General features: G+C 67.7%; 59 protein-coding genes (2 of these 59 running past the window's edge). 25 read left to right on the top strand and 34 right to left on the bottom strand.

Annotated features, from left to right (window positions below; all coding sequences use genetic code 11):
* The 11 genes from gatB to A5645_RS08895 all read right to left on the bottom strand — a co-directional run.
* Nucleotides 1-1,501: the 5' portion of an Asp-tRNA(Asn)/Glu-tRNA(Gln) amidotransferase subunit GatB gene (gatB, locus tag A5645_RS08945; RefSeq protein WP_065129278.1), read on the bottom strand. It extends 8 nt beyond the left edge of the window; the window shows 1,501 of its 1,509 coding nt (coding positions 1-1,501); the start codon lies at nucleotides 1,499-1,501; its stop codon lies beyond the left edge, outside the window.
* Between the two features lie 56 nt (nucleotides 1,502-1,557).
* The gene (locus A5645_RS08940) at nucleotides 1,558-2,613 is read right to left on the bottom strand and encodes a MinD/ParA family ATP-binding protein (RefSeq protein ID WP_253866894.1); all 1,056 of its coding nucleotides are present in this window, start codon (nucleotides 2,611-2,613) and stop codon (nucleotides 1,558-1,560) included.
* 193 nt (nucleotides 2,614-2,806) lie between these two features.
* The gene (locus A5645_RS08935; protein WP_036354417.1) at nucleotides 2,807-3,838 is read right to left on the bottom strand and encodes an ATP-dependent 6-phosphofructokinase; all 1,032 of its coding nucleotides are present in this window, start codon (nucleotides 3,836-3,838) and stop codon (nucleotides 2,807-2,809) included.
* A 118-nt stretch (nucleotides 3,839-3,956) separates the two neighbouring features.
* Nucleotides 3,957-5,441: an Asp-tRNA(Asn)/Glu-tRNA(Gln) amidotransferase subunit GatA gene (gatA, locus tag A5645_RS08930; RefSeq protein WP_065038218.1), complete on the bottom strand. Its 1,485-nt coding sequence runs from the start codon at nucleotides 5,439-5,441 to the stop codon at nucleotides 3,957-3,959.
* On the bottom strand, nucleotides 5,438-5,737 hold the full coding sequence (gene gatC / locus A5645_RS08925) for an Asp-tRNA(Asn)/Glu-tRNA(Gln) amidotransferase subunit GatC (RefSeq protein ID WP_036354411.1): 300 nt from the start codon (nucleotides 5,735-5,737) through the stop codon (nucleotides 5,438-5,440). The genes gatA and gatC overlap by 4 nt, the downstream gene beginning before the upstream one ends.
* A gap of 24 nt (nucleotides 5,738-5,761) precedes the next feature.
* On the bottom strand, nucleotides 5,762-6,574 hold the full coding sequence (locus tag A5645_RS08920) for a hypothetical protein (RefSeq protein ID WP_065129276.1): 813 nt from the start codon (nucleotides 6,572-6,574) through the stop codon (nucleotides 5,762-5,764).
* Nucleotides 6,571-7,602: a vWA domain-containing protein gene (locus A5645_RS08915; RefSeq protein ID WP_065129275.1), complete on the bottom strand. Its 1,032-nt coding sequence runs from the start codon at nucleotides 7,600-7,602 to the stop codon at nucleotides 6,571-6,573. The genes A5645_RS08920 and A5645_RS08915 overlap by 4 nt, the downstream gene beginning before the upstream one ends.
* Nucleotides 7,599-8,684, bottom strand: a complete 1,086-nt coding sequence (locus A5645_RS08910) for a hypothetical protein (protein ID WP_065129274.1) — start codon at nucleotides 8,682-8,684, stop codon at nucleotides 7,599-7,601. Before A5645_RS08910 ends, A5645_RS08915 begins: the two co-directional genes overlap by 4 nt.
* Nucleotides 8,675-9,001, bottom strand: coding sequence for a hypothetical protein (locus A5645_RS08905; protein WP_331226479.1), 327 nt, complete (start codon nucleotides 8,999-9,001; stop codon nucleotides 8,675-8,677). The genes A5645_RS08910 and A5645_RS08905 overlap by 10 nt, the downstream gene beginning before the upstream one ends.
* Nucleotides 9,002-9,140: 139 nt before the next feature.
* The gene (locus A5645_RS08900; RefSeq protein ID WP_065129273.1) at nucleotides 9,141-10,013 is read right to left on the bottom strand and encodes a DUF58 domain-containing protein; all 873 of its coding nucleotides are present in this window, start codon (nucleotides 10,011-10,013) and stop codon (nucleotides 9,141-9,143) included.
* Nucleotides 10,014-10,022: 9 nt separating this feature from the next.
* On the bottom strand, nucleotides 10,023-11,024 hold the full coding sequence (locus A5645_RS08895; protein ID WP_065038224.1) for an AAA family ATPase: 1,002 nt from the start codon (nucleotides 11,022-11,024) through the stop codon (nucleotides 10,023-10,025).
* A 126-nt stretch (nucleotides 11,025-11,150) separates the two neighbouring features.
* Between A5645_RS08895 and A5645_RS08890 the strand changes: the two genes are divergently transcribed.
* Nucleotides 11,151-11,810: an ACT domain-containing protein gene (locus A5645_RS08890; RefSeq protein ID WP_155767922.1), complete on the top strand. Its 660-nt coding sequence runs from the start codon at nucleotides 11,151-11,153 to the stop codon at nucleotides 11,808-11,810.
* On the opposite strand, the gene A5645_RS08885 is transcribed toward A5645_RS08890, so the two are convergent.
* From A5645_RS08885 to A5645_RS08855, 7 genes are all read right to left on the bottom strand, one after another.
* Nucleotides 11,811-14,702 carry an MMPL/RND family transporter gene (locus A5645_RS08885; RefSeq protein ID WP_065129271.1) on the bottom strand — a complete coding sequence of 964 codons (2,892 nt, stop codon included), beginning with the start codon at nucleotides 14,700-14,702 and terminating at the stop codon, nucleotides 11,811-11,813.
* On the bottom strand, nucleotides 14,699-15,103 hold the full coding sequence (locus A5645_RS08880; protein WP_065129270.1) for an MmpS family transport accessory protein: 405 nt from the start codon (nucleotides 15,101-15,103) through the stop codon (nucleotides 14,699-14,701). The genes A5645_RS08885 and A5645_RS08880 overlap by 4 nt, the downstream gene beginning before the upstream one ends.
* A gap of 155 nt (nucleotides 15,104-15,258) precedes the next feature.
* Nucleotides 15,259-15,867 (bottom strand): TetR/AcrR family transcriptional regulator, encoded by a 609-nt coding sequence (locus A5645_RS08875; protein ID WP_253866891.1) that lies wholly within the window; start codon nucleotides 15,865-15,867, stop codon nucleotides 15,259-15,261.
* A gap of 25 nt (nucleotides 15,868-15,892) precedes the next feature.
* Nucleotides 15,893-17,953 carry an NAD-dependent DNA ligase LigA gene (ligA, locus tag A5645_RS08870; protein WP_065129268.1) on the bottom strand — a complete coding sequence of 687 codons (2,061 nt, stop codon included), beginning with the start codon at nucleotides 17,951-17,953 and terminating at the stop codon, nucleotides 15,893-15,895.
* Between the two features lie 36 nt (nucleotides 17,954-17,989).
* Entirely contained in the window at nucleotides 17,990-18,358 is a 369-nt protein-coding gene (locus A5645_RS08865; RefSeq protein ID WP_065129267.1) for an ArsR/SmtB family transcription factor, read from the bottom strand.
* Complete coding sequence (locus A5645_RS08860; protein WP_065129266.1) at nucleotides 18,355-18,825, bottom strand: SRPBCC family protein; 471 nt, start codon at nucleotides 18,823-18,825, stop codon at nucleotides 18,355-18,357. The genes A5645_RS08865 and A5645_RS08860 overlap by 4 nt, the downstream gene beginning before the upstream one ends.
* Nucleotides 18,826-18,888: 63 nt before the next feature.
* Entirely contained in the window at nucleotides 18,889-19,914 is a 1,026-nt protein-coding gene (locus A5645_RS08855; protein WP_065129265.1) for a uroporphyrinogen decarboxylase/cobalamine-independent methonine synthase family protein, read from the bottom strand.
* A gap of 94 nt (nucleotides 19,915-20,008) precedes the next feature.
* On the opposite strand from A5645_RS08855, the gene A5645_RS08850 reads away from it, so the two are divergent.
* Nucleotides 20,009-20,641: a sensor domain-containing protein gene (locus A5645_RS08850; protein WP_065129264.1), complete on the top strand. Its 633-nt coding sequence runs from the start codon at nucleotides 20,009-20,011 to the stop codon at nucleotides 20,639-20,641.
* On the opposite strand, the gene mnmA is transcribed toward A5645_RS08850, so the two are convergent.
* Complete coding sequence (gene mnmA, locus A5645_RS08845; RefSeq protein ID WP_155767921.1) at nucleotides 20,642-21,718, bottom strand: tRNA 2-thiouridine(34) synthase MnmA; 1,077 nt, start codon at nucleotides 21,716-21,718, stop codon at nucleotides 20,642-20,644.
* Nucleotides 21,715-22,896, bottom strand: coding sequence for a cysteine desulfurase family protein (locus tag A5645_RS08840; RefSeq protein ID WP_065038233.1), 1,182 nt, complete (start codon nucleotides 22,894-22,896; stop codon nucleotides 21,715-21,717). The genes mnmA and A5645_RS08840 overlap by 4 nt, the downstream gene beginning before the upstream one ends.
* A gap of 114 nt (nucleotides 22,897-23,010) precedes the next feature.
* On the opposite strand from A5645_RS08840, the gene A5645_RS08835 reads away from it, so the two are divergent.
* A complete protein-coding gene (locus tag A5645_RS08835) occupies nucleotides 23,011-24,492 on the top strand; it encodes a cryptochrome/photolyase family protein (protein ID WP_065129263.1) in 1,482 nt (493 codons plus the stop codon).
* 12 nt (nucleotides 24,493-24,504) lie between these two features.
* On the opposite strand, the gene A5645_RS08830 is transcribed toward A5645_RS08835, so the two are convergent.
* From A5645_RS08830 to A5645_RS08805, 6 genes are all read right to left on the bottom strand, one after another.
* On the bottom strand, nucleotides 24,505-24,909 hold the full coding sequence (locus A5645_RS08830; protein WP_331226487.1) for an SRPBCC family protein: 405 nt from the start codon (nucleotides 24,907-24,909) through the stop codon (nucleotides 24,505-24,507).
* Nucleotides 24,910-24,957: 48 nt separating this feature from the next.
* Entirely contained in the window at nucleotides 24,958-25,458 is a 501-nt protein-coding gene (locus tag A5645_RS08825; RefSeq protein ID WP_065038310.1) for a DUF427 domain-containing protein, read from the bottom strand.
* A gap of 19 nt (nucleotides 25,459-25,477) precedes the next feature.
* On the bottom strand, nucleotides 25,478-26,248 hold the full coding sequence (locus A5645_RS08820; RefSeq protein WP_081288241.1) for a lysophospholipid acyltransferase family protein: 771 nt from the start codon (nucleotides 26,246-26,248) through the stop codon (nucleotides 25,478-25,480).
* A 56-nt stretch (nucleotides 26,249-26,304) separates the two neighbouring features.
* Nucleotides 26,305-27,132: a GNAT family N-acetyltransferase gene (locus A5645_RS08815; protein ID WP_065038236.1), complete on the bottom strand. Its 828-nt coding sequence runs from the start codon at nucleotides 27,130-27,132 to the stop codon at nucleotides 26,305-26,307.
* A 187-nt stretch (nucleotides 27,133-27,319) separates the two neighbouring features.
* Complete coding sequence (locus A5645_RS08810; protein WP_065129261.1) at nucleotides 27,320-28,276, bottom strand: electron transfer flavoprotein subunit alpha/FixB family protein; 957 nt, start codon at nucleotides 28,274-28,276, stop codon at nucleotides 27,320-27,322.
* 31 nt (nucleotides 28,277-28,307) lie between these two features.
* Entirely contained in the window at nucleotides 28,308-29,099 is a 792-nt protein-coding gene (locus A5645_RS08805) for an electron transfer flavoprotein subunit beta/FixA family protein (protein ID WP_065038238.1), read from the bottom strand.
* A 206-nt stretch (nucleotides 29,100-29,305) separates the two neighbouring features.
* On the opposite strand from A5645_RS08805, the gene A5645_RS08800 reads away from it, so the two are divergent.
* The 4 genes from A5645_RS08800 (at nucleotide 29,306) to A5645_RS08785 (ending at nucleotide 34,450) form a co-directional block, all read left to right on the top strand.
* On the top strand, nucleotides 29,306-30,118 hold the full coding sequence (locus A5645_RS08800; protein ID WP_065129260.1) for a class I SAM-dependent methyltransferase: 813 nt from the start codon (nucleotides 29,306-29,308) through the stop codon (nucleotides 30,116-30,118).
* A 35-nt stretch (nucleotides 30,119-30,153) separates the two neighbouring features.
* Entirely contained in the window at nucleotides 30,154-31,704 is a 1,551-nt protein-coding gene (locus tag A5645_RS08795) for a 1,4-alpha-glucan branching protein domain-containing protein (protein ID WP_065038311.1), read from the top strand.
* A 136-nt stretch (nucleotides 31,705-31,840) separates the two neighbouring features.
* On the top strand, nucleotides 31,841-33,085 hold the full coding sequence (locus tag A5645_RS08790; RefSeq protein WP_065129367.1) for a glycosyltransferase family 4 protein: 1,245 nt from the start codon (nucleotides 31,841-31,843) through the stop codon (nucleotides 33,083-33,085).
* Between the two features lie 9 nt (nucleotides 33,086-33,094).
* The gene (locus A5645_RS08785; protein WP_065129259.1) at nucleotides 33,095-34,450 is read left to right on the top strand and encodes a TIGR01777 family oxidoreductase; all 1,356 of its coding nucleotides are present in this window, start codon (nucleotides 33,095-33,097) and stop codon (nucleotides 34,448-34,450) included.
* A 1-nt stretch (nucleotide 34,451) separates the two neighbouring features.
* Here A5645_RS08785 and A5645_RS08780 read toward each other — a convergent pair whose 3' ends face one another.
* Genes A5645_RS08780 through A5645_RS27625 form a run of 4 tightly spaced genes read right to left on the bottom strand, consistent with a single transcriptional unit; the run spans nucleotide 34,452 to nucleotide 36,641 of the window.
* A complete protein-coding gene (locus A5645_RS08780; RefSeq protein WP_065129258.1) occupies nucleotides 34,452-35,531 on the bottom strand; it encodes an NAD-dependent epimerase/dehydratase family protein in 1,080 nt (359 codons plus the stop codon).
* Nucleotides 35,528-36,226, bottom strand: coding sequence for a phosphodiesterase (locus tag A5645_RS08775; protein WP_065129366.1), 699 nt, complete (start codon nucleotides 36,224-36,226; stop codon nucleotides 35,528-35,530). The genes A5645_RS08780 and A5645_RS08775 overlap by 4 nt, the downstream gene beginning before the upstream one ends.
* A 41-nt stretch (nucleotides 36,227-36,267) precedes the next feature.
* The gene (locus tag A5645_RS27630; protein ID WP_155767919.1) at nucleotides 36,268-36,414 is read right to left on the bottom strand and encodes a hypothetical protein; all 147 of its coding nucleotides are present in this window, start codon (nucleotides 36,412-36,414) and stop codon (nucleotides 36,268-36,270) included.
* Between the two features lie 29 nt (nucleotides 36,415-36,443).
* Entirely contained in the window at nucleotides 36,444-36,641 is a 198-nt protein-coding gene (locus A5645_RS27625; RefSeq protein WP_155767918.1) for a hypothetical protein, read from the bottom strand.
* Between the two features lie 273 nt (nucleotides 36,642-36,914).
* Between A5645_RS27625 and A5645_RS08770 the strand changes: the two genes are divergently transcribed.
* The 12 genes from A5645_RS08770 (at nucleotide 36,915) to A5645_RS08715 (ending at nucleotide 46,087) form a co-directional block, all read left to right on the top strand.
* On the top strand, nucleotides 36,915-37,946 hold the full coding sequence (locus tag A5645_RS08770; protein WP_253866903.1) for a polyprenyl synthetase family protein: 1,032 nt from the start codon (nucleotides 36,915-36,917) through the stop codon (nucleotides 37,944-37,946).
* 19 nt (nucleotides 37,947-37,965) lie between these two features.
* Nucleotides 37,966-39,486 (top strand): phytoene desaturase family protein, encoded by a 1,521-nt coding sequence (gene crtI / locus A5645_RS08765; protein WP_065129364.1) that lies wholly within the window; start codon nucleotides 37,966-37,968, stop codon nucleotides 39,484-39,486.
* The gene (locus A5645_RS08760) at nucleotides 39,483-40,418 is read left to right on the top strand and encodes a phytoene/squalene synthase family protein (RefSeq protein ID WP_065129257.1); all 936 of its coding nucleotides are present in this window, start codon (nucleotides 39,483-39,485) and stop codon (nucleotides 40,416-40,418) included. Before crtI ends, A5645_RS08760 begins: the two co-directional genes overlap by 4 nt.
* Nucleotides 40,415-40,738: a lycopene cyclase domain-containing protein gene (locus tag A5645_RS08755; RefSeq protein ID WP_065038246.1), complete on the top strand. Its 324-nt coding sequence runs from the start codon at nucleotides 40,415-40,417 to the stop codon at nucleotides 40,736-40,738. Before A5645_RS08760 ends, A5645_RS08755 begins: the two co-directional genes overlap by 4 nt.
* Nucleotides 40,735-41,052 carry a lycopene cyclase domain-containing protein gene (locus A5645_RS08750; RefSeq protein WP_065129256.1) on the top strand — a complete coding sequence of 106 codons (318 nt, stop codon included), beginning with the start codon at nucleotides 40,735-40,737 and terminating at the stop codon, nucleotides 41,050-41,052. Before A5645_RS08755 ends, A5645_RS08750 begins: the two co-directional genes overlap by 4 nt.
* Nucleotides 41,049-41,801, top strand: coding sequence for a class I SAM-dependent methyltransferase (locus tag A5645_RS08745; RefSeq protein ID WP_065129255.1), 753 nt, complete (start codon nucleotides 41,049-41,051; stop codon nucleotides 41,799-41,801). Before A5645_RS08750 ends, A5645_RS08745 begins: the two co-directional genes overlap by 4 nt.
* Entirely contained in the window at nucleotides 41,798-43,321 is a 1,524-nt protein-coding gene (locus tag A5645_RS08740; RefSeq protein ID WP_065129254.1) for an FAD-dependent oxidoreductase, read from the top strand. The genes A5645_RS08745 and A5645_RS08740 overlap by 4 nt, the downstream gene beginning before the upstream one ends.
* On the top strand, nucleotides 43,318-44,328 hold the full coding sequence (locus tag A5645_RS08735; protein ID WP_065129253.1) for a Rieske (2Fe-2S) protein: 1,011 nt from the start codon (nucleotides 43,318-43,320) through the stop codon (nucleotides 44,326-44,328). Before A5645_RS08740 ends, A5645_RS08735 begins: the two co-directional genes overlap by 4 nt.
* Before the next feature lie 131 nt (nucleotides 44,329-44,459).
* Nucleotides 44,460-44,837: a DUF2784 domain-containing protein gene (locus A5645_RS08730; protein WP_065038251.1), complete on the top strand. Its 378-nt coding sequence runs from the start codon at nucleotides 44,460-44,462 to the stop codon at nucleotides 44,835-44,837.
* Between the two features lie 26 nt (nucleotides 44,838-44,863).
* Nucleotides 44,864-45,085 carry a hypervirulence associated TUDOR domain-containing protein gene (locus A5645_RS08725; protein ID WP_065129252.1) on the top strand — a complete coding sequence of 74 codons (222 nt, stop codon included), beginning with the start codon at nucleotides 44,864-44,866 and terminating at the stop codon, nucleotides 45,083-45,085.
* 8 nt (nucleotides 45,086-45,093) lie between these two features.
* The gene (locus A5645_RS08720) at nucleotides 45,094-45,429 is read left to right on the top strand and encodes a DUF3140 domain-containing protein (protein WP_065129251.1); all 336 of its coding nucleotides are present in this window, start codon (nucleotides 45,094-45,096) and stop codon (nucleotides 45,427-45,429) included.
* A gap of 85 nt (nucleotides 45,430-45,514) precedes the next feature.
* Complete coding sequence (locus A5645_RS08715) at nucleotides 45,515-46,087, top strand: MarR family winged helix-turn-helix transcriptional regulator (RefSeq protein ID WP_065129250.1); 573 nt, start codon at nucleotides 45,515-45,517, stop codon at nucleotides 46,085-46,087.
* On the opposite strand, the gene A5645_RS08710 is transcribed toward A5645_RS08715, so the two are convergent.
* The 3 genes from A5645_RS08710 to A5645_RS08700 are packed head-to-tail and all read right to left on the bottom strand — an operon-like array spanning nucleotide 46,016 to nucleotide 48,952.
* Entirely contained in the window at nucleotides 46,016-47,308 is a 1,293-nt protein-coding gene (locus A5645_RS08710; protein WP_065129249.1) for a glycosyltransferase, read from the bottom strand. The genes A5645_RS08715 and A5645_RS08710 overlap by 72 nt on opposite strands.
* 10 nt (nucleotides 47,309-47,318) lie before the next feature.
* Nucleotides 47,319-48,365 carry a type 2 isopentenyl-diphosphate Delta-isomerase gene (gene fni / locus A5645_RS08705; protein ID WP_065129248.1) on the bottom strand — a complete coding sequence of 349 codons (1,047 nt, stop codon included), beginning with the start codon at nucleotides 48,363-48,365 and terminating at the stop codon, nucleotides 47,319-47,321.
* Nucleotides 48,362-48,952, bottom strand: a complete 591-nt coding sequence (locus tag A5645_RS08700) for an SOUL family heme-binding protein (protein ID WP_155767916.1) — start codon at nucleotides 48,950-48,952, stop codon at nucleotides 48,362-48,364. Before A5645_RS08700 ends, fni begins: the two co-directional genes overlap by 4 nt.
* Nucleotides 48,953-49,357: 405 nt before the next feature.
* On the opposite strand from A5645_RS08700, the gene A5645_RS08695 reads away from it, so the two are divergent.
* The 3 genes from A5645_RS08695 to A5645_RS08685 all read left to right on the top strand — a co-directional run bounded on the left by A5645_RS08695 (nucleotide 49,358) and on the right by A5645_RS08685 (nucleotide 52,525).
* Nucleotides 49,358-49,795 (top strand): STAS domain-containing protein, encoded by a 438-nt coding sequence (locus A5645_RS08695; protein ID WP_081288240.1) that lies wholly within the window; start codon nucleotides 49,358-49,360, stop codon nucleotides 49,793-49,795.
* A 9-nt stretch (nucleotides 49,796-49,804) separates the two neighbouring features.
* The gene (locus A5645_RS08690; protein WP_065129246.1) at nucleotides 49,805-50,194 is read left to right on the top strand and encodes a hypothetical protein; all 390 of its coding nucleotides are present in this window, start codon (nucleotides 49,805-49,807) and stop codon (nucleotides 50,192-50,194) included.
* Between the two features lie 78 nt (nucleotides 50,195-50,272).
* Nucleotides 50,273-52,525, top strand: a complete 2,253-nt coding sequence (locus A5645_RS08685) for an MMPL family transporter (RefSeq protein WP_065129245.1) — start codon at nucleotides 50,273-50,275, stop codon at nucleotides 52,523-52,525.
* Here the strand turns inward: A5645_RS08685 and A5645_RS08680 are convergent.
* Nucleotides 52,464-52,958, bottom strand: a complete 495-nt coding sequence (locus tag A5645_RS08680; RefSeq protein WP_065038259.1) for a MarR family winged helix-turn-helix transcriptional regulator — start codon at nucleotides 52,956-52,958, stop codon at nucleotides 52,464-52,466. The genes A5645_RS08685 and A5645_RS08680 overlap by 62 nt on opposite strands.
* A 73-nt stretch (nucleotides 52,959-53,031) precedes the next feature.
* Here A5645_RS08680 and A5645_RS08675 point away from each other — a divergent pair, with 73 nt between their 5' ends.
* The 3 genes in view from A5645_RS08675 to A5645_RS08665 are tightly spaced (at most 9 nt apart) and all read left to right on the top strand, a layout consistent with a single transcriptional unit that may run on beyond the window.
* Nucleotides 53,032-55,092, top strand: a complete 2,061-nt coding sequence (locus A5645_RS08675; RefSeq protein WP_253866890.1) for an MMPL family transporter — start codon at nucleotides 53,032-53,034, stop codon at nucleotides 55,090-55,092.
* Entirely contained in the window at nucleotides 55,089-55,568 is a 480-nt protein-coding gene (locus A5645_RS08670) for a TspO/MBR family protein (protein ID WP_065129244.1), read from the top strand. The genes A5645_RS08675 and A5645_RS08670 overlap by 4 nt, the downstream gene beginning before the upstream one ends.
* Nucleotides 55,569-55,577: 9 nt before the next feature.
* On the top strand, nucleotides 55,578-55,911 hold the 5' portion of the coding sequence (locus A5645_RS08665) for a cryptochrome/photolyase family protein (protein WP_065129243.1). Its footprint extends 1,001 nt past the window's final position; 334 of the gene's 1,335 nt are visible here — the first part of the coding sequence; it begins with the start codon at nucleotides 55,578-55,580; its stop codon lies beyond the right edge, outside the window.

Here is a 55,911-nt window from a genome sequence, read left to right as displayed (position 1 = left end):
GACCGCAGGCGGCCAGCACGAGCTCACGCACCCGCGCGGCGTCGGCCTGCCCGCGGGTCGCTTTCATCACCGCACCGACGATCGCACCGGCGGCGGCCACCTTGCCGCCCCGAATCTTTTCCGCCACATCGGGATTGGCCGCTAGCGCCTCGTCGACGGCCGCCTGGGTGAGTGAATCGTCGCGCACCAGCGCCAGACCGCGCGCGGTCATCACCGCTTCGGGCTCGCCCTCTCCGGCCAGCACCCCTTCGACGACCTCGCGGGCCAGCTTGTTGGACAACTTCCCCTCGTCGACCAGTGCGATCACGGCGGCCACCTGTGCCGGGGTGATAGCGAGCTCATCCAGCCCGACGCCGGCTTCGTTTGCCTTCTGCACCAGATAATTTCCCCACCAAGACCGTGCATCCTTGCTGGCCGCACCGTGTTTGACGGTTTCGGCGACCAGTTCAACCGCGCCGGCGTTGACGAGGTCACGCATCACCTCGTCGGAAATGCCCCACTCATCCTGAATCCGCTTGCGGCTCAACCACGGTAGCTCAGGGATGCTCTGCCGCAACCGCTCGACCAGCTCGCGGCTGGGTGCGACTGGCTCGAGATCGGGCTCGGGAAAGTACCGGTAATCCTGCGCCGTCTCCTTGGCGCGGCCCGGACTGGTGTACCCTGCTTCGTGGAAATGCCTTGTCTCCTGGATGATTTCGCCGCCAGAAAGCAGCACGGCGGCCTGCCGCTGCATCTCGTACCGCACGGCGACCTCAACACTCTTCAGCGAGTTGACGTTCTTGGTCTCCGTACGTGTACCGAATTCCGTTGCGCCCTTGGGCATCAGCGACACGTTGGCATCGCAGCGCATCGATCCCTGGTCCATCCGCACGTCGGAGACATCCAGGGCGCGCAGCAGGTCACGCAGCGCCGTGACGTAGGCCCGCGCGATCTGGGGCGCCCGCTCCCCGGCCCCGACGATGGGTTTGGTGACGATCTCGATCAGCGGGACCCCGGCGCGGTTGTAGTCGATCAGCGAACCGGTGGCACCTTCGATGCGGCCGGTGTCGCTGCCGATGTGGGTGAGCTTGCCGGTGTCCTCTTCCATGTGGGCGCGCTCGATCTCGACCCGCCAGGTGGTGCCGTCCTCCAGCGGCGCCTCGAGGTAGCCGTTGATGGCGATCGGCTCGTCGTACTGGGAGATCTGATAGTTCTTCGGCATGTCCGGGTAGAAGTAGTTCTTCCGGGCGAACCGGCACCAGTCCACGATCTCGCAGTTCAGCGCCAGGCCGATGCGGATCGCCGATTCGACCGCGACCTGGTTGAGCACCGGCAACGAGCCGGGTAGGCCCAGGCATACCGGGCACACCTGGGTGTTCGGCTCGGCGCCGAACGTGGTGGAGCATCCGCAGAACATCTTGGTGGCGGTGGACAGCTCGACGTGCACTTCCAGTCCGAGCACCGGATCAAAGCGTTCGATGACCTCGTCGTATTCGAGCAGGTCAGCCCTGGCAACCGTCATAGGAATCGATCCTAGTGGTGACCGCGAGCGCGGCGGAGCCGGGCGAAGCGCCGGAGCTACAGCCCAGCCGGCTGCCTGCACGGCAGCAGACGGGCCAGCGCGGCGGCCAACTCCAAATAGCTGCGCCTGCTCACCTTGCTCAGGAGATCCAGCCCGATCTCCCTGCCCTGGTGCACGTGCCCGTCGAACGGCAGCACCACGGTGGCCGCCACCTGGGCGGACAACTGCTCGAGTTGCTTCGCGGCCAGCGGGCTCAGCTTGGTCCGTTCGACGTGGTTCACGGCCAGCACGGTCGCCGCGACCAGCTTGCGGTAGCCGTTGCGGCTCAGCCACTCCAGCGTCGCGCTTGTCTTCTGGATCGAGTCGATGGACGTGCTGGTGACCACCACCAGGGCACGGGACTCCAGCAGAACCGCGTCCATCACGCCCGAGTTCAGTGTTTTCGGGCAGTCGATCAACACCACGGAATAGTGGCTGCGCAGGATCGAGAACGCCTTGACGAAGTCCTGACGGCTGATGCAGAAGTTGCTGTGCGCGGGATCCGGAAGCCCCAGCACCTCCAGGCCGGAACTGTTCATGAAGGTGTGCGCGCGCACGTCGGCGTAGCGCGCGACACGATTGTCATGGATCAAATCAGCCAGGGTGAGGTCGTGTCGCCGCCCGTGCCGGTCCGCCAGGTCTCCCGCGTCGAGATCGACGGCGATCACCCGGTCGTTGCGCACGCTGGCGAACGTCGAACCGAGTGCTTCGACCACCGCGGTCTTGCCGACGCCGCCCTTGAGATTCAGCACCGCGATGGGATACGCGCCTCCCACGGCGATGCGAACCTGATCGCGCAGCGCGTTCTCGTACGCGGCCGTACGGCCCGGACCGAGGTCGATCCCGACGTAGCGCTGAATCAACTCGCGCCAGTTGCGGGGAGCCGGAGCCTCCGGAGCAAACTGCTGTTCGATGACGTCCAACGCCGTCCCGCCCGGACGACGGTCGCGCTGCACCGGCTGCGGCCTGTCCAGGACCGGCGTCGATACCGTCGGCAGATCGAAGTGCGCTGAACTCGTCGTTTGGCGGGAGTCGCCGTTCTTGGGACGCAGCGGCTGGGGCGCCGTACTCACTCCGCTGCGTGGAACGGGCCGCCAGACGGGTCCAGCCGGGTTACCCCGCTGCCGAGGCAGTGGGGCGGACTGCTGCAGTACTCCGCGATGGGGACCGCGGTTGTTCATAAACCAACGTATAGCCGATTCTTATAAACCAGAAACCAGCAAACCGGTGAACCCCGGGCTACCGGTCGGCCAACAGCCGGGAACGTCAGCCGAAGAAGGCCGCGGCGTCGTCGTACCGGCTCTCGGGCACCAGCTTGAGTTGACGAGTCGCGTCCGCCAGCGACACCCGCCCAATGTCCTGCCCGCGCAGCGACACCATCTGGCCGTACTCCCCGGCGTGGGCGGCGTCGGCCGCGTTCACCCCGAACCGGGTGGCCAGCACCCGGTCGTAGGCCGTCGGGGACCCGCCCCGTTGCACGTGACCCAGCACGGTCACCCGGACATCCTTATTGATGCGTTTCTCCACCTCGAGCCCGAGTTGCGCTGCCACTCCGGTGAACTTCTCGTGACCGAACTCGTCGATACCGCCCTCGCGCAGCGCGATCGAGCCCGCGACGGGTTTGGCGCCCTCGGCCACCACGCAGATGAAGTGCGAGTCCCCGCGCTGGAAGCGGCGCTTGACGAGCCGGCACACCTCCTCCACGTCGAAGGGCTGCTCGGGAATCAGCGTCATGTGCGCCCCTGATGCCAGGCCGGCGTTGAGTGCGATCCAGCCGGCGTGCCGTCCCATCACCTCGACCAGCATCACCCGCTGGTGGGATTCGGCGGTGCTGTGCAGGCGGTCGATGGCGTCGGTGGCCACCGTCAGCGCGGTGTCGTGACCGAAGGTCACGTCGGTGCAGTCGATGTCGTTGTCGATGGTTTTCGGTACCCCGACCACCGGCACGTTCTCCTCGGACAGCCAGTGCGCCGCCGTCAGCGTGCCCTCGCCCCCGATCGGTATCAGCACGTCGATGCCGTTGTCATCGAGCGTCTGCTTGATCTGGTCGAGTCCGGCGCGCAGCTTGTCGGGGTGTACCCGCGCCGTGCCCAGCATCGTGCCGCCCTTGGCCAGCAACCGGTCGTTGCGGTCATCGTTGCGTAGTTGCATCCGGCGGTTTTCCAGCAACCCGCGCCAACCATCCTGGAAACCGACCACCGACGAGCCGTAGCGGGCGTCGCAGGTACGCACTACCGCCCGAATGACCGCGTTGAGGCCGGGGCAGTCACCACCGCCCGTGAGTACTCCGATGCGCATATTCTCATCTTGCCCTGCGGGCCCCTACCTGGCGCGAGCAGACGCGAAATCCCCCTAAACCGCATATTTTGGGGCGCTTTTGCGTCTGCTCGCCGGACTTAGCCGGACTTAGCCGGACTCAGATAGCCGTCGGCAACGGGCCGCGGGCCGCCTCGTAGGCGGCGCCCACCCGATACAGCCGGTCATCGGCCAGTGCCGGGGCCATGATCTGCAGCCCGACCGGCAACCCGTCGTCCGGGGACAAACCCGACGGGACCGACATGCCACAGTGCCCGGCCAGGTTCAGCGGCAGCGTGCACAGGTCGAACAGGTACATCGCCAGCGGATCGTCGACCTTCTCCCCGAGCCGGAACGCCGTCGTCGGGGTCGCCGGCGACACCAGCACGTCGACCGACTTGTAGGCCTCGTCGAGATCGCGGGCGATCAGCGTGCGCACCTTCTGTGCTTGGTTGTAGTAGGCGTCGTAGTAACCGGCCGACAACGCGTAGGTCCCGATCATGATGCGACGCTTGACCTCCGGCCCGAACCCGGCGGCACGGGTCAGCGCCATCACCTCCTCGGCGCTGTGGGTACCGTCGTCGCCCACCCGCAGCCCGTAGCGCATCGCGTCGAACCGGGCCAGGTTGCTCGACACCTCGGAGGGCAGGATCAGGTAGTAGGCCGGCAGCGCGTAGTCGAAGTGCGGGCAGTCGACCTCGCTCACCTCCGCACCCAACTCCTTGAGCTGCTCGACGGCGGCTTCGAAGGACGTCAGCACGCCGGACTGGTAGCCCTCGCCGCTGTGCAGCTGGCGCACCACACCGACCCGCACACCGCGCAGATCACCGGCAGCGCCCGCGCGCGCCGCACCCACGACATCGGGCACCTCGGCCTCGATCGAGGTGGAGTCACGCGGGTCGTGACCCGCGATCACCTGGTGCAGCAGGGCGGTGTCCAGGACGGTCCGAGCGCACGGTCCGCCCTGGTCAAGCGATGACGCGCACGCCACCAGCCCGTAGCGGGACACGGTGCCATAGGTGGGTTTGACGCCGACGGTCGCGGTCAACGCGGCCGGCTGGCGGATGGACCCGCCGGTGTCCGAACCGATCGCGAGCGGGGCTTGGAAAGCGGCCAGTGCCGCCGCGCTGCCGCCGCCGGAGCCACCCGGCACGCGCTCGACGTCCCACGGGTTGCGGGTCGGACCGTAGGCGGAGTTTTCGGTGGACGAGCCCATCGCGAACTCGTCCATGTTGGTCTTACCCAGGATCGGGATGCCGGCGGCCCGCAACCGCGCGGTCAGTGTCGCGTCATACGGCGATTGCCAACCCTCGAGGATCTTCGAGCCGCAGGTGGTGGGCATGTCGACGGTGGTGAACACGTCCTTCAGTGCCAGCGGGACCCCGGCCAGCGGCGACGGGAGCGCCTCACCGGCAGCGACCGCCTTGTCCACGGCGGCCGCGGCCGCCAGCGCCCGGTCGGCGGCCACATGCAGGAATGCGCCGTACTCGGCGTCGGTCGCCTCGATCTGGTCCAGGCACGCGGTGGTGGCCTCGACCGACGACACCTCTTTGGCGGCGATCTTGTCGGCCAGCGTCGCCGCATCGAGCCGGATGATGTCGGTCACTGGCTCTCCCCCAGGATCTGGGGGACGGCGAAGCGGCCATCGACCGCTTCGGGGGCGGCAGCCAGTGCCTCCTGTTGCGTCAGGCACGGTTGTGTCTGGTCCGGCCGGGTGACGTTGACGTCCTTGAGCGGGTTGTCGGTGGCCTCGACACCGGTCACGTCGACGGCCTGGATCTGGCTGACGTGGTTGAGGATGGCGTCGAGTTGACCGGCGAAGCTGTTCAGCTCCGTCTCGGTCAACGCCAGACGGGCCAGTCTGGCGAGGTGGGCCACCTCGTCGCGAGAGATTTGGGACACGAGCGAAAAGCCTAGTGGAGTGGCTTATCCCTCCCGGTTGTCGCCGTAGGAGTTGGCGTCGTCCAGCAGCTTGCGAAGCAGGTCAAGCGGATCTCCGGTGCCGAGTCGATGACCCGGCGGACCGGTACCACCGGTGACCGGCAGGCGGTCGGGTGAGATCGGAATCAGTTCCCCCGGACCGGTGGAGCCCAGTTCCGAGTTGCCGGCCGGCGGGGGTCCCGACGGCGGCGGCCCCGGTGGCGGCGCCTCGGGCGCGGACGGCTCGGCCGGTGCTGTGCCCGGCGGCCGATCGAGCAAGTCCAGTTTCTGCCGCAGTCGCGGAATCGCCGTGTCCCGGATCGCGCGACGCTGCAGGTCACTGTCGCCATTGCCGGCGAAGCAGCCTGCCGGCGCCTGATCGGCCAACGCGATGGCGGCGGTATAGAACCGCTGTGCCTCCGCCTTGTTCGCCTTGCGGGCAGCCAGATCGCCCCGGGTCTCACGAACCAGCAGCAGGTTGACCCGCACCGGGCACGACCGGGCCGCCTGCGTGCGGGCCAGTGAGTCGGCGAACGAGTCGTCGGCGTCGTGCAGGCGCCCTTCCAGGACGTGCAGGTCGCCGGCCGCGAACGAGGTCTTGGCCGGGTCGAGCACGTCGACGATGCGCAACCAGGCCACGTCGCGCCGCAGCCCCTCGATGTCGTGGCGGCTGAAATCCGTTGTTGCCCACGACCCGAGCACTCCGACGGAGATCATCTTGACCGCCGCCAACACCAAAACCACGGCCACCGGCGCGGAGCACAAACAGAGCCGGCGGCGTAGCCGAAGGCGCGCCGACGTGACGCTGCGCGGCGTCATCGAGCCACATCCCGGGTGGACATGCGGTTGCGCCGGTACTCCCGAACGGTCAGCACGCCCTCGGCCAACAACAACGCCGCGGCAATCAGGGTGCAGACCCAGTACAGCTCCAGGCGTCCGAACAGCTGCGCCGACGGGTCGGTGCCACCCGTGCCGACGACCGCAGGCGCGACACCATTGGGCAGTGGCCCGCCGTCGCGATGAACGTAGCGAAGGTCGAGTTGGGCGGCGATGTCGTGCAGCCGGGTCTCGTCGATCGCGGAAGTCAGCGGTCCGCTTCCGTCTGGATCGGGTTGATAAACCATTCTGCCGTCGACCCAGCCCTGCGGAATCGGCCCGCCGGCCGCGGTGCCGTAGCCGAGCACGGCGCCGCCTGCGATCTTGTTGCGTCCGAGCTCGATAGAGGTCGCGGCCGCCCGAGAACCCGGGGCGCCGGTGCCGAGGTAGAAGACGAGGGTCTGCGACTCCGGGTAGGTCTTGGCAGCCTGTTCGACCTTGGCGCGCAGCACATCCCGCGCGGCGACGGCGTTGGCCTGATAGAACGCGTCCGGTGGCACCGCGATGTAAGGCGAGAGCCCTTTGACGACGGAATGCAGACCCGCGGCGTCGTCGGACAGCGGCCAATCCAGGGTGGCCTGGGCCGCAAACGAGATGAGCGCGAACCGCGCCTGCGGGTACCGGTCGATCAACGCGCCGATGTCCGCCCGCATCCCCGACATTCGCGATTTGCCGTCGCCGAAATCCTCGACGCGGGCATTCACCGACCGGTCCACGACGAAGAAGACATTCGCGTCCAGGACGGGATCGGCCGACGGACCGCCGGGATCCCGGTCGAACCCAGGGCGGCAAGCGGCAATGACCAGCAGGATGACGGCCAACGTCGTTGCGCCCCAACGCCCCAACACCGGCCCGATCCGCCCCGTCCCGCTCCGCAGCAGCAACCGGTACAGCGCTACCACCCGGATCAGGACCAGCAGTGCGGTGAGGGCCACGATCCAGATGGCCGGCAGCACCGGATAGGAACTCATCGCCGCAGCACCGCCAGCGAGACGGACAACAGAGCGGCGGCCAGCAGGCTGCCGACGAGCAGTGTTTCCGGCGAGTCGGCGGAATGAACCGAGATGACTTTGCCGCCGGGCAATTGAGCGGTGGGGCCGTTTTCGTCGATCTCGTCGAGGTAGTCGCTCAGGGTGTCGGCGGACTCGACGCCAGCCGGGTTGTATTGGAAGAACCTGCCACCGCACTCCTGCGCGGTGTCCTGCAGCGCATCGGCGTCTTCGGTGGACGAGCTCGCCACGTCCGACCGGGCGACGACGTTGACCTGGACACCTTGCTGCACCGCCAGCCGCTTCAGGGTCTCACCGGTGAACAGCGACGGCCGACGCTCCGCGGGATCGCGAAACGTGCTGTAGCCGAAATAGATCAGCTGCCGCCGGTGTGCCCGCTCCGCGGGGTACGACGGGAAACCGGCCATGCATTGGGCGAGCGTGTCCGGAACGCCCGGGGCATAGTCGACGTAGCCGACCGGACGGGAGAAGCCTTCGAGCCCCCTGGTCAGCTCCGCGCGTTCGTTGTCCGGCAACGCTTTACGGTCATCAAGATCCTGTTGGATGCGGGCAAGCCGGGACAGCGATCCCAACCGGTCGGCCAGGTAGCGGTGATCGCGGGTCAGCGGAATGACCCGCAGGGTCGGGGAGGTCAGCCCGAACCGGCGGGTGTCCTCGGGTCGCAGCCGCTGCACGTAGCGCGCGTAGTACTGCAGGAAATCCGCCGTGGCCTCATCCGTCACCGGCGCTCCGACACACAGCATGATGTCCTGCGGATGGGCGGTGTCGAATGCCTGCCTCGCGGAGGCCATCCCGGTGGGCCGCGCGCTGGCGGTCAACGCGGTCAGGAAGGTGGCCAGCAGCAACACGCCGGTCACCACGACCGAGAAGAGATAGAACCGGTAGACGCGCAGGTACTGCGGAAGCCTGGTGAGCCGGTCGACGTGCGCCAGCGGCCGAAGCGTCCGGCGCAGCCGGGCGGTGGGCAGCAGCACGGCGGCCGCCACCGCGACCGCGAGACTCAACAGCCCGATGTAGAAGACCGGCCACCACTTCAGTTCCACGAGGTGATCAGCTCCTCCGCCGAGCGCCCCAGCTCGGCGACATCCTGTTGTGCCCCTGGGTTGAAGCGCGCGTCGTTCAGCCCGGCAAACAGCGGCGCCGCAGCGGCGAGCGGGCCGCCGGCCAGTTGCTCGACGTGCAGGTACTGAGCCCTGATCCCGGTGGCCACATACAGAAAGCTGCGCAGTGTGCGGCTGATTCGGGCGCTGGCCGCGCTCGGCGTCAGCGTACCGTCCCGGTATTGGGCGCCGATCCTTGCGACCGCGCGCGCGAACCTGCGCCGGTTGACCCGTGCGTGGAGGCCGTTGATCACAGGCATCCGGCGCAACCGTGCCGGCGGCAATGTCCACACGAAAACAACTGCATACCAGCCGATTACGGCTAAAAGCAGTAAAACACCCAACACCGGCCACCAAGCGGAGAAACGCAGCGGGCCGGAGATGAATCGCAGCAGACCGTCACCCGGCACGGCGGTACACTTCGGTCAATTCGACTATGGCGGAGCGTATCTCGTCGTTGCCGCCGATCCTCGCGAAGCGCACCCGGTGCTCGGTGAGGAACGCGTCGAGTCGCTCGGCGCGACGTTCCTCGGCGGCGTAGTAGGCGGCGATCACTCGAGGGCCCAGCGCGGCGCCGCCGAGCACGAATCGTCCGGTGGAAACGTCGAACCCGCCCAGTCCGCCGTCGGCCGGCCCGACCGCCGGCATGTCGACGATCATCAGCCACATCACCTCGTGCCGCCCGCTGAGCCGCTTGAGCACCTCACCGAGACCGGGGGTGACCTCGGGCTCGTCGGACACCACGATCAGCAGCAGGCGGTGCCGGTGCGCCCGGGCGACGAAATCCAATTGGCGCACGATGTCGCTGGTGGCGGCATCCCGAAAGGTGTTGGTGTAGAAGCGATGCAGCAGGCTCTCGACGTGTGTTTCGCCGCGCCCGCTGCGGACCGAGGCGGTGCCCCGCGAATCACCGCAGACCAAGCCGATCTCGTCACTGCGTCCCATGGCGATCAGGCCGATCGCGCCCATTACGTTGGTGGCCACCTCGCCCTTGACCTCACCGCTGTCCGTCAACGCCGACATGTTGCGTCCCGAGTCGGCCACCAGCAGGATCTTGTGATGCTTTTCTGACACGAAGCGTTTGATCAGTGTCGCGCCCGAGCGCGCCGACGCCTTCCAATCGATGTCGCGCAAATCGTCGCCGGGGACGTAGGGACGCAGATCGTCGAGTTCGAGGCTTCTGGTGTGCAGCAGGGCGTAGCGGCCGCCTTCGAGCAGTCGCCGGGTGTCGGTCCCGAAATGCGACTTCGCCTGGTTCAGGTGTCGACCCATGATCTGCCGTCAGGGCACTCGAACCGATTGCAGCACAGCGTCGATCACCATCTCCGCGGAGACCCCGAGAGTGACCGCCTCGAAGCCCAGGATCAGTCGATGCCGCAGGACTCGGTGCGCCAGCTTGCGAATGTCGTCGGGAATCACGTGATTTCGCCCGGACAGCAAGGCCAGCGCGCGGGCGGCCTGGCAGAAGGCGATGGTGGCTCGCGGGCTGGCGCCGTACTCCACCACCCGAGCCACGTCGGCAGGCAGGAACTCCCCGGCATTGCGGGTGACGTGCACGAGTTCGCTGGTGTAGCGGATCAGCTCGGTGTCCATGTGCACGCTGCGCGCAACACCCTGTAGGCGCGCGATCTCGTCGAGGCTCACCACCGGCTGCGCCGGCACGTCCCGGTCGTACACGCCGGCGTCGATACGGGCAATCACCTCGACTTCGTCCTCCGGTCGGGGATAGCGGAGCACCTCTTTGAGCATGAACCGGTCGGTCTGCGCCTCCGACAGCGGATAGGTGCCCTCCTGGTCGACCGGATTCTGCGTCGCAATCACCAGGAACGGCTCAGGGATCGGGTACACCTGGCCCGCGATGGTGGTTTGGCGCTCCTCCATCGCTTCCAGCATGGCGCTCTGGGTCTTCGCGCTGGACCGGTTGATCTCGTCGAGCAGGACGATGTTCGCGTGCACCGGGCCCAGTTGCGTGGTGAAGGTGTTGGTCGAGGAATCGAAGATCTGGGTGCCGATGATGTCGCTGGGCAGCAGATCGGGCGTGCACTGGATGCGTTGGAACTGGCCGGAGATCGCATCGGCGATCACCCGCGCGGCGGTCGTCTTGGCCAGCCCCGGCACCCCCTCCAGCAGGATGTGCCCGCCGGTGAGCATGCCGAGCAGCAGCGACTCGCGCAGATAGTCCTGGCCGACCACCTTTCGGGCGAATGCCGCCGATATGGCGTCCACCACACGGTAGGCGTGCTCCATATCCTGCTGGCTCGGCTGAATGCGGGTACTGGTCACCTTCCTGCCTGCTCAGACGTCGGTCTATGCATCACTGCAACCCTCCCCGGATAGTCCTGCCGCGCACGGCGTAGGGCTTACCCGGTGAAAGTGCACCTCACGCATCCCTGTGCCAAAGTGTTGGCCGTGCCTTCCTATCTGCTGCGCATCGAGCTGGTCGACCGACCAGGCAGTTTGGGATCGCTGGCGGTCGCGCTAGGGCTGGTCGGGGCCGACATCTTGTCGCTCGACGTGGTCGAACGCATCTCCGGGCTCGCCATCGACGACCTGGTGATCGAACTGCCACCGGGCGCGATGCCGGACACACTGATCACGGCCGCCGAATCCCTGCCCGGCGTCCGGGTGGACAGCGTCCGGCCGCACACCGGGCTGCTCGAAGCGCACCGCGAGCTGGAACTGCTCGACCGTGTCTCGGCCGCCGGCGACAACGCGTCGCGGCTGCAGGTGCTGGCCGACCAGGCGCCGCGGATCCTGCGGGTCAGCTGGTGCACGGTCTTGCGCGGCACGCACGACGGGCAGGTGCAGCGGCTGGCCGCCAGTGCCGGCGCGCCCGAGACCCGGGCCGTGTCGGCACCGTGGCTGCCACTCGAGCAGGCCTCGACGCTGGACGGCAGCGCCGAGTGGGTGCCGCAGGCGTGGCGCGACATGGACACCACGATGGTCGCGGCGCCGCTCGGCGACCCCGACACCGCCGTCGTGCTGGGCCGGCCCGGCCCCGAATTCCGGCCTTCGGAGGTGGCCAGGCTCGGTTACCTGGCCGGCATCGTCGCGACGCTGCTGCGGTAGTCAGTTGCGCGAGGACGGCATCACCGGATCGCCGTCTTCCCACAACAGCAGTTGGCGGACCGCCGAACGGGGACCGTAGGGTCGCAACATCTGACTGGCCGGCCGCGGACGGACCCGCTGGGGCCACCAGAACCACCGCCCGAGTAGCGCCGCGATCGACGGCGTCATGAAGGACCGCACGATCAAGGTGTCGAACAACAAACCGAGGCCGATGGTGGTGCCGATCTGCCCGAGCACCTGAAAACCGCTGAACATGAACGCGCACATGGTGACCGCGAAAACCAGCCCCGCAGAAGTGACCACCGAACCGGAGCCGGCCATCGCGCGGATGATCCCGGTGTTGAGGCCGGCGGCGATCTCCTCGCGGAACCGCGAAATCAGCAACAGGTTGTAGTCCGACCCCACCGCGAGCAGCAAGATCACCGCCAGCGCCAGCACCACCCAATAGAGTTTGATGCCGAACATGTACTGCCACACCAGAACCGAGATCCCAAACGAGGCGCCCAGCGATAAGGCGACGGTGCCGACGATGACGATGGCGGCCACCAGACTTCGGGTCAGCATCATCATGATCAGCAGGATCAGGCTCAGCGCGGCAATACCGGCGATCAGCAGGTCGTAGGTGGCGCCGTCCTGGATGTCCTTGTAGGTGGCCGCGGTGCCGCCGAGGTAGAATTTCGCCTCGGCCATCGGGGTGCCCTTGACCGCCTCGTGGGCAGCATTGCGGATCGGCTCGATATGCGAAATGCCTTCTGGCGTAGCGGGATCGCCTTCGTGGGTAACGATCATCCGGGCGGCTTTACCGTCGGGTGAAAGGAACAGTTTCAGCCCGCGTTTGAAGTCGGGGTTGCTGAAAACCTCGGGCGGCAGATAGAAGGTGTCGTCGTTCTTGGATTCGTCGAATGCGCGTCCCAGCTCCGTCGAGTTCTCGATGGCCGCCGCGGTCTGGGCGTAGATGCCGGACAGGGTGGCGTAATTGGCCAGGGTCAGGTCGTGATTGGTCTCCTGGCTCGCGATCTGCTGCGGTATCAGGGCCACCAGCTTGGGCTGCAACGCGTCCAGCTTGTCCAGGGTGGCCGTCAGATCCTCGAACCGCGCGCTGAGTTGGTCGACGCCGTCGAGCGCGTCCAGCACCGACCTGATCGCGTAGCAGACCGGGATGTCGAAACAGTGCTTCTCCCAATAGAAATAGCTGCGGATCGGCCGGAAGAAGTCGTCGAAATTCGCGATCTTATCCCGCAGATCGTTGATCACCGCGATCGTGTCGCGGAAGCTCTGCGCCTCACTGTGGGTGGTCGCCGCCAACTCCTGTTGCAGCGTGTACTGCTGCCGGAGGATGTCGATCGAGTTGGAGAGTTCGCCGGCTTGGCGCAGCAGGTCGTCCGCGCGATCCCGTTGATATCTGAGGTTTTCACTCTGGTTAGCGCTCTGGGCGCTGATCTGGAAGGCCAGCGAGGTGTGCGTGAGCGGGGTGCCCAGCGGCCGGGTGATGGACTGCACCTGAGCGATGCCCGGCACATGGAACACCGCCTTGGCGATCCGGTCCAGGATCAGCATGGCGGCCGGGTTGCGCATGTCGCGATCGGTCTCGACCATCAGCAATTCCGGTTCCAGCCGGGCGCGGGAGAAGTGCCGCTCGGCGGCCGTGTAGCCGACGTTCGCCGGGGCGTCTTCGGGCATGTAGGGGCGGGTGTCGTAGCTCGTCTTGTAACCCGGCAAGGTGAGCAGGCCGATGAAGGCCACCGCGCACGCCACCGTGAGGACCGGCCCGGGCCAGCGCACGATGGCCGTGCCGATCCGGCGCCAGCCGCGGGTACGCATCGCACGTTTGGGTTCGAAGATGCCCACCAGCGCACCCAGCGTCAGCACCGCAGGCGCCAGGGTCAACGCGGCCACCAGCGCAACCAGGATGCCCAGGGCCGCGGGCACCCCGAGGCTCTGGAAATACGGCAGCCGGGTGAAGCTCAAACATGCCACCGCACCGGCCACGGTCAGCCCGGATCCCAGGATGATGTGGGCGGTCCCACGAAACATGGTGTAGTACGCGGTTTCTCGTTCTTCGCCGGCGCTGCGGGCTTCCTGGTAACGGCCGACGAGGAAGATGGCGTAGTCGGTGCCGGCGGCGATCACCAACAGGGTGAGCAGATTCGTCGCGTACGTCGACAGCCCGATGATCCCGGCATTGCCGAGGAAGGCGACGATGCCTCGCGCGGCGGCCATCTCGATCATCACCGTCACCAGCACCAACAGCATGGTCAGGAACGACCGGTAGACGAAGAACAGCATCACCGCGATGACTCCGACGGTGAGGGCGGTGACCTTTGCGGTGCCCTTGCTGCCCACCTCGAACTGGTCGGCGATCAGCGGGGCGGCGCCGGTCACGTAGGCCTTGACACCGGTTGGGGCCGGCGTGCTTTCGACGATTTTGCGCACGGCGACGACGGATTCGTTGGCCAGCGCGGAGCCCTGGTTGCCGGCGAGGTTCAACTGGACGTAGGCGGCTTTGCCGTCGCCGCTCTGCGATCCGGCCGCGGTGAGGCTGTCGCCCCAGAAGTCCTGCACGTGCTCGACGTGTTTACGGTCCCGCTCCAGCTTGTGGATCAGCGTGTCGTAGTACTGGTGGGCGTCGGCGCCCAACGGCTTGTCGCCTTCCAGCACGATCATCGCGGTGCTGTCGGTGTCGAACTCGTGAAATGCCGCACCGATGCGTTTGGTCGCCTTCAGGGACGGCGAGTCGGGTGAGATCAGTGCGACGTTGTGGGTCTCGCCCACCTTTTCCAATTGCGGCACCAGGGCGTTGCTGACCCCCGCCAGGATCACCCAGAACAACAGGATCGGCACCGACAACCGCCGGATGGTGTGGGGAATGCGAGGGGGCTTCTCGTCGTTCATCCGGATTTGTCCAAGCAGAAGGTGTAGGCGTAGGCGGTATTGATGGTGCGTTCGTCCTTGACTTCACCGTTGACAGTGATTCGGCAGCCGATGGTGTTGCCGTTGCCTTGCGCCACAACGTTTCCCAGCACGGCCGGTTCGGTGGTGGTGATGGTGAACGACCAGGGTAGCGGCGCGTTGAGCACCTGCTGTGGCTGTGCGTTGACGTCCAGGTAGTTGATGGTCGCGACGGAGCCGGGCGCGCCGAAGACTTCCAGGACCACGTTTTTGGGGTTGAACGGGACGATCTCGTTGGAGATGCCGCTGTTGGCGGACGCGTCGTGCTGGCTGCCGAAGATTCCATGCAGGCGATAGATGGCGAACGCGGCGGTCGCGACTACCACGGTCGCGACCAATACCATCCACCCCCGCTTGACCAGAGGTGCTAACGAAACCCGTCCCACCCGTTGGCCTTTCGCTGTCCAGGCAGAGCACCACGTCCGGCGCCCGCCGGCAGCACTGGTATGACAGTACGGTACCGAACCGTACTACACAAGAGCGCTTTGCGACGTCGGCGCTACCGAATTGTTCGGGTGAGGCCGGGCAGCAGGAAGTCGTCCACCAGCGCACGCACCGTTTCCAGGGTCGGCGGCCGGCCGGGCAGGATGCAACGGAAGATGAGATAGTTGGGCAATATATCCCAAAGTTCTTCTTTGACAGCGTCTTCGGAGATCTCACCACGTTCGATGGCTTGGTGGAACACGTGCTGGAATAACGCTTTGCGTTGGTCCAGGAACCGGTGCTGCATGGCGTCCCGCAGGGCCGGATGGCGCGACACCTCGACCAGCACCGCGCGAATCGTGCTGGCTTGCTGGTGACCTTGCAAGCAGATCGCCTCGCCGAGCTGCAGCAGATCGCCACGCAGGGTGCCGGTGTTCGGCGGGACCGCGATCGGCCGGATGCCCTCGATGAATGCCGCCAGCACGAGTTCGGCTTTCGAAGGCCAACGGCGGTACACGGTCGCCTTGCTCGCCCGGGCGGTGACGGCGACGGCTTCCACGGTCAATCGGTCGTAGCCGTGTTCCTGCAACAGCTGCAGCGTCACCGCCAGCAGCTCGGCTTCCCGCGGCGACCACGGCGATGCATCCGCGGACGGGTCCACAGTCTGCGTCATAGCGCCCACCATAGGCCCCACCGCCCGATTGGCGCCCTTAATCGGGCACGCCGTCGCCCAGTCCCTCTGCCAACAGCCGTCGGAAACCGTCTTCGTCGAGGACCGGCACACCCAGCTCGACCGCCTTGTCGTACTTCGACCCCGGCGAGTCACCGGCCACGACATAGGAGGTCTTCTTCGACACCGAGCCCGCCGCCTTCCCGCCGCGAGCGACGATCGCCTCCTTGGCGTCGTCGCGCGAAAAACCGGTCAGCGAGCCGGTCACCACGATGGTCAGTCCGGTCAGGTTGCGCGGCACGCTTTCGTCGCGCTCGTCTTCCATCCGCACTCCGGCCGCGCGCCACTTGTCGACGATCTCGCGGTGCCAATCGACGGCGAACCATTCGGTGACCGCGTCGGCGATGGTCGCCCCGACGCCCTCGACGGCGGCCAGCTGCTCGGTGGACGCGGCGACGATGTCGTCGACGCTGCCGAACTCGGTGGCCAGGGCACGTGCGGCCGTCGGCCCGACGTGCCGGATCGACAATGCCACCAGCACCCGCCACAGCGGCGCCGCCTTGGCCTTCCCGAGGTTGGCCAGCAACCGCCGGCCGTTCGCGGACAGTCCGCCGGCTTTCGTCCGGAACAACTCGGTGCGCAGCAGGTCGTCCTCGGTGAGGTCGAAAAGGTCGCCTTCGTCGGCGATGGCCTGCGCCTGCAGCAACGCCACGCCCGCCTCGTAGCCCAGCCCCTCGATGTCCAGGGCGTTGCGGCTGGCGACGTGGAAGACCCGCTCCCGCAGCTGCGCCGGGCAGTGCCGGGTGTTCGGGCAGCGGATGTCGGCGTCGGCTTCCTTGGTCGGCGCCAGGGTGGTGCCACACTCCGGACAGGACGTGGGCATGACGAATTCGCGTTCGGACCCGTCGCGCAAGTCCACCACCGGTCCGAGCACCTCGGGGATCACGTCGCCGGCCTTACGGATGACCACGGTGTCGCCGATCAGCACGCCCTTGCGCTTGACCTCCGACGCGTTGTGCAGGGTGGCTTGCGACACCGTCGAACCGGCGACCTTCACCGGCGTCATCCAGGCAAACGGCGTCACCCGCCCGGTGCGGCCGACGTTGACCCTGATGTCGAGCAGCTTGGTCTGCGCTTCTTCGGGCGGGTACTTGTAAGCGATGGCCCAGCGCGGGGCGCGCGAGGTGGACCCCAGGCGACGTTGCAACGCCACCTCGTCGACCTTGACCACCACGCCATCGATCTCGTGCGCCACCTCGTGCCGGTGCTCGCCCCAGTAGCTGATCCGCTCCTGCACTGCATCGAGATCGTCGACCAGGGTGGTGTGCTCGGAGACCGGCAGGCCCCAGGACTTCAGCGCGAGGTAGGCGCCGTGCTGCGTGGCCGGACGGAAGCCCTCGGTATGGCCGAGCCCATGGCAGATCATCCGCAGCATGCGCCGCGCGGTGACCGCCGGATCCTTCTGCCGCAGTGACCCGGCCGCGCTGTTGCGGGGGTTTGCGAACGGTGCCTTGCCCTGTTCGACGAGACTGGCGTTGAGCGCCTGGAAGTCGGCGACCTGAAAAAAGACCTCGCCGCGCACCTCGAGCACATCCGGCACCGGGTATTCGTCGCTGGCGGTAAGCCGTTGCGGCACGTCGTCGATGGTGCGGGCGTTGAGGGTGACGTCCTCACCGGTGCGCCCGTCGCCACGGGTCGCGGCCCGGGTGAGGCGTCCATTCCGGTAGACGAGCGACAACGCGACGCCGTCGATCTTGAGTTCACAGAGGTAGTGCGCGTCGTCGCCTACCTCGGCGTGCACCCGCGCGGCCCAGGCGCCGAGTTCTTCGGCACTGAACGCGTTGTCCAGGCTCAGCATCCGTTTTAGGTGCTCGGCCGCCTCGAAGTCGGTCGCGAACCCCGCGCCGCCGACCAGCTGGGTGGGCGAGTCGGGGGTGCGCAGTTCGGGATACTCCGCCTCCAGCGCTTCCAGCCTGCGCAGCAGCTTGTCGAACTCCGCATCGGTGATGATCGGCGCATCCCGCACGTAATAGCGGAACTGGTGTTCGCGCACCTCCTCTGCCAGGTCTTGCCACTGGCGCAACACGTCAGGCGAACTCACCCTCGCAGGCTATCGAAGGGCTCCGACGCCGGGCGCTCACTCCTCTCTCTCCTCCACAAAGGGGCGCTCCTCCACAACGGGGCGCTCCTCCACAAAGGCGCGCAGCCGGTCCACCGCGGCGTCCCAGCGGCGCGACAGTTGCGCCAGGTAGTCGCCGGCCCGGGCCAGCGGTTCGGTCTGCACGGTCCACACGCGTTCGCGCCCGCGCCGGGAGCTGGTGACCAGACCGGCGGATTCCAGGAGCAGCAGATGCTTGCTGGCCGCCTGACGCGTCACCGGGATCGCCTGGGTGAGTTGCGTGGTGGAGCTCGGGCCGCTGTCGCACAGCCGCACGACGATGCGCAGCCGGTTGGGGTCGCCGAGAGCGCCGAACAGTGGCGCGTCGACCGCGGCGCGGGCGGTCATGCGTCGAGGTACCGACGGACCAGGTCGGCCTGGATCGTCCAGCCTTCGGAGTTGCTCTCGTAGGCAGAACCGCGCCGCGCCTCCGGGATGGCGTCGAACCCGGACTCGACGATGGTGAGCAGCACCCCTTCGGGCACCTCCGACAGCGTGAACTCCACCAAGGTCGTCGCCTCGTCCTCACCGTCGTCCGGAAAAGGACGCCACCGGTAGGCGAATCGCCGCTGCGGTTGCACCGCGACGATCTGCCAGGTGCTTTGCGCCCCCGCGTGCGGTTCCTGACGCTTAGCGATCTCGTCATCGACGGTGGTCGGGGTGATCACCGCGGTGACGCTGCTGCCCTCGGTGAACGGCCCGTCGAAACGGGCGCCGAACCAGCGGCCAAACTGCTCGGCGTCGCTGACGGCCTGCCAGACCCGGTCCAACGGCGCTCGCAGCAGCACCTGCTTCTCGATGCGATCGGTACTCATACGCAACCTCCTGGTTGCCTTTCAGTTCACCATGCCGGCGCAGGAAACGCAACCAAAAGGTTGCTAGATGGCGTCGGGGTCGTCGGTGAATGCTTCCGCGGCCCTGCGGGCCAGCCCGATCGCCGTGCGGGCCCACTCGGGAGTGGCACCGGCCAGCCCGCAGGCCGGGGTGACGCCGACGCGGTCCCGCAGGGCCGCACGGCCGAATCCGAGCCGGTCGGTCACCGCGACCACCGCCTGCGCGACCTCTTCCGCCGACGGCCGCCGCTCGGGCGCGATGGCCGGGACGACACCCAGCACGATGGTGCGCCCCGATTCGACGAAAGCCGCGATGCCGTCCAGGTCCGCCGGGCGCAGCGTGCCCGCATCCACAGATAGTGCTCGAATTCCGGTACGTTGCAACATCTCCCACGGCAGGTCCGGCGCACAGCTGTGCAGCAGCAGGTCCGAATCGATGGTGTCGACGCAGGTCTGCAGCAGCGTCTCCGCGACGGCCTCGTCCAGGGCGGGCACCGGGCTCAGCGCCGTGACGCCGCTCAACCGCCCGCCCAGGGCCGCCGGCAGCGTGGGCTCGTCGAGTTGCACCACCACGCGGGTGTCGAGGCGGCGCGCCAGCGTCGCCCGGTGGGCCGCAACGCCTTCGGCCAGCGACGCGGTGAGGTCTCGCAGCGCGCCGGGATCGGTGATCGCCCGGTGCCCGTTGCGCAATTCCAGTCCGGCCGCCAGGGTGACAGGCCCGGCCACCTGCACCTTTACCACCCGGTCGCCGCCCCGCAGACCCGCGGTCTCCCAAGCCTCTTCGAGGGCGTCCATGTCCTCGTCGAGCATGCTGACTGCTCTGCGCAGCACGGCACCCGGGCGGGACACGATGCGGTATCCCCGCGGCACGGTGTCGATGGCGACATCGATCAGCAAGGCGCCGGCGCGCCCGAGCAGGTCGGCGCCGACTCCCCTGGCCGGCAGCTCGACCAGATGCGCCAGTGCGCCCGCCAGTTCGCCGACGACGACCTCGGCGGCCTGCCTCGCCGAGGAGCCGGGCCACGAACCGATGCCGCTGGCCTTCGCGAAAGGCGGCGCGAAATCACTCACCGGGCAACCGTATTCGACCTCACATCGCGCGGCGACCGCCAGGGGTGTTTAGCACCCCGCGCCCCGGGTAGGTTCGACCCGAGAAGGGTGGCAGATGGCAAGACTGCTGTGTTGGGCTCTGCTGTGCTGGGTGACGGCGCTGACAGCGGCGTGCACCCGGGTGGTCGGCGGTGAAGCGGTCGCGCCCCTGAACGCCGTGCCGTTCGGTGTGCTCGATGCCGGGGCTGTGCTGTTGGACCAAGCCCGCATGCGCGCCATTACCGGCGCCGGTGACCATTTGACGATCATCCCGACGATGGACGGCAGGTACCCCGTCGACATCGACGACCTGGCGACGACGGCGCCGCCCGAATGCCGGTTCGTGTTCGCCGAGACCGCGACCTTCGGCACCGAGGTGAAAGCGTTCCACAAGACGACGTATCAGGACCCACCGGACGGGCGGTTGATCTCCGAGGGCGCCGCGAGCTACGCCGACACCGGGACCGCCAGGCGGGCCTTCGACGACCTGGTGTCGTCCGTCAAGAACTGCGCGATCAGTTCGATGGGCTGGCTGTTCGTCAGTAGCTGGAACGCCGACGCCGATTCGCTGCATATGCGGCCGGGCTCGTGCGGACGCGATTACCGCGTGCTGTCGGTCGCCATGCTGGAGGTCACGTTCTGCGGTTTCCCCGAGTCGGTGTCCGAGATCGTGATGACGAACATGTCCGCCAACGTCCCGGGCAGCTAGTCAGCGCGCGGTCCCGGCGATGGTCGCGCTGCCAAGCACCTCGTCACCGTCGGGGTCGTGACGGTAGAGCACCAGCGTCTGTCCGCGTGCGACACCTCGCAGCGGGGCGCGCAGTTGCACCTGCAGTTCTTCGCCGACCAGTTCGGCCACCGCGGGCGTCGTTTCGCCGTGCGCCCGCACCTGGACCTCGCACTCGACCGGCCCGCGGGGCGGCCTGCCCTGAGTGAAGATCGGCTGCCGGCCCTTCATCGCGTGCACGTCAAGGTCGGCGGCACAACCGACGTGGACCGTCGCGGTCTCGGCGTCGATAGCGGTCACATAGCGCGGACGGCCATCCGGACCCGGTCCGGCGATGCCCAGCCCCTTGCGCTGTCCGACGGTGAAGCCGTGCACGCCGTCGTGTTCGGCCAGCACCGCGCCGTCGGCGTCGACCACGCTCCCCCGGCGCACCCCGATGCGCGCACCGAGGAACGCCTGGGTGTTGCCGGAGGGAATGAAGCAGATGTCGTGACTGTCCGGTTTGTCCGCGACGGCCAGGCCGCGGCGCGCGGCCTCGGCGCGGATCTGCGGCTTGGTGGTGTCCCCGATCGGAAACGCGGCGTGGCGCAGCTGTGCAGCGGTCAGCACGGCGAGCACGTAGGACTGGTCCTTGTCCCGGTCGACCGCGCGGCGCAGCCGCCCGTCGGACAGCCGCGCATAGTGCCCCGTGACGACCGCGTCGAAACCCAGCGCCAGCGCGCGGGCCGACAGGGCGGAGAACTTGATCTGCTGGTTGCACCGCACGCACGGATTGGGTGTCTCACCGCGCGCGTAGGAAGACACGAAGTCGTCGATCACGTCTTCTTTGAACTTTTCCGCGAAATCCCAGACGTAGAACGGGATTCCGAGCACGTCCGCGACACGTCGGGCGTCCGAGGCGTCTTCCTTGGAGCAGCAACCGCGCGAGCCGGTACGCAGCGTGCCGGGCGCGCTCGACAGCGCCAGGTGCACGCCGACCACGTCGTGTCCGGCATCGACCATGCGGGCGGCGGCGACCGAAGAATCGACGCCACCGCTCATCGCGGCGAGAACCTTCACTTGGCCATCCCCGCCGCGGCCAGGACGGCACGCCGCGCCCGGGCCACCGCCGCAGGCAACACTTCCAGCACCGCGTCCACGTCAGCGTCAACACTGTTGTGTCCGAACGACATTCGCAGTGAACCGCGGGCGCTGGCCGGGTCGGCGCCCATCGCCGTCAGCACATGCGAGGGCCGCGCCACGCCTGCGGTGCAGGCCGACCCGGTCGAGCACTCGATTCCATTGGCGTCCAACAGCATCAGCAGGGCGTCGCCTTCACAGCCGCGAAAAGTGAAGTGGGCGTTGCCGGGAAGCCGCAGCGGGTCGTCGGCGCCGTTGAGGTGGACGTCGTCGATTTCGGCAAGCACACCCTTGACCAGCCGCTCGCGCAACGCCCGCAGTCGGGCGCTGTTGCCCTCCAGCCCATCCACCGCGATCCGGACGGCCGTGGCCATGCCCACCGCGCCGGCCACATCCGGTGTGCCGGACCGCACGTCGCGCTCCTGGCCACCGCCGTGCAGCAGCGGCACGCAGTCAATGTCGCGACGCAGCAGCAGCGCACCGACGCCCGGCGGCCCGCCGAACTTGTGCGCGGTCACGCTCATCGCCGACAATCCGCTCGCCCCGAAGTCGACCGGCAGCTGTCCGACCGCCTGTACGGCGTCGCTGTGCATCGGGACACCGAACTCGGCCGCTACGGCGGCCAGCTCCGCGATCGGCATGATCGTCCCGACCTCGTTGTTGGCCCACATCACCGACACCAGGGCGACGTCGTGGTGCGCTTCGAGCGCCTCGCGCAGCGCGGTGGCAGCCACCGAGCCATCCGGCATGGTGGGCAGCCAGGTGACCTCGGCGTCTTCGTGTTCGACGAGCCATTCCACGGTGTCGAGCACCGCGTGGTGTTCCACCTCGGTGGTGACCACCCGGCGCCGCGCGGGGTCGGCAGCACGGCGTGCCCAGTAGATGCCTTTGATGGCGAGGTTGTCACTCTCCGTGCCGCCCGCGGTGAAAATCACCTCCGACGGGCGAGCGCCCAGCTTGTCGGCGATCAGCTCGCGCGATTCCTCGATGCGCCGCCGGGCCGCGCGCCCGGTGGTGTGCAGCGACGACGCGTTGCCCACCGTGCCCAGTACAGCCGTCATCGCCTCGATGGCGGTGGGGTGCATCGGGGTGGTGGCGGCGTGATCGAGGTAGACCATGACGGGGTTTACGATACCGGCCGCCCGCCGTGACCCGGAATTTCGGCTTTTCGGGGGCGGCCGCCGGCGTTCGGCGTGGTTTGGGCCCCCCGAAATCGGTCAATCGTTCACCAAGTGAACCAACAGGCACGCCGGTGGTGCTTCGCCGACCAACTCGGGCCACACTTCCTGGACGATCCGGGCCAGCCGGTGCTGCTCGTCGAGTCGCGTGCGGTTTTCCAACGCCGTCGTTTTCACCGCCGCAAGGCCCATCTGGTGCTGTCCGCGTTGCGGCACCGCGCCGCCGAGCTCGGCGAACAGGCCCTGTTTCTGCAGACCGGCACCTACCGCGAAGCCCTCGACCAACTCGAGGGTCCGCTCAGCGTCTGCCAGCCGACTTCCTGGTCGGCGGACCGGTTCGTGCGGTCGCTACCGGAAGTGCAGGTATTACCGGCCCGCGGGTTCTGTACCAGTCGCGAGGCCTTCGAGGAGTGGGCCGGGAACCAGCGCACGCTGCTGATGGAGAACTTCTACCGCGGCGCACGCCAGCGGTTCGAACTGTTGATGGACGGCGACGATCCGGTGGGCGGCCGCTGGAATTTCGACGCCGACAACCGCGAACCCGCACCCAGGGACCGAAGCGAGTTGGGCATTTCGCCGCCCTGGCGGCCCGACGAGGACGAGATCGATGAACAGGTCCGCGCGGATCTGGATCGGTGGCAACGCGACGGCGACGTCTCGTTTGTCGGCAACGACGGTCCGCGGGAATTCCCGGTCACCGCCACCGAAGCGCGGGCCGCGCTAGGGGTGTTCATCCGGGAACGGTTGCCGCACTTCGGTCCTCATGAGGACGTCATCCTCGCCGGGGACCGGTTCATGGCACACAGCCTGCTGTCGGCGCCGATGAATCTTGGGCTCCTTGATCCACTGGAGTGTGCGTATGCGGCCGAGGACGCCTATCGCAGCGGGGACGCCCCGCTGGCCAGTGTCGAGGGTTACATCCGGCAGTTGATCGGTTGGCGCGACTACATCTGGCATGTGTATTGGCATTTCGGCGACGGGTATCGCCGCCGCAACGCGCTGCGGGCGCGCGCGGCCCTGCCCGACTGGTTCGCCGAGCTGGATGCCGACGCGGTGCAGGCCCGCTGTCTACGCGACGTGCTGGCGCAGGTGCGCGACCACGGCTGGGTGCACCACATCCCACGGCTGATGGTGCTGTCGAACTATGCGCTGCAACGGGGTTGGCATCCCGCCGCCGTCACCGACTGGTTCCACCGCTGCTTCGTCGACGGTTACGACTGGGTGATGGTCGCCAACGTGGTCGGAATGTCGCAGCATGCCGACGGCGGGTTGATGGCCACCAAGCCCTATGCCGCGGGCGGGGCCTATATCAACCGGATGAGCGACTATTGCGGTGATTGTCGGTACCGGCCCAGCGAGCGGGTCGGCGACCGCGCCTGCCCGTTCACCGGCGGCTACTGGTGGTTTCTGTCCCGCAACGCCGATGAGCTGGCCGGGAACCGGCGAATGACCCAGCCGCTGGCCGGGTTGCGGCGGCTCAAGAACCTCGATGACGTGGTGGCCCAACAGCGCAGGATGAACGGCCAGCCGCCGTGATCTAACCCGCGACTAACCCGCGCCGACCATTTTCTCCATGCGCCGCAACGCAATCGAGCAGATGCTGAGATAGGGGCCGGCCCACCAGGGCACGGCCATCGTCACCCGGGCGCCCCGCGGCGTCGGGTCCACGCGGTGACTGGTGGCGGGGATTCCGACCACCTGCCCACCTATTTTCCAGGCCCAGAATCTGCCGGGGTCGAATTCAGTCACCACGAACGGCGCACCGACCAGCAGCGGTGTCTGAACGCTGCCGGTCGCGCCCAGTTCCAGCTCCCGGTACGGCGGGTCCAACTCGGCGCGCGCGATCGTTGGTCCCCAGCGCGGCCAGGCATCCAGGTCGACCAGTAGCTCCCACAGGGCTTGCGGCGGCGCGGCGATTACCCGATGCACGCTGAGCATGATTCCGTCGTTCACCGGCACTGGCTTCCCGCTAACGGGCATCGGTAAGCCTGGGGCGGCGGATCACCAACCCATCGAACCGGGAATACCCTTGAAGGGTCCGGCAATCCAACTGGTGATCCAGCCGCCGTAGAACCCGCCGGGCTGCGGAATCACCTGCTCGCCGTTGACTGTGCACCGGTCCACCTCTGCGGCCAGCACCGCGATGGCCCCCGCGATCGGTGTGAACGGCGCCGACGGCAATTGGTAGGTCCACGCGGCGCGCGGGGCCTTCCGCGCCGGGGTGACCAGGTCGAAGTAGCGTGCCTGACCCTTCCATTCACACCACGAGGCGCCGGCCGCCGGGCGCAGCACCTCGTCGGCGAACGCGTCGCGGGGCAGGTAATAGGTCGGGGGATGACTGGTTTCCAATACCCGCCAGGCGCGGGTCGTCGAGGCGATAGTCTCGCCGCCCAGCTCGACGGTGATCGCGCCGGCGAACTCCTCCAACCGCGGCGGACGGGGATAATCCCAGACCGATTCCTGTCCCGGACCGGGCTTATCGGGAGTCGGCCAACGAGACATCACCCCATTGTGCCCGTGCTCAGGCCACCAGCGCGTGCCGGTGGCCGCGGGCGCGCTCCCGGAACACGACGGACTGGCAGCGGCCGGCCAGTTCCCGCCGGTCGGGGCCCGGCAGCTGCAGGGACTCCACGCGTAGCGAGACCACGGTGCGACGTACCCGCAGCAATCGGCTGACCGACCGGCCCAGGGTGTCGTCGCCGACGTATGCGGGCGCGGTCGACACGCTGCCGTCGGCGTGGTGATAGCTCAACCGAAGCGGCTGGACCGGGCGACCGGAATCGATCGCGGCCTGAAACATGGCCGGGTAGAAGCTGCCCGACGCCAGCCCGCACCAAGTGGTGCCCTCGGGGAACGCGACGACGGTCTGCCCGGCGCGCAGGCGGCGGGCCACCGCATCCACCACGTCCGGTAGCCGTCGCAGGCTGGACCGTTCGATCGGGATGACCCGCAGGATGCGGGCCAGCATCCCGACTGGCCCGGCCGCGCACATGTCGGCACGGGCGACGAAGGACCCCGGCAACACCGCGCCGATGGCGAAGGCGTCCAGCCAGGACGTGTGACTGCTGACCACCAGCACACCGCGCAGGTTACGAATCGGGTTGCCGGACACCTTGATTCGCACTCCGAAACAACGCAGCACCAACCGGCAGTAGGTACGCTGCACCCCGGTGCTGCCGGGCAGCGGCACCCCGAGCAACGGTATTCCCGGCGCCACCAGCAGCGCACAGGTGACGCGGAACGCCACCCGCAGCGCCGTTCGAAATGGTTGAACCGCAGCGTCTTCCGCCATCCGCACGCAACCCGCGTGGCATGTCGCGCGGGGCAGCCAGGAGTGCCCGGCCGTGTTCACAGCGCCGAGGCCGCCGCAACCGAGCGCAGCCGCTTGAGATACCGGGTGTTGGCGTGTTGTTTGGCCAGTAGCACGCAGAAGTCACCGACGCCGAAGTCCGGATCGTGGGCCGGTTCACCGCAGACCTGCGCGCCCAGCCGCAGGTAACCGCGCATCAAAGCCGGGACCTCCGGCCGGTTGGGCGCCGGGATTTCGTCCAGGCCTTTGCCGTCGAGGCGGACGGGCCGCCGCGGGTGCACCCGGTAGTCCGCGGCGTGCCGGCTCAGCACGAAGTCACGCACGCCGCGGACCTGGCTGCCCGGCGCCTGGCCGGTGGAGTCGCCGCCGATCGGCACCGAAACACATCCGGTCACGTACTCGTAGTCGCAGCGGTCCAGGTAGGCCAGGATCCCGGCCCACATCAGCAGCACCACCCCGCCGTTGCGGTGCCCCTCGCGCACCGCGGCCCGGCCCATCTCCACCAGCGACGGGCGCAGGCTGTCGAAGGCGCGGACGTCGAATTCCGTTGCGGTATACAGGCCGCCGGCGGCAATGGCACCCGCGGGCGGCAACATTCGGTAGCAGCCCACCAGTTCACCGGTGTCATCGTCGCGCACCAGCAGGTGGTCGCAGTACTCGTCGAACCGGTCGGCGTCGCGGCCGTCGACGGCCGCGGGCAGGGCGAATCCGGGAGTGTTGCTGAAGACGTCGTAGCGCAGCCGTTGCGCCGCTTCGATGAGGGCCTCGTCGGTGGACAGCAGGAGGGAGTAATGCGGGCCGGGGGCATCGTTGGTCACCGGGCCGCGTGGTTTCTCGCTGGGTATGAGGACAGAAGCGATGCTCATGCCACCAACGTGGCGCAGCCGGTGAGCCAGTCGGCATCGGCGTGCTGACATGTCGGTGCACGCCAGATGACGAAATGTGCGCGCGTTGTTGCGCGAGCAGTCCCCCGCAAGCGGGAGGTGCCCCCCAGCAAAAGCACCCGACACGCCGAGCGTGCGGGTGCTTTTGCGTCTGCTCGCGGGGGCTAAATCAGCCCTTGCGCGCCTTGATCGCCTCGGTCAGCTGCGGCGCCACCTTGAACAGGTCGCCCACCACGCCGTAGTCGGCGATCTCGAAGATCGGCGCTTCCTCGTCCTTGTTGACCGCGATGATGGTCTTCGAGGTCTGCATCCCGGCCCGGTGCTGAATCGCCCCGGAGATGCCCAGCGCAATGTAGAGCTGCGGGGAAACGGTCTTACCGGTCTGCCCGACCTGGAACTGGCCCGGGTAGTAACCGGAGTCGACCGCCGCACGCGAGGCCCCGACCGCGGCACCCAGCGAGTCGGCCAGCTCCTCAACGACGCCGAAGTTCTCGGCGCTGCCCACACCGCGACCACCGGACACCACCACGGTGGCCTCGGTGAGCTCCGGGCGGTCGCCGGCGACCGCCGGCTCGCGCGAGGTGACCTTGGTCGCGTTCTCGGCGGGCTCGGGCACCTCGACGTTGACGACCTCTCCGGCGCCGTCGGCCGGCTCGGCGTCGACGGCACCGGCCCGGACCGTGATCACCGGGGTGTCGCCGTTGGCTTGCGCCTCGACGGTGAACGCACCACCGAAGATGGAGTGCACGGCCTTGTTGCCCTCTTTGACCTCGACGACGTCGACCAGCAGGCCCGAACCAATCCGGGCGGCGAGGCGGCCGGCGATTTCCTTGCCGTCGGCGTTGGCAGCCAGCAGCACCGCGGCCGGTGTCGACTCCTCGGCCAGCGCAGCCAGCACGTCCACGTACGGGGTGATCAGGTAGTTGTCGACGACGTCGGACTCCGCGACGTAGATCTTCGCGGCGCCGGCCGCCTTCAGCCCGTCGATCAGCGGCTCGGCCGTGCCGGGGCCGCCGACTACGACGGCGGCGGGTTCGCCCAGCGCGCGAGCGGCGGTAATCAGTTCGGAAGTGACCTTCTTGAGGGCACCTTCAGCTTGCTCAACGAGCACCAGTACTTCAGCCATGGGTTATCTGCTCTCTAGTCAGGAATTGCGCTCAGATGATCTTCTGGGACACCAGGTACTGAGCGATCTGGCTGCCGCCCTCGCCCTCGTCGGTGACCTTCTCGCCTGCCGTCTTCGGCGGCTTAGGCGTGGAGGACAGCACCGTCGAACCCGCGTTCTCCAGGCCGACCTCGTCGCTCTCGACGCCGATCTCGGCCAGGGTCAGGACGGTCACTTCCTTCTTCTTGGCGGCCATGATGCCCTTGAACGACGGGAAGCGTGGCTCGTTGATCTTCTCGTTGACGCTGACCACCGCGGGCAGCGTGGCCTCGAGGGCGAAGACGCCGTCGTCGGTTTCCCGCTCGGCGGTCACCTTGCCGTCCTCGACGGACAGCTTGCGCACGTGGGTGAGCTGCGGCAGGCCCAGGTACTCGGCGATGATCGCCGGCACCGCGCCGCCCGAGCCGTCGGTGGCCTCGTTACCGGCGATGACCAACTCGGTGCCCTCGATCGTGCCCAGCGCACGGGCCAGCGCCCACGCGGTCTGCACGACGCAGGAACCGTGCAGGCCGTCGTCCTTGAGGTGCACGGCCTTGTCGGCGCCCATGGACAGGGCCTTGCGGATCGCCTCGGTGGCACGTTCGGGGCCGGCGGTCAGCACGGTCACCGTTCCCTCGCCGCCTTCGCGCTCGCGGATCTGCAGCGCCTCCTCGACGGCGCGCTCGTTGATCTCGTCCAAGACCGCGTCGGCGGCCTCGCGGTCCAGCGTGAAATCGCCGTCGGAAAGCTTGCGCTCCGACCAGGTGTCTGGGACCTGCTTGATCAGGACCACGATGTTCGTCATAAGTGTGGTTCGTCCTCCTTGACGGAGTCCCACAGCGTTAGCTGCGGGACTGAGGTCACGCGTTTACGCGACCGCACAGGCATGTTACTAGGCGGTAACTTTTTGCGGTCTGCCCTCACACCATAGCGGGTAGTAATGGGCATTCTTTCGCCTGGATCGGCTGCCCGGTTCGCGAATCGGGCGCCAGGCATTAGCCTGCCTTAGCAATGAGCGCATTCGTCCCCGAGGGACCCGACCGGATCCCCGCCGATTCACCGGCGGAGGCTGCCGCGGTATTGACGCTGACCGGCGAGCGCACCATCCCCGACCTGGACATTGAGAACTACTGGTTCCGCCGGCACGAGGTGGTCTACGAGCGGCTGGCACCGCACTGCGCGGGCCGGGAGGTGCTCGAGGCCGGGTGTGGCGAAGGTTACGGTGCCGATTTGATCGCAGCGGTGGCCAAACGGGTGATTGCGGTGGACTACGACGAGGCCGCCGTGGCGCATGTCCGGGCCCGCTACCCCCGGGTCGAGGTGATGCGGGCAAACCTGGCCGAACTGCCGCTGCCGGCGGCGTCGGTAGATGTGGTGGTCAACTTCCAGGTCATCGAGCACCTGTGGGACCAAGGCCAGTTCGTCCGCGAGTGCGCCCGGGTGCTGCGGCCCGGCGGACTGCTGATGATGTCCACCCCGAACCGGATCACCTTCTCCCCCGGCCGGGACACCCCGATCAACCCGTTCCACACCCGCGAGCTGAACGCCGGCGAATTGACCGAACTGCTGGTGCACGGCGGCTTCGGTCACGTCGCCATGTCCGGGCTGTTCCATGGGCCGCGCCTGCAGGAGATGGATGCCCGCCACGGCGGCTCCATCATCGACGCGCAGATCGAGCGGGCCGTCGCCGACGCGCCCTGGCCGCGCGAGCTGGTGGCTGACGTCGCCGCGGTCGCCACCGCCGACTTCGATCTCGTCCCGGCCGGTGGTGACCGCCACATCGACGACAGCCTTGATCTAGTTGCGATCGCGGTGCGCGCTTGAACACCTTCGCCGCCGAGCGGGACCGGGTACCGGGCATGTTCACCCTGGTGCTGCACACGCATCTGCCGTGGCTGGCCCATCACGGCCGGTGGCCGGTGGGCGAGGAATGGCTCTATCAGTCGTGGTCGGCGGCCTATCTGCCGTTGTTCCGGGTGTTGCGTGAGCTGGCCGACGAGGATCGCCGTGGCCTGATCACCCTCGGCATGACGCCGGTGGTCAATGCCCAACTCGACGACCCGTACTGCCTCGACGGTATGTACCACTGGCTGGCCAACTGGGGGCTGCGTGCGGCCGAGGCCGCCAGCGTGCGGTCGGTGCCCCGCTCGAAATCCGCGGGCTACCTCTCGTGCACACCCGAAGCGTTGCGGGCCTTCGGTATTCGCGAGTCCGCGGAGGCCGAGCAGGCGCTGGACGATTTCGCCACGCTGTGGCGGCATGGCGGCAGCCCGCTGCTGCGCGGGCTGATCGACGCCGGCACGGTGGAGCTGCTGGGCGGCCCGCTCGCCCATCCGTTCCAGCCGCTGCTGAACCCGCGACTGCGGGAGTTCGCCCTGCGCGAGGGACTGGCCGACGCAGGGCTGCGGATGGCCCAGCGGCCTACCGGTATCTGGGCGCCCGAGTGCGCCTATGCCCCTGGCATGGAGCACGATTACGCGGCCGCCGGTGTGAGTCACTTCATGGTCGACGGCCCCTCGCTGCACGGTGACACCGCTCTGGGCCGGCCCGTCGGCGACACCGGCGTGGTCGCTTTCGGCCGGGACCTGCAGGTCAGCTACCGCGTCTGGTCGCCCAAGTCCGGCTATCCCGGGCACGCCGCCTACCGCGATTTCCACACCTACGACCACCTCACCGGCCTGAAGCCGGCCCGGGTCACCGGACGCGGCGTCGCCTCGGAGGGCAAGGCGCCGTACGACCCCGAGCGCGCCGACCGCGCGGTCGACATGCATGTCGCCGACTTCGTCGACGTCGTCCGCAATCGGTTGCTGTCGGAGTCCGAGCGGATCGGCCGCCCGGCCCACGTCGTCGCCGCGTTCGACACCGAGTTGTTCGGGCACTGGTGGTACGAGGGCCCGACCTGGCTGGCGCGGGTACTGCGGGCGCTGCCCGCCGCGGGCATCCAGGTCGGCACGCTCAACGATGCGATGGCCGCGGGATTCGTCGGCTCACCGGTCGAATTACCGCCCAGCTCATGGGGTTCCGGCAAGGACTGGCAAGTGTGGAACGGCGAGCAGGTGGCCGACCTGGTGCAGCTCAACGCCGAGGTGGTGGACACCGCGCTGTCCACCGTCGACAAGGCGCTGGCCCAGACGGCATCGCTGGACGGGCCGACCCCCCGCGATCATGTCGCCGACCAGATCCTGCGCGAGACGCTGTTAACCGTGTCCAGCGACTGGCCGTTCATGGTCAGCAAGGACTCCGCCGCCGACTACGCCCGCTACCGGGCCCATCTGCATGCCCACGCCACCCGGGAGATCGCCGGGGCGTTGGCCTCCGGCCGGCGTGACGCCGCACAGCGCCTGGCCGACGGGTGGAACCGGGCCGACGGCCTGTTCGGCGCCCTCGATGCTCGCAGGTTGCCCCGGTGACCTCCGCCGCGGCCGGCCCGGCCGCCGCTAACGGCCCCTCCCCCTTCCGCTTCCGCCGCGAGCGTGCGTGTCGGTACCGCGACACGCCGCGCACGGCGGCATTCCGCGCACCCTCGCGCGGCCAACGGGCCCGCGCATGAAGATCCTGATGGTCTCGTGGGAGTACCCGCCGGTGGTGATCGGTGGCCTCGGCCGGCACGTGCACCATCTGTCCACCGCCCTGGCCGCGGCCGGGCACGACGTCGTGGTGTTGTCGCGGCACCCCACCGGCACCGACGCCGGCACCCACCCGACGTCCGACGGCATCAGCGAGGGCGTGCGGGTGATCGCGGCCGCACACGACCCGCACGAGTTCACCTTCAGCAGCGACATGATGGCCTGGACGCTGGCCATGGGACACGCCATGACCCGCGCCGGCCTCTCCCTGAAACAACCTGGCAACGAACGCGTTTGGCGTCCCGACGTGGTACACGCCCACGATTGGCTGGTGGCCCATCCCGCGGTGGCGCTGGCCCAGCACTACGACGTGCCGCTGGTCTCCACCATCCACGCCACCGAAGCCGGTCGGCACTCGGGCTGGGTCAGCGGCCCCACCAGCCGTCAGGTGCACGCCGTCGAATCGTGGTTGGTGCGTGAATCCGATTCGCTCATCGCGTGTTCGGTGTCGATGAGCGAGGAGATCAACGAGCTGTTCGGGCCCGGGTTGTCCGCGACGACGGTGATACCCAACGGCATCCACGCGCAACGCTGGCCGTTCGCCGCCCGCCGCCCGCGCACCGGGCCGGCCGAGTTGCTCTATGTCGGACGGCTGGAATACGAGAAGGGCGTGCACGACGCCATTGCGGCCTTGCCGCGGATCCGCCGCACCCACCCCGGCACCACGCTGACCATCGCCGGCGACGGCACCCAGCAGGAGTGGCTGGTCGAGCAGGCCCGTAAACACAAGGTGCTCAAAGCGATCCGGTTCGCCGGCCACTGCGAACACGCCGAGCTGCTCGAGCTGTTGCACCGCGCCGACTTGGCCGTGCTGCCCAGTCGCTACGAGCCATTCGGGCTGGCCGCGCTCGAGGCCGCCGCCGCCGGCATCCCCCTGGTGACGTCGAATATCGGCGGGCTGGGCGAGGCGGTGATCAACGGCGTCACCGGGGTGTCGTGTCCGCCGCGCGACGTGGCCGCACTTGCCGCCGCGGTGCGCACCGTGCTCGACGACCCCCCCGCCGCTCAACGGCGCGCCCGCGCCGCCCGCAAGCGGCTCACCTCCGACTTCGACTGGCAAACCGTGGCCAACGAAACCGCGCAGGTATACCTGGCGGCCAAGCGCGCTGAACGCCAACCGCTACCGCGGCTGCCCATCGTCGAGCACGCATTGCCGGACCGGTAACGTCATGGGATGGGGATCAACTATTCCAGCGTGATCGACGCCCCGCGCGACGAGGTCTTCGCCTGGTACGCCAGACCCGGTGCATTCAACCGGCTCTCCCCGCCCTGGTCGCCGATGCGCCTGATCGCCGAAGCCGAATCGCTCGAGGACGGCCGCGCCATCCTCGCGCTGCCCGGCGGGCTGCGCTGGGTCGCCCAGCACCAGCCCGATTCCTACGATCCGCCAAGGCGTTTCGTCGATGCCATCAGCAGCGACGGGTTGGCGTCGCTGCCCCCGCGCCTGGTCGCCCGCTGGCGGCACACGCACGACTTCGAGGAAGTCAGTGCGAACAAGACGAGGGTTATCGACCGAGTCGAGACCCCGGTACCGGCGTCGGCGTTGCGCGCCATGTTCGCCTACCGGCACCGCCAGTTGGCCGACGATCTCGCCGCGCACGCCCGTGCCGACCGCCACGGCCTGCGGCCGTCCACGGTGGCGGTGACGGGTTCCTCTGGCCTGGTCGGCACGGCGTTGGCGGCGTTCCTGAGCACGGGTGGCCATCGCGTAATCCGCCTGGTGCGCGGCACCGCGCACGGGCCGGACGAGCGGCAGTGGAATCCGGCCGATCCCGACCCGGACCTGCTGAACGGTGTGGACGCGGTCATCCACCTGGCCGGTGCCTCCATCGCCGGCCGGTTCACCGACAAACACCGAAAGACGATCCGCGACAGCAGAATCGGCCCGACGCGCCGGCTCGCCGAACTGGTGGCACGCACCGGTACCGCGGTGCTGGTCTCGGCGTCGGCGATCGGCTACTACGGATACGACCGCGGCGACGAGCCACTGACCGAAGGCAGCGACCGCGGCGAGGGGTTTCTCGCCGACGTCGTCGCCGAATGGGAGGACGCGACCACCCCGGCCGAGCAGGCGGGAGCACGGGTAGTGCTGGTGCGCACCGGCATCGTGCAGTCCCCCCGCGGCGGGACCCTGCGGTTGATGCGGCCGCTGTTCACCGCCGGGCTGGGCGGCCCGCTGGGCGACGGCAGACAGTGGTTCTCCTGGATCGGGATCGACGACCTGATCGACATCTATCACCGTGGGCTGTGGGACACCGACCTGTCCGGACCGGTGAATGCTGTTGCGCCTCAACCGGTCCGCAACAGCGAATACACCAGCACGCTGGCTCGGGTGGTGCACCGGCCGGCGGTCCTGCCGGTGCCCGCGCTGGGCCCGCGGGTCCTGCTGGGCGAGCAGGGCGCCCGCGAACTAGCGCTGGCCAATCAGCGAGTGAGTCCGGCCCGGCTCGTGGCGGCCGGACATGACTTCCGCCGAGCCGACCTAGAATCGGCCCTGCGCCACCTGCTCGGTCGCGGCGAAACGCCTTGAGTCACGGGACCTGCCGGGTGGTGACCGGCCCCCGGGACAGGTTGCGCATGATCGCGGTGCGTAACGAGCGCGGCCGCAGGACGGGGCTCGCCGTGCCGGTATCGTGCACCAGACCGTCGACCAGCTCTTCCAGCGCTTCCAGCGCAGACCGACGCGGTGACCAATCCAGCTCACGGCGGGCCCGCTCGGTGGTGAGCAGCGGTGCGGCGAACGCCATGTCGAACCAGCCGCGGTCGATGGGCTGCAGTCGGGCCAGCCAGGACGCCTGCACCAGCGGCCCGAGCAGCGCCGCCGGAACGTGAATTGGTTTGGCGCCAAGGATCTTCGCAACATCGTCGCGCGTCACCGGCGGTTCGGCGGCGAGATTGAACGGCCCCAGGGCTCGCTTCTCGATCACCCGAACGCAGGCGTCCGCGACGTCGTCGGAGTGGATCATGGACACGGTCAGCGAGCGATCCAGGGGCAGTAACGGTAGCCAGCGCAACCACGCCGGATCGATGTAAGCCGGCAGCGTATAACGCCGTAGACCGGCCGCCGCCCGGCGCTGCAGGATCAGGCCGGGCCGCAGCCTGGAGATGCCGACACCGTCGGGATGCGTGCCCTCGTAGTCGTCGAGCAGCTTCTCCGCCGCGGCCTTGGACCTGCTGTACACCGAAGTGCCCAGCCCGGCTGTCGACCATGACTCGTCGACCTTCTGCCCGTACCGCCCGGCCGCGTAGGTGCCCAGTGAGGACATGTGCACCAGGTGGGGCACATTGGCGCTGTGGGCGGCACGCAGGACCGCCGAAGTGCCGCGGATGCCGACGTCGTACAGGTAACGGATGTTGCGGGTGGGCTGGAACCCCCAGGCCAGGTGCACGACACAGTCGGCACCGCGGAAAATGTTGTGCAGCTTGGCTTCCGCGCCGTCGTCCGCTACGTCAAGCTGATGCCAGTCGACGCCCCGGTACACGTCCTGTTGCGGCGGCTCACGCCGGGCGATACCGACGATGTCGTAATCGGCGCCCGCCTCGCCGAGCCGCTGCAGCACCGCCGTGCCCACATTGCCGCTGGCACCGGTGACGACGATCCGTGTTGTCATTGGGTGTCACCCGAATCGTCTGCGTCGCGTCCATCGCGGCTGCGCGCGTAGGCACTCGCCCGCAGATCGGCCAGCCACCCGGGATACAGCTTGACCCCGGGAGCGGTGTTGAGCACCGGGTCGAACGAGACGTCTTCGCCGGGCCCCAGGTCGACCAGCCGGTTCAGCGTCATCCGGGCGAGTTTTTCGAAATCAGCACTGCCGCGGGCCTGTTCGATCGCCACTTCCACGCCGCCGTGCTCGATCCGCTCTCGCACGTTGTCGAGCGATACGCCGGGGCCGTCAATCGGGGTTTCGATCCGGGCGCGCAGCCACCACTTGGTTCCGCCATAGTTCAGCGGCATCAGCGTGGTCAGGTTCGGCCCGCTCCAGGAGGTGACCGGCCGCAGCGCAAGCGCGCGGGTCAAGATGCCCGAACCGGCGGAGACCAGCAGCACGTCCCAGGGCTCGGACTGCGCGGGCCCGGACGGCACTCTGATGGCCAGGCCGATGAAATCCGGCAGCGCCGCGGGGGTGCCGGTCGCCTTGGAAAACCGGGCGACCACGTCCGACGACGGGATCGGCAACCCCCTGTCCTTCGGGGCGACCCGCTCGATCGAGCCCTCGGCCACCACGCCGATCGGATGAAAGAACCGTTTACCGCGGATTGCCGAGCCCCATTGGAAGGGCAGCGCGACTAGATCTGAAACTTTCACCGGCGCCGGGTTCCCGTTCTGCGGGCTAGAAAACACGGGGGTCAGGCGCGGGGACGCGCAATGCTGACCAGGCGGACCGCCGGCTGCTGGGGCGACAGCGCCCGGGCATCGGCGCCGAGTTGTTGCATCACCGCGCGCCACGACGAGGCCTCGACCGCGTCGAGAGCGTCCCGTTCGACCAGCCCCACCAGCAGGGCACTGTTGTCGGCGGCGACGGTTATACCGGTCCCACGCCCGGCGCAGTCCGCAACTGGCGGCCGTTGGGCAGCGTGTCGGTTGCGCTGACGTGGGCGCCGAGCGCGATCACCTGGTACCCGACGGTTGGTGGCGGCGAGGTGGTGAACTGCGCGGACGCCACGTCGTGGCTGGGAAACACCCCGGCGATACCCGTCCAAACTGCTCCCCCGGGTGGCAAACCGCACAATCATTCAGTAAATTAACGATTAATTAAGTGAACATAGTACCCGCGGTGGGTACTCCTGGGTCGTTGGTTTGTTTTCGTTTGGAGGGGGTAGACGGCGTGGATCTGGGCCGGTCGGGTCAGCGGTTGACCCATTCGCTGACACAAATTCCGAGGGAGGCTTCGGTGGGGGCTGTGCACGATTTTCCGCGAGTCCGCCTCGGCGCCACTCGCGCAAGTGCCGCATATCTACCAGCCCCGGACCAGTTCGACTCCTGGCGAGAGGGCCTGCGACGCTCAGTACTGGCCGAAATCGCCGAGTTCGTCTCCGCCCGTTGCGCGGACGAGTTGCTGGACTGCGGCGTCGACGTGGCCGGCGAGATCCTGCTCAAGTTCGTCGAAGGCGGCAAATGCCTGCGGTCCACCTTCATGTACTTGGGGTGGATGTGCGGCGCGCCGCCGAGCGACGCGGCCCTGTCCGCAACCGTGAGCTTGGAATTGCTGCACACGTTCGCCCTGCTGCAAGACGACGTGATGGACGATTCGCCGTCGCGCCGCGGGCGTCCCGCCGCACACGTCCAGTTCGCCGACTGGCATCAACAGCACGGCCTGTCGGGCTGCTCGCGCCGGTTCGGGGAATCAGCCGCGGTCCTGCTCGGTGACCTCTGCCTGATCTGGGCCGAGCAAGTGCTGCGCAACTGCGGCCTCAAGCCGCACCAGCTACAGCGGGCCTGGCCCCGGTACGACGCCATGCGCACCGAGCTGGCGGTGGGTCAATTCGCCGATATCACACTGGATTTGCGGAATGTTCCGACGCTGAAGGCGGTGCTCGGGGTGGCCCGGATGAAGTCCGGCAACTACACCGTCCGCCGGCCGCTGGAAATCGGCGCGGCGATGGCCGGCTGCGACGAGTCCACGCTGTCGCGGCTCGGGGACTACGGCTCCGCGGTCGGCGAGGCCTTCCAGCTCCGCGACGACATCTTGGGCATCTTCGGCTCACCCGCGGCCACCGGCAAGCCCAACGGCGGAGACCTACTCGAGCGCAAGGCCACCAGCGTGGTGGTGGCCGCCTACGAACTCGCCGACACGTCGACCCGGCGCGAATTCGGCGAACTGATCAACGCCGAGACTCTCGACGATGACGCGCTGGACCACTGGCGCGGCCTGATCTTCGCCACCGGCGCGGTGCAATGGATCGAGGAGCTCATCACCGAACGGGTGGACATCGCACAGAAAGCGTTGGACGCCAGTGGAATCGACATGCTGATCAAGGCGGCGCTGGCGGATATGGCGGGCGTGTGCACCCGGCGCGCCGCATGATCGCGGGAGTGTGGCACTGATGCGCACGGTGCAGGGAAAAAGCGACCACGTCGTGGTTGTCGGTGCCGGATTCGCCGGGCTCGCTGCGGCGTTGCACCTGGTCGGCCGTGGCCGCGAAGTCACCGTGGTGGAACGGGAGCCATGGCCGGGCGGACGTGCGGGTCGTCGCGACGTCAATGGCTATTCCATCGACACCGGCCCCACGGTGCTGACCATGCCCGACCTCATCGACGAGGCGTTCGCCGCCGTCGGTGAGACAGCCGGTCAGCGCATGGAGTTGTTGCCGGTGGATCCGGCCTACCGGGCGATGTTCGCCGACGGCAGCAGCATCGACGTCCACACCGACGCCGACCGAATGGCTGACGCGGTAAAAGAATTCGGGGGACCGCAGGAGGCCGCGGGCTACCTCGAGCTGCGCAACTGGCTGGGCCGGCTCTACCGCACCGAGTTCGACGGCTTCATCGCTTCGAACTTCGACTCGCCGTTGTCGATGCTGACCCCGCAGCTGGCCAGACTGGCCGCCATCGGTGGGTTCCGGCGCTGGGACACGATGGTCCGGCGTTACATCGGCGATCCGCGGCTGCGGCGGGTCTTCACTTTCCAGTCCCTCTACGCCGGAGTGGCTCCGCAGCATGCCTTGGCGGTCTATGCGGTGATCGCCTACATGGACACCGTGTCGGGCGTGTTCTTCCCCCGCGGCGGCGTTCGGGCCCTGCCGGACGCGCTGGCGGCGGCAGCCGAAGACGCCGGTGTGCGGTTCCGCTACCGGTCCACGGTCACCGCGCTGGAGCGCGACGGCGCGCGGGTCACGGCCGTGATCACCGCGGACGGTCAGCGCATCGGCTGCGACGCGGTGGTGCTGAGCACCGAGCTACCCCGCACCTACGAACTGCTCGGCCGGCGGCCGATGCGGCCACTTCGAATGCGTGCCGCACCGTCAGCGGTGGTGCTGCACGCCGGTTGCCGCGCCGCGACCGGACCACAGGCGCACCACACCATCCTGTTCGGCGATGCGTGGGAGCACACCTTCACCGACATCATCCGCGACGGTCAGCTCATGCGGGATCCGTCGTTGCTGGTCACGCGTCCCACGGCCGGCGACCCGAGCCTGGCTCCGGCCGGCCGTGACCTGCTCTATGTGCTGGCGCCGGCACCCAACCTGTCCCGCCGGCAAATCGACTGGTCCACCACCACCGGGCCGTACACCCAGACGATGATCGAAGCGGTCCAGGATCGGTTGCTGCCCGGCTTGGTTGACGACGTCGAAGTGCTGCACGTGGACACCCCCGCCGACTGGGCCCGTCAGGGCATGGCGGCCGGCAGCCCGTTCGCGCTGGCGCACACCTTCGCCCAGACCGGGCCGTTCCGGCCGGCGAACATGGTGCGCGGCATCGAGAACGCGGTATTGACCGGCTCGTCCACCGTGCCGGGCGTGGGGGTGCCGACCACCCTCATATCAGGCCGGTTGGCCGCCGACCGCATCACCGGTGCGGTGGACCGCTCAGCCACCCGTATCGACATGAAGGCCCGACTGCCATGATCCGCACCGAACTTGACGCCGCCGGCATCGACGACCCGCGGTTGCGTACCGCCTATCGCCAGTGCCGCAAGATCGCCGCGGAGCACGGTCGCACGTACTTCCTGGCCACCAGGTTGCTCGCCCCCGACCAGCGCCCGGCCGTGCATGCCCTGTATGCGTTCGCCCGGCACGCTGACGACATCCTCGACGAGTTCAACCCAAGCCTGGACGTCGACGCCCGCGCGGAGGGACTGCGGCAGTTGTCCGATCGGTTCTTCGCCGGCGGAGCACATTTCGACGAGCCCGTGCTGGCGGCGGTCGATCACACCATCTCGCGCTACGGCATCGCCGCCGACCTGTTCGAGGACTTCCTCGCCTCGATGCGGATGGACCTCACCGTCACCGACTATCCGGACCGGACCGCGCTCAACCGGTACATGCGCGGCTCGGCGGAAGTCATTGGCCTGCAAATGCTTCCGGTGCTGGGTACGGTCGTGGAGACCGAGCAGGCGGCACCCTACGCCGCCGCGCTGGGCCGCGCGTTCCAGCTCACCAATTTCCTGCGGGACATCGACGAGGACCTATTGCGAAATCGCATCTATCTGCCGGCCGATGAACTCGCGGCCCATGGCGTCGACCGAGAGCTGCTGATGTGGTGCCACACTCATCGCCGCACCGACGCCAGGGTCCGCAACGCGCTGGCCGCTCAGCACGAAACGACCCGGGAGATCTATCGTTTCGCCGCCGACGGGATCACCTTGTTGGCGCCGCGATCGCGGCCCTGCGTGGCGACCGCGCTAACCCTGTACTCGGAGATCCTGGATTGCATTGAGAGCAGCGATTTCTCGGTGTTCAGTCAGCGCGCCACGGTGGGGACGACGCGCCGGCTGCAGGTGGCCGGTGGTGCCCTGTTCCGGTCGTGGCGGGTACGCCGACAGGCTGGCGCGGCGTGAACGATCGCTGGCAGTATTTGATTGTGCTCGGCTTCTGCTTGGCGGTCACGGCTCCGTTGGAGATCTTCGGCAACGGGGTGTACCGCCAGGCGCGTCGGGCACTTCGGGCGCTGCTACCGGTCGCGGCGCTATTCCTGGTGTGGGATGCGGTGGCGATCGCGGCCAAGGTATGGACCTACGACGGAAAGTATCTGACCGGCATCGAGATGCCCCCGCACATACCCATCGAAGAAGTGCTGTTCTTCGTGGTGATCCCGGTGTGCGGCCTGCTGACCTACAACGCGGTGAGCACGATTCTGGACTGGAGCAGGCGGCGATGACCGGGCTCGGATACACGCTGCCCGCGGTGATCTCCGTGCTGGCCGTGTGCGCGCTGGAGTTCGCCGTGCTGCACACCGGGCTGTTCCGGCGGCCGGCTTACTGGCTGTCCATGGTCATCGTGCTGGGCTTTCAAATACCCGTCGACGGTTGGCTGACCAAGCTCAGCGCGCCCATCGTCATCTACAACGAGCGGCACACCAGCGGACTGCGGTTCCCGTTCGACATTCCCGTCGAAGATTTCCTGTTCGGCTTCGCCCTGGTGACCGGGGTGCTGCTGGGATGGGAGCGCCAACGTGCAGGCAGGTCGACATGAAGAAGGCCGGCCTTGCCCGCAGTGACGTGCCGGATGCGTTCGACGTAGGCGCGGATGCCTACGACCAGTTGGTGGGCGCAAATCCGGGCTATCACACCAACCTGCGGCTTTCGGTCTCACGGATGGATGTGCCGGACCGGGGGCGCGGCCTGCGGCTGCTCGACGCCGGCTGCGGCACCGGCGCGTCGACGGCGGCGCTGCTACAGGCGGCACCGGAGGCGGAGATCGTCGCCGTCGACGCGGCGGCCGGCATGCTGCAGGCGGCACAGGCGAAATCGTGGCCTCCGTCGGTCCGGTTCGTGCACACGCGCATCGAGGATCTGCACGAACACGGCATCACCGGACCGTTCGACGGCATCCTGGCGGCCTATCTGCTGCGCAATCTCGCGGATCCGGACGCGCAGCTGCGCACCTTCGCGACGCTGCTAAGGCCGGGCGCGACACTGGCGGTGCACGAGTACTCGGTCCGTGATTCCCGTGCTGCGCAGCGCATCTGGCACGCAGTGTGCTGGGGGATCATCATTCCCGCCGGTTGGTGGCGGACCCGGAGCACCACCTTGTACCGGCACCTGTGGCGCAGCGTGCTGTCCTTCGACGGCGCCGCGCGTTTCCGCCTACGGATGACCGACGCCGGCTTCACCGACGTGCGCAGCGAGACGGTGCCGGGCTGGGAACGCAACATCGTGCACACCTTCATCGGCCGGGCGCCCAATGCGCCCGAAGGGCCCCAGGGAAAGCAATCATCATGACCGATCGCCGACGGCACCGACACCCGGCCTCGCCGGGTTTGGCCGATATCAACGCGCTGTCCTCGCGACCGCGGGTGGTGGTGATCGGCGCCGGCATCGCCGGTCTGGCGGCCGCCGCCGGGCTCGCCGAACGGGGCGTGGCCGTCGAGGTCGTGGAAAAGGAAAATTACCTCGGCGGACGGGTCGGCGGCTGGACCGAGCGGCAAGACGGCGCCGAACTGGCGATGAACCGAGGCTTCCACGCCTTCTTCCGCCAGTACTACAACCTGCGAAACCTGTTGCGCCGCGTCGATCCCCAACTGCGGATGCTGACCCCGGTCACCGACTACCCGCTGATCGACGGTGCGGGTCGGCGCGACAGTTTCCGGGGCCTGCCCCGCACCCCACCGCTGAACGCGCTGGCGTTCGCCTTGCGCAGCCCGACCTTCCGGCTCTCCGATCTGGCGCGCATCGACGCCAAAGCCGCCGCGCCGCTGGCGGCCGTATCGGTGCCCGACATCTACCACCAGCTGGACCACGTCGACGCCGAGACCTTCCTAAAAAGCATCAATTTCCCGGAGTCCGCTCGTCATCTCGCTTTCGAGGTGTTCAGCCGCAGCTTCTTCGCAGAGCCGTCACAGCTGTCGGCCGGTGAGCTCGCGACCATGTTCCACATCTACTTCCTGGGCTCCAGCGAAGGGCTCATCTTCGATGTGGCGAACGCGAACTTCAATGAGAGCCTGTGGAATCCGCTGCGCGACTACCTGAGCGAGCGCGGGGTCAACTTCCGCGCGGGCGCCGCGGTGCAGCGGGTCGAGCCCGACGGCTCGCGGGGTTTCCGCGTACACACCGAGGATGGCGATCAACTCGACACCGATGCCGTGGTGTTGTCGGTCGACGTCGGTGGACTGCAGCGCATCGTGGCAGCGTCGCCCGGACTCGGCAACGATTCCTGGCGCAACCAGATAGCACGCCTGCGCACCGCCCCGCCGTTCCTGGTGCACCGGCTCTGGCTCGACCGTCCCGTCGACCCGGCCCGCGCTGCCTTCCTCGGGACCGCGGACCATCAACCGCTGGACAACATCAGCGTGCTGGAACGCTACGAGCGAGAAGCCGCCGCGTGGGCCGCTCGCAGCGGCGGATCGGTGGTGGAATTACATTCTTATGCAATGGATTCCAGCACATCGAGTGATGATGGTGTGGCGCAGCTGCACAAGCTCTACCCCGAGACCGCGGCCGCGAAGGTCATTCACCAGCGGGTGCTGCAGCGCAGCGATTGCCCGCTGTTCACCCCGGGCACCTACACACGCCGGCCCACGGTCGCCACGCCGCAGCCCGGCCTGGCGCTGGCCGGCGACGGGATCCGGGTCGACCTGCCGGTGGCGTTGATGGAACGCGCGGCCACCACCGGCTGGGCGGCCGCCAACCACCTGCTGGGCGGGTGGGGCGTGGCCGGGCACGACCTGTACACCGTTCCGATCCGCGGCAGGTCCGCACTACTACGCACACTGGCCGCGCGGCAACGGCAGGTGCGGCGATGAGCGCGATGGACCGGATCCGTCATCGGTGGCCGAAAGACTGGCCACTGCAAGTGGTTCCACCCGAAACATGGTCCAAACAACGCCCGACCTACGGTCAGGCGCAGCCGGCGATCATCAACGCGGCACTAGATCGATCTCAGCGCCGGCGCACCGGCAACTGGTATGTCTTCGCGGCCAGCCGTGACGTGCGCACCAGCCGCCCGTTCGGTACCCGCGTCGCGGGCGTCGAGCTGGTCGCCTGGCGTGACCGGCTCGGGCAATTGCGGGTCGGTCCGGGAGCGTGCCCGCATCTGGGCGCCGACCTGGCCACCGGCATCGTGTCCGACGGCGTCCTGCGGTGCCGGTGGCACGGTTTGGCGCTCGACGGCAAGAAATGCAAGCTTGGCTGGGCGCCGCTGCCCAGTTATGACGACGGCGTGCTGGCGTGGGTGCGGCTCGATTCGGCCGGGGGCGAGACGCCCCTGGATACGCCCGTGCTGCCCGAGCGGCCGAGCGCCGACACGCTGGCCGCCGTCACGCGCGTTGAAGGCGTCTGCGAGCCCTGCGACGTGATCGCCAACCGCCTCGACCCATGGCACGGCAGCTGGTTCCACCCGTATTCGTTCGCGCGGCTGGAAGTGCTCACCACGCCCACCGAAGAGGACGACCGCTTCGTCGTCTCGGTAACCTTCCGTGTCGGCCCGCTGGGTGTACCCACGATCGCGGAATTCACCTGCCCGGAAGCACGCACCATCGTGATGCGCATCGTGGAGGGTGAAGGCGCCGGAAGCGTCGTCGAAACCCACGCCACCCCGATCGGTGCGGGGCCCGACGGCCGGCCCCGCGTTGCGGTCATCGAAGCCGTCGTCGCGCAATCCCCGCGACCCGGATTCAAAATGGCGCTCAATGCGGCCCCGCTGATCACACCGCTGATGCGCCATGCTGCCCACCGACTGTGGCGGGACGATATGGACTACGCCGAACGCCGTTACGCGGTGCGCGCGGGCACTACTTCGCCAGAACCCTGAGCAGGGCTTTCCGGCAACGTCATTCCCTTCATCTGCCGCCGATCCCGTCGCCGCACACCCGATGTCCGCGCAGCTAAACAGGGCTGCCGCGACCAGGGGGCGAACGCCGTGCGCGCTAGTGTGAATCAGCGATGAGGAAGGCATATTCCACCGTGGTCGTAGCGACCGCAGCCGCGCACCTGGCGTATCTGGTCTACCTGCCCAGCGGCGGCTTTCTGGCACTGCGCTGGCGGCGCACACTCTGGGTGCATGTGCCCGTTGTGTGCTGGGGCATGGCTGTGGTGGGACTGCGATTGCAGTGTCCGCTGACCTCGCTGGAGGCGTGGGCGCGACAGCGCGCCGGACTGGATCCCCTGCCTGCAACCGGATTCATCGGTCGGTACGTGGCCGGTGTCCTGCTCCCCACCGACCGCATCGGAACCGCCCAGAAACTGGCCTTTTCCGCCGCCGCGGCGTCCTGGGTGGCGCTGGCGGTTCAACGACGCAAAGCGGGGTACCCAATTCGTTAAGGAACTTAACGGATGAGAAGGGACCCATGGTGACCGAGAACAAGTTCAGCAAGGGCGACAGCGTCGAGTGGCAGAGCCACGGCAATACGGTGCAAGGCAAGGTCGAGCGCAAGATCACCTCGGACACCGAAGCCGCGGGGCGCACCGTGCGGGCTTCCAAGGACGAACCGCAATACCAGGTGCGCAGTGACAAGACCGGCAAGGACGCCGTCCACAAGCCCAGCGCGCTGAAGCGCTCCGACAAGTAGGCCAGACGATGGCCACCAAGGATCGCGACACCGCCTGGAAAGAGTTCAAGGAAACCGTCAACATGACCGCGCGCGAGCTCGAGAAATGGCTCAAGACAGAGCAATCGCAGAGTGTCGGTCAAAAGCGCGGAGGAAACGAATCCACCGGTCACGCCAGCGGTCGGCGCATCGTGACGATCCTGCGCGCCAAGCGCGCCGACCTCGATGACGATGACTACGCGCACATGCGCAAGGTCGTCGGCTACGCCAAACGGCACCTCAAGCAACGACCCAGCGGCGATATCGAAGAGTCGGCGTGGCGCTACTCGTTGATGAACTGGGGTCACGACCCGGTGAAGTCATAGTTCCCAGGGGCAGCCACGTTCCGCCGGCGGCAGGGAAACCACCCCGCACGCCGTATCCTGTGTGTCTGATGAAGGATGCGCATAGGTGAATAAGCGGCGGACACCCGAAACCTCGCCCGGCCGAGCCGAGCTGGAAAGACAGCTCTCGGCCGATATCCGCGCGATCACCGCGCAGTCCGACCGCGTCGGGCGCCACTTCGCCCGGCTCAACGACGTGAGCAGCAATGACTTTCATGCCCTGCTGCACATCATGGTGGCCGAGACGGCCGGCAAACCGTTGACGCTGGCCCAACTACGCGAACGCATGGACGTCTCTCCCCCGGCGATCACCTACCTTGTCGATCGAATGATCGAGTCCGGACACATCCGGCGCGAGCCCGACCCGGAAGACCGGCGTAAGTGGCTGCTGCGCTACGAGAATCGCGGCATGTCGCTGGCCCACGACTTCTTCCGGCCGCTGGGCAGCCACATGAGTTCGGCCATGTCCGAGCTGACCGATGCCGATCTCGTTGCCGCTCATCGGGTTTTTCTCGCCATGCTCACCGCGATGTCGACGTTCGAGGACGAACTGCACGCCCCCGAGGAGTCAGCACAGCTCGGGCGAAGCGCCCCGACTCCGCGCCGGCGGCAGGGAACGGCTCGGTCCAGCGCTCGTTGACAGCAATCGCTGTTCGATCAGTTCCGCACCGCGCGCCACGCCACCGGTGGCGGCGAAGCCGGCAGCGACCCGTCTTGCACCATCAGCCATTCGGGTCGCCCGCAGGACCGCGTCGCGCAGACGCGCCGGACTGAGGCGCTTGGACGGCAGTCGGGTGCCGCAACCGGCGACCTGCACCCGCCGGGCGACCTCGGCCTGATCGCGGGCAAAGGGCACCACGCAGACCGGTATGCCGCGATCGAGCGCCTTAACCGTGGTCCCCATGCCACCGTGCGTGACGACGCAGACGGCACGGTCCAGCACCGGGCCGTGCGGGACGAACCGGCAGACGGTTGCATTGGACGTCTGCGGGAGGCCGGGTGGCACGCCGGCCGGAAAGGTCGCCACCACGTGCACCGGTTCCTCGGCCAGCGCACGCAATGCGACGCTGCCCAGGTCCGCATCCGCCTGCGCGATCGAGGAGGTGTTCACCAGCACCACCGGGCGATCGATCGCATCGAGCCACCCCTGCGCGGCAGCAACGGTCGGCTCGAACACACACGCGCCGATGAAATGCACCAGGTCTGCCCAATCCGGATGCGGATATTCGAACGGCTCCCCGCCTACCGCCAGCACCAGCGGAGCGCGCCGCATCAGCGCGTCGACGGAATCGATCGGTGAGAGGCCCAGGTCCGCCCGAACCGCGTTGATCCGGGGCACCATCGGCCGATCGAACAGATGACTCACGAACGGGCGCATTACCGCGTCGCGCACCGCACCGGTAACTCCGGGCAGTGGCCGCAGACCCGGCCCGAATGGCGGTGCGCTGCGGGAGCGTAGGTACGGGGTGAACGGCGAGAACACCAGCCACGGCCGGTTGTCCGCCTCGGCCGCCGAGATCGCCCCCCAGCAGTTCGCATCGACGATCACCACGTCCGGCTGAACCTGTGCGATCGCCCGCTCCAGGTCTTCGACCTCGATGACAGCGCGCCGGCAGAGCACGTCTATCGACCGCTCCAGTACGCCGAAGGCGTTGCGCGCCAACCAGTCCTGTCCGTCAATCGCCTCGATCCGCGGATCGATCGCTTCGGCGTGCACGCCGACGCTCCGGATGCCCGTGACTTGACCCGCCATTGTCCGCAAATGGACCTCGTGGCCGCGCCGCATCAGCTCAGCCAGCAGTGCGCCGAGCGGGAACAGGTGCCCCAGCGCCGGCGATCCGTAAGCCAGAATTACCGCCATCCGCGCATACCTAGGTGATTTGTGCCACGCCCAGCTTACGCAGCGCGGCCAGATCGGCTGCGCCGCAACCGTGCAGGCAGATCCGAAGTTCTTCGATGAAGTTCTGCAGCCATGCCGTGGCGGCGGCGGCGGACTCGATCCCGGGGGTCAGCAGCGGCCGGGCCACTGCCACCACATCTGCGCCCAGCGCAAGCGCCTTGGCCGCATCCATGCCGGTCCGGATCCCGCCGGAGGCGACCAGCGGCAGGCTGGGCAGCGCCGCACGCACCTCCTGCAGCGCCTGCGCGGTAGGGATACCCCAATCGGCCAGGTCTGGGTAGCGGACCTCGCCGTAACGCACCAACTGCTCGACGCGCGACCACGACGTGCCGCCGGCGCCGGCCACGTCGATCGCGGCGAGCGGCGGTTCCTCGGTGAACCGCAGCAGTTCGGCGACGGCTCGCGCACCGATCCCGTGTCCGACCTCCTTGAGCAGCACCGGGTACTCCAACAGCGCGGCAACGTCGTGCAACCGGTCCAGCGAACCGGCGAAATCCGTGTCACCGTTGTGCTGCATAGCCTCTTGTAACGGGTTGGTATGCACCGCAAGAGCATTCGCACCGACCCGGTCAAGAGCCTGGACAATGTCGGGCACCGCGTCCTTGGTGAACTGACTGAGCCCGATGTTGCCGAGCAGCAGCACGTCGGGCGCCAGATCCCGGACGGCGAAGCTGGCCGCCGCGCGCTCACCCAGCGCACTGTCGAGCATGACACGCTGTGATCCCAGCATCATTCCGATACCCAGGGTCTGCGCGGCGGCGGCCAGGTTGCGGTTGATGGTGCCGGACAGCTCCGCGCCTCCGGTCATGGCCCCCACCAGCACGGGCGCCCGCAGCCGCGCGCCGAGGAACTCGACCGACAGGTCGATGTCGCTCAGGTTGGTTTGAGTCAGCGCGTTGAACGGCAGCCGGTATCGTTCCAACCCGGTCGTGACGGTTCGATAGTCGACGTCGTCGTACCGGCACACGTCGATGTGCCGACGTTTGCGCGCCGCCATCTCGCGTCGTTCGGTCGTCATGAGTTCGGAGTGGCCGGTGTGACAGGCACCGCGATTTCATTGCGGCGCAACGGCGGAAGGGTCCACGGTGGATCGTAGAACCAGGCGGCGGGCGTATCGGTCATCTCGAATCCGAACTCTTGCAACGTCTGGACCAGCTTGTCGGTCTGCCTGGCGACCTCGCGCGGTCCGGCGCTGCCGGTGAAGCGCCGCACGGCAATCGTCTGCGCCGGTACGGCGACCAACCTGATCTCCCCATCGTCGGGTTCGGGTAACCGGTCCAACGTTCTGTCGGCAGGCATGAAGAACCGGATCACCCAATTCTCGCGGGCTGACTGCTGAGCTACGGGAGCCGTCATCGCAATCTTTTGACCGGACCGGTTGGCGCCGAAGATGTAGCGGGCAAGTCGACGGAAACCGACCTCGCGTGCGGACTGCTCGCCGGCCGCCACTGTGGTCTCCGCCGCCCTTCGCGCGCCATATCGGCGGATCTCCACGGTTCGGGTCAGGCTCTCGGAGCGGTACGCGGGTTCCTCGGTACCGCCCCGATAGCCAACGACGGTTCCCGCCGCATCGATGACGCGGCCGGCCAGACTCACCAGCTTCATCAGCACAGCTGCTTCACTCCATCCCTGCCATCGTCTTGTACTACCCAGAACCGCGCGGAATAGGCAGTTGACGGCTGTAAGCACAACCTTCCGTGTCCACGCTACGCGATACCGGCCATATTGTTAAGTTATTGAACGGTTAATAGATTTAAGTTACAGTTGATCCGGCGCAGATACAGCGAGCGCGATGGCCTCGGGCCCACCGCGATCCGGGCAGCACTTCGGTGCCGGGTCCGCTAGCTGTCTCTGCGCCTTACTTCTCTGTGGCACTGCGTAATTCAGCAGCATCGGTACCGGCTGTCCGCTAAGCGAAGAACCACACCGATCGTGCCGCGAGCGGTCTAGGATCGAAGCAGTTGAGTTAGCAGCTGCCCCCAAAGCACCACCAACCAGACGGGCCCTTATATGGACGCTGTTGATTCGTCACGACACACTCCTCCGCGCTACCGCTACGCCATCGACTGCGGCGGAGCCCAGATCTTCATTTACGCACGCAGCCTTGCCACTGTGTTGCGGGTGGACGGGGAGATCGACGGCTGCAATGCCGACCGCGTGGCGGCGGAGATCCGTCGTTTCGCCCGAGTCAAAGCGCCCCTGATTCTGGATCTGAGTAATCTCGACTTCCTGGGTATGGATGGTTTCCAGGCGCTCCTCGCGCTCAATCACGAGCATCGCGCGGCGGGGTTGTACTGCACTGTCGTCGCCGGACCGGCAATGCGCCCGGTGTTGCGCATCGTCAGCGATCACGGACTGCCGTTGGTGCATTCGGTTCCGGAAGCTCTGCAGCTCATCGAGGATGCACTGGCCGGGCGCCGGCAGGTGCTGCAACGGCTCGTGCGATAGAAACATCTTGTGACTAACTCGAGCCGCCACTTTCCCTATCGCTACGAACGGCGATTGGCGCCGTTGTGGTTGCCCTTTCGCTGGGGCAATCAGGGAGTGACAGTCACCGCCGATGGTCGCTTAGTTGCCAGATACGGCCCACTACGCGCCGAAGCCCGGCTAGACCAGGTGGCCGACGCGCACATCACCGGACCCTATCGCTGGTGGACCGCGGTCGGTCCGCGCCTGTCATTCGTCGACGACGGGCTCACGTTCGGCACCAACGCTCAGGCCGGCGTGTGCATCCATTTCGAACCGCCTATTCGCCGCGTCATTGGACTCAAAGACCACTCCGCGCTCACCGTCACAGTCGCCGACCCGGAAGGGTTGCTCGCGGCACTCAAACCCGACCAAGAATAATCTAATTAATGTTTAAATAACTTAATGTTCGTCTATCCCTCCGGCCAGTCCGGCGTCGCTCAAGCTGGAGGACGGTAGATGCTCACCCGACTGGCACAACTGTCCGTCGCCGCACCGCGACGCGTCATCGGCGTCACCGTCCTGTTCATGATCGCCGCCGCTCTCTTCGGCATCCCGGCGGCAAACAACCTGTCTGGCGGTGGATTTCTCGATCCTGAATCCGAATCGGCGCAGGCCAACGCTCTACTTGCCGAAAGGTTTGAGCAGGGCGACATGGAACTGGTGTTGCTGCTGACGTCGCCCGGTGGCGTCAAGAGCGGGCCCGCTCAGCTGGTGGGCGCCGAGATCGTGCGCCAGTTACACCATTCGAATGGTGTAGCCCGGGTCTCGTCGCCGTGGGACACTCAACCCACCCCCGGCACGATGACCGACGACGGCAATTCGGCGATCATTCTGGTCGCGCTGGAGGGCGACGAGAACAGCGCGGCCAAGCACGCCCGGACGCTGGCCGACCGGTTCACCGGCGACCGCGGCGGCGTCACCGTCCAGGCCGGCGGCTCTGCGATGGTGTACGCACAGGTCAACCAGCAGACCGAAAAAGACTTGCTCCGAATGGAACTCGTCGCCATACCGATAACATTCGCCGCGCTGGTCTGGGTCTTCGGCGGCGTACTGGCCGCCCTGGTGCCGATGGCGGTGGGCGGCTTCGCAATCCTCGGCTCACTGGCCGTACTGCGGGCGATCGCGCTGGTGACCGATGTCTCCATCTTCGCCATGAACGTCACCGTCGCACTGGGATTCGCGCTGGCGATCGACTACACATTGCTGATCATCAGCCGCTACCGCGAGGAGATTTCGTACGGATCGACCAGCGGCCCGGCCCTGGTGCGAACCATGACCACCGCGGGACGCACAGTCTTGTTCTCGGCGATGACGGTTGCACTGGCGCTGGTGGCGACCGCCTTTTTCCCGATGTATTTCCTGAAGTCGTTCGCCTACGCAGGCGTCGCCGTCGTCGTCTTCGCCGCACTTGCCGCGGCAGCGGTGGCGCCGGCTGCGATAGTGCTGCTGGGGTCACGACTCGATGCGCTCAACATCCGCCGGCTGCTGGGCCGGCCCGAACCTACGGCGCGTCCGATCGCCCGGTCATTCTGGTATCGAACCTCGAAACTTGTTATGCGACAGGCCATCCCGCTGGGATTGGCATTGGTCGCAGCGTTGCTCGCACTGGGCGCGCCGTTCCTCGGGGTGAAGTGGGGTTATCCGGACGACCGGGTGCTGCCCACCTCGGCGTCGGCGCGCATCGTGAACGATCGGGTCCGCACCGAGTTCCCGAGCAACTCCGAGACGCGGGTACGCGTCGTCGTCCCCGACGTGACCGGGCTGACCCCCACCGATCTGGACAACTACGCCGCGCAACTCTCGCAGGTGACCGATGTATCCGCGGTCTCCTCACCCAGCGGCACCTTCGTCGGCGGTGTCCGCACCGGACCGCCGACGGCGCCGACCGCGCTCGCCGATCGCAGCGTCTTTCTGACCGTCGACAGCACCGCGCCGCTGTACTCGACGGCGTCACACCAGCAGCTCGACGCCCTGCACGCGGTCGCGCTGCCGGGTGGTCAGGCGGTGTACCTGACGGGCGCGGCGCAGACCAATCGTGACTGCGTAGCCGGCATCGTGTCGCGGTTACCGGCGGTGCTGGGCTTCATCGCGATTGTCACCTTGGTGCTGCTGTTCCTGCTCACCGGCAGCATTGTGCTGCCGGTGAAGGCCGTGCTGCTCAACATGTTGTCGCTGACCGCCACCTTCGGCGCGCTGGTGTGGATCTTCCAGGACGGGCATCTCGGCGCGGCCGGCACCACTCCGACCGGAACATTGGCGGTGAACGTGCCGGTGCTGATGTTCTGCATAGCCTTCGGCTTGTCGATGGACTACGAGGTGTTCCTGCTTTCCCGGATCCGCGAATACTGGCTCGATTCCCGCCGTACGGCAGGCGACAACGACGAAAGCATCGCGCTCGGCGTCGCGCACACCGCGCGGGTGATCACCGCGGCCGCGCTGGTCATGTCGATCTCGTTCGCAGCGCTGATCACCGCGGGGGTGTCGTTCATGCGCATGTTCGCCGTCGGGCTGACCCTCGCGATCCTGATCGACGCGACCCTAGTGCGGATGGTGCTGGTGCCCGCCTTCATGCACCTGATGGGCGGGCTGAATTGGTGGGCACCGCGCCCGTTGGCGCGCTGGCATCGACAGACGTTTCGTACCGACCTCAGGACGCGGCGGGTCCCAGGTCGGTTTGAAACCGGCGCATCGCGTCAATCAGGGCGCTGAAGACGCGATGGCCGGCTTCGAGGTCAGCATCGGGCAGATCGTGCAGGGCCGCACGGGTGTGCTTGCCCAGCGGGGTGAAAAAGGACCGCGCGGTCGCCAGACCGGGCTCGGAGTGGCGCAGGATGACTTTCCGGCGGTCTTCGGGGTGGGAGTCACGACGGATATGACCGGACTCGATCAGTCGGTCCACCAGGTAGGTGATGGCCGCCCCGGACAAACCCATGCGCTGGCTGAGGTCACCCGAGGTCATCGGACGGCCGGCCGTTTCGGCAACCATGATGTGCAGAAGGGCACGAAAGTCGGTGGGCCGCACGTCTTGTGAGAGCGCGAACAGTCGACCGATCTGGTCGGACTCGGTCGACATCTCCCGCAGATCCGCCGAAATCAGCGATTCCAGCGCGTCGCGGCCGTGGGCCTGCTCGTCGGGATTCATTGCGTGATCAGCATAACTTGATCGGCGCTTCATTTCAGTTGATTAATCTTTAAATGACTGAAATGCTCGAGTGGTGGCGTGGGAGGGACTCGCCGCGACGCTGACGGGGCGACGGTCATGGCTTTTTGCACTGGGCGTTTTTCTGTTGGCGAGCGGTTTCATGGTGTTGATCGGCGGGAACGCCGCTGCAACCGAAGCTCCCCTGTCGGTGCCCACCGAGTCTGATTCCGCGAAGGTCGAAAAGTTGTCCGCGCAGTTCCCCGGCGGTGACCGGGTACCACTGATCGTGGTGGTGAGCAGCGCACGGGGCGCCGACGCGGGCGCACTGGGCCGCGCCGCCGAAGCGGCCCGCGACAGGATGCTGGCGGTTGCGCAGACCGGTGCTCCCCCGGTGCCCGCGTCGATCTCGGCCGACGGCAAGGCGGCCACCGGGGTGGTGCCCATCAATACCGACCTGTCCGGGCTGAACCTCACCGACGCCGTGTCAGAACTACGTGCCGCTGCCAACGACGGCCTACCGCCCGGGATGGAAGCGCATGTCACCGGCGGCCCGGCATTCGGCGCCGACATCGCCAACGCGTTCACCAACGCAAACGTCACCCTATTGGTGGTGACGGCGTCGGTGGTCGCACTGCTGCTGATCGCCACCTACCGCTCTCCTGTGCTGTGGTTGGTGCCGCTGCTGGTGATCGGGTTCGCCGATCGGGTCGCCAGTTCGGTGGGCACCGCGGTGGCGTCGCTCACCGGCCTGAGCTTCGACGGGTCCACCGCGGGCATCACCAGTGTGTTGGTGTTCGGCGCCGGCACCAACTACGCCCTGCTGCTGATTTCGCGCTACCGCCAAGAACTTCGGCGTCACGACGACCACCGTGCCGCACTGCGGCGCGCAGTGCGCATGGCTGGGCCGGCGATCGTGGCCAGCAACGCCACGGTGGTGCTGGCGCTGCTCACCCTCATCTTCGCGGCCACTCCGAGCACCCGAAGCCTCGGTGCGCTGGCGGCCTGCGGGCTCCTGGTTGCCGCGGTGTCGGTACTGGTGCTGTTGCCGCCGTTGCTCGCGCTGTGTGGCCGGAAGTTGTTCTGGCCGTTCGTGCCTCGGTCGGACGACGCCGAGAAGCCGGACACCGGAGTGTGGCACGCCATCGGGCAGCGGGTTGCCCGCCGGCCGGCGATGGTCGCCTCGGTCACCATCACCGTGCTGGCGGTGCTCGCCACCGGGCTGCTGGGTGTCCGCATCGGGTTGACCCAGACCGAGCAGTTCCGCGTGCAGGCCGATTCGGTCAGCGGATTCGACATTGTGGCGGACCATTTTCCGGCCGGGCTGGTCAATCCCACCGTCGTCGTCGCGCCCACCGCGCAATCCGCAAAGGTGCAACAGGACCTCAGCTCCACCCGCGGTGTGGTCTCGGCAACGCAGACGGGCCAGTCCGGGGACCTGACCAGGTGGTCGGTGGTCATCGAAGCCCCGCCGTCGTCCCCGGAAGCCTTCAATACCATTGCCGCACTGCGAAATTCCACAGCACCGGCGGGCGCCCTGATCGGTGGACCGGACGCGCAGGCGCTTGATGTGCGTGATGCGGCGAGCCACGACCGTGCGTTGCTGATCCCGTTGATCCTGGCCGTGATTTTGGTTGTCCTCTACGCGCTGCTGCGCTCCGCACTGGCGCCACCGACGCTGTTGGCGGCCACGATCCTGGGGGCACTGGCCGCTTTGGGCCTCGGCGGATGGGCGAGCATGCACATATTCGGTTTCCCCGCGCTGGACAACTCGGCCCCGTTGTACGCCTTCCTGTTCCTGGCGGCGCTGGGCGTCGACTACACGATCTTCCTGGTCACCCGGGCGCGTGAGGAGGCGGCCCAACATGGTGCGCGGGACGGCATGATCCGCGCGGTGTCCGCGACCGGCGGCGTCATCACCAGCGCGGGAATCGTTCTTGCCGCGGTGTTCTGCGTTCTCGGGGTGCTGCCGCTGATCGTGATGACGCAGCTGGGCATCATCGTGGGGCTGGGCATCCTGCTCGACACCTTCGTGGTGCGCACCCTGGTGATTCCCTCGCTGTTCGCGCTCATCGGCGACCGTATCTGGTGGCCCACCACCGTCAGTCCTATCGAAAAGGGAAGGGAGTCAACGTGAACAAGGCAACAGTGGCCGGGACCGGTCTGGCGGTCGCAACGGCGGCAGGCACCGGCAGCATCGCCAGCCCGCGGCACAGCCCCGTCTGGTTCGCACGCATCCGCAAGCCGCGCTACCAGCCGCCCGGGGCCGTGTTCCCCGTGGTCTGGACCACGCTGTACACCGACATCGCCGTGACATCCGCGGCGACCATCGACCGCCTGCGTGCCACGGGGCGCGAGCACAAGGCGCGCAGTTACAGCGTTGCCCTGGCGGTCAATCTGGTCCTGAACGCCAGTTGGAGTTGGCTCTTCTTCCGTTTCCACAAGCTGGGCGCCTCGGCGCTCGGCGCCGCCGTGCTCACGGCGAGCAGTGCCGACCTGGTCCGCCGCGCGGCCGAGGCCGATCCGAAGGCCGGGGCGGCGTTGTCGCCGTACCCGCTGTGGTGCGCCTTCGCCACGGTGCTGTCCACCCACATCTGGCGACTGAACCGCTAGGAGCCAAACATGCCGTCGCTCTTGTGGTTTCGCCGTGATCTGCGACTGCGCGACCATCCGGCCCTGGTCGCCGCGGCGGACAGCGACCAGGACGTGCTTGCCTGCTTCGTGCTCGATCCGCGGCTCGAAGCCTCGTCGGGAGCGCGTCGGCTGCAGTTCCTCGGCGACTCGCTGCGCCAACTCGACAGCGATCTCGGCGGTCGCCTGCTGGTCACTCGCGGCCGTCCCGAGCAGCGTATTCCTCAGCTCGCCAAGGCAATCGGTGCGTCGTCGGTACACATCTCGGAGGATTTCGCGCCGTACGGGCGGCGCCGCGACGAGCGGGTGCGCGAGAAGCTGGGTC

It is taken from the genome of Mycobacterium asiaticum, from assembly GCF_001673635.1.
Taxonomy (GTDB): domain Bacteria; phylum Actinomycetota; class Actinomycetes; order Mycobacteriales; family Mycobacteriaceae; genus Mycobacterium; species Mycobacterium asiaticum_C.
This window is presented reverse-complemented; position numbering and strand designations above follow the sequence as displayed.

Bases quoted from the DNA above. Each gene is read 5' to 3' on its own strand.
- A5645_RS08935 (WP_036354417.1), bottom strand. From the start codon at position 3,838: ATGCGCATCGGAGTACTCACGGGCGGTGGTGACTGCCCCGGCCTCAAC.
- A5645_RS08920 (WP_065129276.1), bottom strand. From the start codon at position 6,574: ATGACGCCGCGCAGCGTCACGTCGGCGCGCCTTCGGCTACGCCGCCGG.
- A5645_RS08915 (WP_065129275.1), bottom strand. From the start codon at position 7,602: ATGAGTTCCTATCCGGTGCTGCCGGCCATCTGGATCGTGGCCCTCACC.
- A5645_RS08905 (WP_331226479.1), bottom strand. From the start codon at position 9,001: ATGCCTGTGATCAACGGCCTCCACGCACGGGTCAACCGGCGCAGGTTC.
- A5645_RS08900 (WP_065129273.1), bottom strand. From the start codon at position 10,013: ATGGGTCGACACCTGAACCAGGCGAAGTCGCATTTCGGGACCGACACC.
- A5645_RS08885 (WP_065129271.1), bottom strand. From the start codon at position 14,702: ATGAACGACGAGAAGCCCCCTCGCATTCCCCACACCATCCGGCGGTTG.
- A5645_RS08880 (WP_065129270.1), bottom strand. From the start codon at position 15,103: ATGGTATTGGTCGCGACCGTGGTAGTCGCGACCGCCGCGTTCGCCATC.
- A5645_RS08875 (WP_253866891.1), bottom strand. From the start codon at position 15,867: ATGGTGGGCGCTATGACGCAGACTGTGGACCCGTCCGCGGATGCATCG.
- A5645_RS08865 (WP_065129267.1), bottom strand. From the start codon at position 18,358: ATGACCGCCCGCGCCGCGGTCGACGCGCCACTGTTCGGCGCTCTCGGC.
- A5645_RS08860 (WP_065129266.1), bottom strand. From the start codon at position 18,825: ATGAGTACCGATCGCATCGAGAAGCAGGTGCTGCTGCGAGCGCCGTTG.
- A5645_RS08850 (WP_065129264.1), top strand. From the start codon at position 20,009: ATGGCAAGACTGCTGTGTTGGGCTCTGCTGTGCTGGGTGACGGCGCTG.
- A5645_RS08840 (WP_065038233.1), bottom strand. From the start codon at position 22,896: ATGGTCTACCTCGATCACGCCGCCACCACCCCGATGCACCCCACCGCC.
- A5645_RS08825 (WP_065038310.1), bottom strand. From the start codon at position 25,458: ATGTCTCGTTGGCCGACTCCCGATAAGCCCGGTCCGGGACAGGAATCG.
- A5645_RS08820 (WP_081288241.1), bottom strand. From the start codon at position 26,248: ATGGCGGAAGACGCTGCGGTTCAACCATTTCGAACGGCGCTGCGGGTG.
- A5645_RS08815 (WP_065038236.1), bottom strand. From the start codon at position 27,132: ATGAGCATCGCTTCTGTCCTCATACCCAGCGAGAAACCACGCGGCCCG.
- A5645_RS08810 (WP_065129261.1), bottom strand. From the start codon at position 28,276: ATGGCTGAAGTACTGGTGCTCGTTGAGCAAGCTGAAGGTGCCCTCAAG.
- A5645_RS08805 (WP_065038238.1), bottom strand. From the start codon at position 29,099: ATGACGAACATCGTGGTCCTGATCAAGCAGGTCCCAGACACCTGGTCG.
- A5645_RS08800 (WP_065129260.1), top strand. From the start codon at position 29,306: ATGAGCGCATTCGTCCCCGAGGGACCCGACCGGATCCCCGCCGATTCA.
- A5645_RS08795 (WP_065038311.1), top strand. From the start codon at position 30,154: ATGTTCACCCTGGTGCTGCACACGCATCTGCCGTGGCTGGCCCATCAC.
- A5645_RS08790 (WP_065129367.1), top strand. From the start codon at position 31,841: ATGAAGATCCTGATGGTCTCGTGGGAGTACCCGCCGGTGGTGATCGGT.
- A5645_RS08785 (WP_065129259.1), top strand. From the start codon at position 33,095: ATGGGGATCAACTATTCCAGCGTGATCGACGCCCCGCGCGACGAGGTC.
- A5645_RS08780 (WP_065129258.1), bottom strand. From the start codon at position 35,531: ATGACAACACGGATCGTCGTCACCGGTGCCAGCGGCAATGTGGGCACG.
- crtI (WP_065129364.1), top strand. From the start codon at position 37,966: ATGCGCACGGTGCAGGGAAAAAGCGACCACGTCGTGGTTGTCGGTGCC.
- A5645_RS08760 (WP_065129257.1), top strand. From the start codon at position 39,483: ATGATCCGCACCGAACTTGACGCCGCCGGCATCGACGACCCGCGGTTG.
- A5645_RS08750 (WP_065129256.1), top strand. From the start codon at position 40,735: ATGACCGGGCTCGGATACACGCTGCCCGCGGTGATCTCCGTGCTGGCC.
- A5645_RS08745 (WP_065129255.1), top strand. From the start codon at position 41,049: ATGAAGAAGGCCGGCCTTGCCCGCAGTGACGTGCCGGATGCGTTCGAC.
- A5645_RS08740 (WP_065129254.1), top strand. From the start codon at position 41,798: ATGACCGATCGCCGACGGCACCGACACCCGGCCTCGCCGGGTTTGGCC.
- A5645_RS08735 (WP_065129253.1), top strand. From the start codon at position 43,318: ATGAGCGCGATGGACCGGATCCGTCATCGGTGGCCGAAAGACTGGCCA.
- A5645_RS08730 (WP_065038251.1), top strand. From the start codon at position 44,460: ATGAGGAAGGCATATTCCACCGTGGTCGTAGCGACCGCAGCCGCGCAC.
- A5645_RS08725 (WP_065129252.1), top strand. From the start codon at position 44,864: ATGGTGACCGAGAACAAGTTCAGCAAGGGCGACAGCGTCGAGTGGCAG.
- A5645_RS08720 (WP_065129251.1), top strand. From the start codon at position 45,094: ATGGCCACCAAGGATCGCGACACCGCCTGGAAAGAGTTCAAGGAAACC.
- A5645_RS08710 (WP_065129249.1), bottom strand. From the start codon at position 47,308: ATGGCGGTAATTCTGGCTTACGGATCGCCGGCGCTGGGGCACCTGTTC.
- fni (WP_065129248.1), bottom strand. From the start codon at position 48,365: ATGACGACCGAACGACGCGAGATGGCGGCGCGCAAACGTCGGCACATC.
- A5645_RS08700 (WP_155767916.1), bottom strand. From the start codon at position 48,952: ATGAAGCTGGTGAGTCTGGCCGGCCGCGTCATCGATGCGGCGGGAACC.
- A5645_RS08695 (WP_081288240.1), top strand. From the start codon at position 49,358: ATGGACGCTGTTGATTCGTCACGACACACTCCTCCGCGCTACCGCTAC.
- A5645_RS08685 (WP_065129245.1), top strand. From the start codon at position 50,273: ATGCTCACCCGACTGGCACAACTGTCCGTCGCCGCACCGCGACGCGTC.
- A5645_RS08680 (WP_065038259.1), bottom strand. From the start codon at position 52,958: ATGAATCCCGACGAGCAGGCCCACGGCCGCGACGCGCTGGAATCGCTG.